Here is a 56,437-nt window from a genome sequence, read left to right on the forward strand (position 1 = left end):
CCTTTTTCACTTTTCAGCAAATCGCATTTCTGGTGGACAGCTACAAGCGGATCGCGCGGCCGACGCGGTTTCTGAACTATCTGGTGTTTGTCACCTTCTTCCCGCAGCTCATCGCGGGACCCATCGTGCATCACCATGAGATGATGCCGCAGTTCAAATCGCCTTCGATCGGGATCTTGCGATGGAAAAACCTGTATGTCGGGATAGTGATCTTTGGCATCGGGCTGTTCAAGAAACTGGTCATCGCAGATCAACTGGCGGTCTATGCAGATCAGGGTTTTGCCGATTACGCCAACCTGACCGTTCTGGACGCCTGGATTGCGACATTGTCCTACACCTTCCAGCTGTATTTCGACTTCAGCGGTTATACAGATATGGCCATCGGTGCAGCGCGGATGTTCGGCATCCGCCTGCCGCAGAACTTTAACTCGCCCTACAAATCCCTGTCGGTTCAGGATTTCTGGCGCAGGTGGCACATGACGCTGTCGAGTTTTCTGCGCGACTATGTCTATATCCCGCTGGGCGGCGGCTGCCGGTCGTCCGCGCGGGTGTCGGCAAACCTGTTTACAACCTTTCTGCTTGGCGGTATCTGGCACGGCGCAGGCTGGACCTTTGTGATCTGGGGTGCCGTTCACGGCGCTGTTCTGGTGGCCGAGCGCTATCTGGCCCGGCTGAAGGTCCGCCTGCCGAATCCGGCCCGCTGGGCAATTACCTTTTTGATCGTGCATTGCGCCTGGGTCTATTTCCGGGCCGACAGCGTGGCGCAGGCCAACAGCATTCTTCGAACAATGTTTGGCCAGGGTGCATCGAACTCCGGAAGCAGCCATGTGGTGATCATCGACAGCGACACTGCGGCGGTTGCCATTCTTGCCGCGTTCTTCGTGGCGCTGGCCCTGCCCAACACGAACCAGTTTGTGCGCAACCTCAACCCGCAATGGAAAACCGTTTTCGCCGGAATGGCCTTTGGCACCGCCTGTACGGCGATGCTGGCCACGCGCAGCGACGTTTTCCTTTATTTCAACTTCTGAGGAACGGGCCGGATGATGTACCGCAATCGTTTACTTCTGGTCAGCGCCATCGCGGCGGTTGTGTTCCTGTTTCTGCCCATCACCACTCTGTTGGCGCGCCTGCAGGTGCAGGACGGGCCGCTTGTGCCGGAGGACCCTCGCGCATTATGGTCCGTGAACAATGCCGAAGGCATGCTGGCGCTAGGGTTGTGGTCCTGCTGCGGCGTCTCACTTAACACCGATCAGGTGGTGATCGGGCAATCGGGCTATCTGTTTCTGGGCAACGGTCACAATCGTGTGCTCGACAGAACGTCGGGCCGGAAGATGCCCGATGCCAGAGATGTTGCGGGCTGGGCGGATCATCTGCGGCAGTTCTCGGACGGGCTGCAGGCGCGGGGTTCGGATTTCCTGCTTGTGATCGCGCCGAACAAGCATACGATCTATCCGGAATTTCTGCCGCCCGAAGTGGCACCAGCGGACATTACCGGCACGGACATGTTTATTGAGGCCGCGCGTGAACAAAATCTGCCGCTGCTGGATTTGCGCACCCTGATGACGGGACTGAAGGCCACCGCTCAGGCCTACCTGAAAACCGATACGCATTGGACAAACCTGGGGGCCGCGCGAAGGTATGAAGCGACTTTGGAGGCCCTTGGGCCCGACTATGATCCGATTGCCTACACGGCAGAGGAACTGGAACACACATCGGGTGATCTGGCCAATCTGCTGAAAGTTCGGGATTTGCTGGGCCACCGCCATGAAACGGACTATGCAATCGGATTTGAGAATTTGGTGGTCTGCGCAGGTGCAACTCCGTTCATCGGAATCGTACCTGACATCTGTACGGCAGAAGCCGGCGACGGAGGGGGTTTTGAGACGACATTTGCGCCTGCCGCCATAAATCCCAGCACCGCGTTGCTAATCTTCGATTCATTCTGCGAGGCGAACATCGCGCTTTATCGCCGCACGTTCCGGATCGTTCACAAGGTACAATGGCAGGATCTTTTAGATCGAGACATGGCGGGACAGATCGATCGCCTGCAGCCCGATGTGGTCATTATCCAACTTGTCGAACGAAACTTGTTCGAGCCTCGCCTGCACCTGCAATAGGTTGAAAGGCCCGCCGGATACGGGCCGCCGGATTGCGATACCCACGATTTATGGTCAGTTTCAAAGAAACATCCGGCCAGCTAAAGGAACGGGCGGCTTTCCCTTGCCCTTGTCCGCAATATGTTGCACCACACACGGGTTCAAACCCGGAGAGCGGGGCAAAGGATAAGGACAAGGCGCATGGCTGACGGATCGATCGATATCAACGCAAAACCAACCGAAGACATCTCGGTCCGTGACGTATTTGGAATTGACAGCAATATGGCGGTCAAGGGGTTCGCCGAGCGCAGCGACCGCGTTCCGGTGATCGACCCGACCTACAAGTTCGACCCCGAAACCACGCTGGCGATCCTGGCGGGTTTTTCGCACAATCGCCGCGTGATGATCCAAGGTTATCACGGCACCGGGAAATCGACCCATATCGAACAGGTCGCCGCGCGTCTGAACTGGCCTGCCGTACGTGTGAACCTGGACAGCCACATCAGCCGGATCGACCTGATCGGCAAGGACGCGATCAAGCTGCGCGACGGCAAACAGGTGACCGAATTCCACGAAGGCATCCTGCCCTGGGCGCTGCGCAACCCCGTCGCCATTGTCTTCGACGAATATGATGCGGGCCGTGCCGACGTGATGTTCGTGATCCAGCGTGTTCTGGAACATGACGGCAAGCTGACCCTGCTGGACCAGAACGAGATCATCACACCGAACCCGAACTTCCGCCTGTTCGCGACCGCCAACACCGTGGGTCTTGGCGATACCACCGGCCTTTATCACGGCACGCAACAGATCAACCAGGCGCAGATGGATCGCTGGTCGCTGGTTTCGACCCTGAACTATCTGAGCCATGATGCCGAAACGATGATCGTGCTGTCAAAGGCACCGCACTACAACACCGCCGAGGGCCGCAAGACCGTCAGCCAGATGGTGACCGTTGCTGACCTAACCCGGACGGCCTTCATGAATGGCGATCTGTCCACGGTGATGAGCCCGCGGACCGTGATCAACTGGGCCCAGAACGCTGAGATTTTCCGCAATGTGGGTTACGCTTTCCGCCTGTCATTCCTGAACAAGTGCGATGAGTTGGAGCGCCAGACCGTGGCCGAGTTCTATCAGCGCTGTTTCGACGAGGAACTGCCCGAGAGCGCGGCGAGTGCGAGCCTGGGGTAAGCACCTGAACTGCGCCCGTTTCGGGCGCAATGCCTCCGGCGGGGATATTTTTGGCCAGATGAAGGCGGATCCGTTATTGTTTTCCAGGCCGGGCTGGTCACTTTGATGAGGGCTTAAGGACATGGCACAGAAGAACAACAACCCCGCCGATCCTTTCAAGAAGGCCTTGGCCGAGGCCACCAAGGTGATGGCCGACGATCCCGAGCTTTCGGTCAGCTATACGGTCGACCCGTCGGGCCTGTCCGGCGAATCGATGCGATTGCCGCAGGTCTCTCGTCGCATGACACGGGAAGAGGTGTTGCTGGCGCGCGGCACGGCGGATGCTCTGGCGCTGCAGCGGCGGTATCATGACGATGCGACCCATGCGCGTTATGCGCCTCCGGGCGATATGGCGCGGGATCTTTATGAGGCGATGGAAGTTGCCCGTTGTGAAGCGATGGGCGCACGGGACATGCCCGGGACTGCCAGCAATATCGATGTCAAGATCAGCCACGAGGCGATCCGGCGCGGATATGACCAGTGCAAACAGCCTGCAGATGCGCCGCTTGCAGTGGCCGCGGGCTATCTGATCCGGCATCTGGCGACCGGGCGGGATCTGCCGCCGGCGGCCGAGAACATCATGAACCTTTGGCGCGGGTTTATCGAAGAACAGGCGGGTGGCGTGCTGGAGAACCTTGAAGAGGTTCTGTCGGACCAGGCGGAATTCGCAAGGTTTGCTCGTCAGATGATCAAGGATCTGGGCTATGGCGACCAGCTGGGCGAGGACCCGGACGAGCTGGACGACGAGCAGGAAGATCAGGCCGAAGACGACGCCGAGGAACAGCCCGACCCCGACAGCACCGGGCAGGACGATCAGGACGAGCAGGACGCCGACGCCACCCCCGAACAGACGCAGGAAGAGCAGCAGGATCAGTCTCAGGCGCAGGTCTCGATGGACGAGATGGCCGAGGATGAGATGGGCGAAGAGGCCGAGATGCCCGATGGCGAGGCCCCACTGGAGCCGCCTGCCCCGCCGCCCGCGTCTGAAGCGGATCCCGACTACAAGGTTTACCTGAGCACCCATGACGAGGAGATCGCCGCCGAGGATCTCGCGGAACCGGCCGAGTTGGAGCGGCTGCGGGCCTATCTGGACCAGCAGCTGGAGCCTTTGAAAGGGGCGGTTTCGCGCCTGGCCAACAAGCTGCAGCGCCGGTTGCAGGCGCAGCAGAACCGGTCTTGGGAGTTTGACCGCGAGGAAGGCATTCTGGACGCGGGCCGTCTGGCGCGGGTGGTGGCGAACCCCACGACGCCGCTAAGCTTCAAGGTCGAGAAGGATACCGAGTTCCGCGACACCGTGGTGACGCTGCTTTTGGACAATTCGGGCTCGATGCGCGGGCGTCCAATCTCAATCGCGGCCATCTGTGCCGATGTTCTGGCGCGGACGCTGGAGCGCTGCAACGTCAAGGTCGAAATTCTGGGCTTTACCACACGGGCATGGAAAGGCGGTCAGGCGCGTGAGGCCTGGCTGAACGATGGACGACCACAGCAACCCGGCCGTCTGAACGACCTGCGCCACATCATCTACAAAGGTGCGGACGCCCCTTGGCGTCGTGCACGACCTAATTTGGGTCTGATGATGAAAGAAGGCCTATTGAAGGAAAACATCGACGGCGAAGCCCTGGAATGGGCACATCGCCGGATGCTGGCGCGGCGCGAACAGCGCAAAATCCTGATGGTGATTTCGGACGGTGCGCCGGTTGATGATTCAACTCTGAGCGTTAACCCTGCGAATTATCTGGAAAAACACCTGCGTGACGTGATTGCGATGGTGGAAAAACGCAAGATGGTCGAGTTGCTGGCCATCGGTATCGGCCATGACGTGACCCGGTACTATGACCGGGCCGTAACTATCACGGATGTCGAGCAGTTGGCAGGTGCCATGACCGAGCAGCTGGCGGCTCTGTTCGACAGCGACCCGCGGGCGCGGGCTCGGGTCATGGGCATGAAGCGGGCCAGCTAGATCCGTTGACGTCGCCCTGCCGGGCGGCATAGCATCCTAAGCAACCAGCCCCAGATTGACGATCCGGTAGTCGGAGCAATTCGGGGCTGGGTATTATTGTGCCTGTGGCGAACGGCCTTGTGGTGCAATAACGCGATATCGAAGGGTGGCATCATCTGAAGCTCCTGTTTGTTGCCTCTAATTTGGCAACGGCGCTGCCCTCTCGCTTGAAGACAATCCTGAGAAACCCCCGAGAAACCTTTGGGAATGCCATTGAACCTTGTGGCCCCAATCGAAACGGAGTGTATTCAGCCCATGCGCTATGAGTTTGCAGATTGTATTCTGGACGTTGACCGCCACGTGCTGTTGCGCGGGGGCGAAGCGGTTCCGGTTGAACCTCAGGTCTTTGATCTACTGGAGTTGCTGGTTGAAAGCCCTGGCAAGCTGGTTGCACGCGAAGAGATCATCGAGCGGGTCTGGCATGGTCGCTTTGTCTCGGAATCGACCATAAGCGCCCGCATCGCTGCTGCGCGCAAGGCGGTGGGTGATGATGGCAAGACGCAGCGGATCATCCGGACGATCGTGCGGCGAGGCCTGCAGATGGCGGCTGAAGTCAGCCGCGACTCAGAACCTGCACAACACAGCGAACATAGGACCCAGCAGCTGAAATACACCCGAGGTCACGATGGTCAGGCAATTGCCTTTGCCGTGTCGGGAGAGGGCCCTCCGGTTCTGAGGGTTGGATCTATCGTCTATGATCTTGAGGCAGAATGGCGACTGGCCTCCGAGCGCACCTACATTAGTGCGATGGACGCAAAGTTCACGATGTTGCGTTACAACAAAAGCCACCAGTCCCATTGGGGCGACCCCTGCCGGGCCAATTACGAAGGGGTTGCCGAAGACATTCTGGCGGTGACGCAGGCCGCAGGCTTTGATCGCTTTGCCATTGTTTCGGAGTTCGGCGGCATCTTCTCTGCCCTGCAGTTCGCCACGAAATATCCCGAGCGCGTCAGCAGGCTGGCAATTGTTGGCGGCTGGGCAGAAGGGCGCGATCATCGTGAAGGTTTGGCGGGGCCGGATTCGATCCGCAACCTGATCATCGAAGGCTGGAAAGACCCCGGGAGCGGTTATGCGGTTGGCTCGCTGTTGAGCTACTTTCCCGAGGGACCTTTGGAAACCGTGCGCGAAATTGTGAACGAGATGCAGACGCTCTATTCCGTCGAGCAGAAACTGTATCAGCGCGACAGCGGAAACACCGCGTCGGTTCTGCATCTTTTGCCGCAAGTGCAATGCCCGACGTTGGTCCTGCATGGGCGCAACAGCGCCGTCCACCCCTTGTCCGAGGCGCGAAAACTGGCAGCCGGTATTCCCGACGCTTCGCTTGTCATTCTGGAAACCGCCAATCACATTCCTCTGCCCGGAAACGACGTTTACGACTCTTATATCGAGACGCTGAAAGGCTTTCTGGGCGCAACCGAATAGTGTCGTCGCGATGTGCTGGACATTTGCCGCCGCGCGCCCCACTTTTCGCCGCACCAAGACATAAGCAAGAGGCCCCCATGTTCCAGACATTCGAAGTGACCGCCCGCCCGGAACAGGGACCGCCCAGGCTGGCGGCCTTGCGCGGCGAGATGGCTCAGGAAGGGCTGGACGGATTTCTGATTCCCCGCGCGGATGCGCATCAAGGGGAGTACGTTGCGCCGCGCGATGAGCGTCTGGCCTGGTTGACCGGGTTCACCGGATCGGCCGGGTTCTGTGCCGCGCTGACAGACGTGGCGGGTGTATTCATCGACGGGCGCTATCGCACGCAGGTCAAGGCGCAGGTTGCGGATGTGTATACTCCGGTTCCCTGGCCCGATATCGGGTTGGCCGCCTGGCTGAAAGAACAGCTGCCACAGGGCGGCAAGGTCGGGTTTGACCCCTGGCTGCATGCTGTGGGTCAGATCACGAGCACGCAGAAGGATCTTCAAGGCAGCGGTATCGAACTGGTCCCCTGTCCGAACCTGGTGGACCGGATCTGGGCGGACCAGCCTGCGCCACCGATGAACCCGGTTAGCGCGCACCCGATTGAATTCGCGGGTGAATCCGCCGAAAGCAAGATCAGCCGCCTGGCCGAAGCGCTGCAAAAGGCGGGACATGCGGCTGCGGTGATCACGCTGCCGGACTCGATCATGTGGCTGCTGAACATCCGGGGATCGGATATCGGGTACAACCCGGTGGCGCACGGGTTTGCGATTCTGCATGCCGATGGCGGAGTGGACCTTTTCATGGCCGCCAAAAAGCTGTCCGATGTTGCCGATCATTTGGGGCCGCGGGTGCGCCAGCACGAACCGGATGTGTTTTTGCAGGCCATAAGCGGGCTGGCTGGTTCGGTGCAGGTCGATCCGGCGACACTGCCGCAGATTGTTGCGGACGCTCTGGGCGACAGGATGGCCGAGGGGGGCGACCCCTGCGCCCTGCCCAAAGCCTGCAAGAACGCTGCGGAAATCGCGGGCAGCGCCGAGGCCCATCTGCGCGATGCGGTCGCGGTGATCGAAACGCTGTGCTGGCTGGACGCGCAGCCCCCAGGCAGCCTGACCGAAACGCAGGTCGTCACCCGGCTAGAGGAAAACCGACGGCAGGACGCGGCACTGCGGGATATCTCGTTCGACACCATTGCGGGCACCGGGCCAAACGGCGCGGTCATGCATTACCGGGTGACGACCGAGACAGACAGCCTGTTGAAGGATGGCCATATTCTGGTTCTGGACAGCGGAGGGCAATATCTGGACGGCACCACGGACATCACCCGAACCGTTGCGATCGGCACCGCCGGTGACGAGGAAAGCGCCTGCTTCACGCGCGTGTTGAAAGGCATGATTGCCATGTCCATGCTACGCTGGCCCGTCGGGCTGTCCGGGCGCGACATCGAATGTGTGGCGCGCGCGCCGCTGTGGTCCGCGGGGCAGGATTTTAACCACGGCGTGGGCCACGGCGTCGGTGCCTATCTGAGCGTGCACGAAGGCCCGCAGCGCCTGTCGAAGGTCAGCCATGTTGCGCTGGAACCCGGTATGATCCTGTCAAATGAGCCGGGGTACTATCGGGAAGGTGCCTTTGGTATCCGGATCGAGAATCTGGTGGTTGTGGACAAAGCCCCCTCGCTGCCCGGTGGTGATACCGAACGGGCGATGCTGAACTGGCGTACGCTGACCTTTGTGCCCATTGACCGGCGGTTGATCGTCGCCGACATGCTGTCCCCGCAGGAACGGGCATGGCTGAACGAGTATCACCGCGAAGTTGCGGAAAAAATCAGGCCAAGGCTGGGCCATGACGCGCAACTGTGGTTGGATGCCGCAACCGCGCCGGTGTGACATCCGGCTGTTACATAGACTGGGCAGAGGAAAGGCCCCAACGCGACACAAAAAGGAGCAGACATGACCGACCACATAACAATCCGCAAGGCGCCCGGAAAATGGAGCGTCCGGTCAGGTGGCGCGATTCTGGGCGAAACCACGGGTGCGCTGGAGTTGCTTGAGGGGAATTTGGATCCGGTGATCTATTTCCCACGCTCCGATATCGCGATGGCCTTTCTGGACCAGACGGATAAAGTCACCCACTGCCCGCACAAAGGCGACGCCACGCATTTCTCGATCGTCAACAAATCCTCGACAACCGAAAACGCCGCGTGGAGCTATGAAGACCCGATCCCGGCGGTGGCCGAGATCAAGGGGTATCTGGCGTTCTATCCGCTGGACTCGGTGAAGGTCGAACAGTTGTAGAACCATCCGGTGTTGAGAAGTCAGTCGAAGCCGACAGTTGCACCAAGTGATGGCAGGCCGGATCACCCCTCGGCGGGTTGCACGGCCCGCTGATAGAGATGCCATGTTGTGTGGCCAAGGATCGGCAGGGTGAAGATCAAGCCCAGAAACGCCGGGACAAGCGACAACAGCATAGTGACCGAGATGATCGCCGCCCAGCCAAGCATGACCAACGGATTTTCCGTGACGACGCGAATGGACGTGATCATGGCAGATACGAAATTGGTTTCCCGGTCAAGCAGCATGGGCATGGCGATGACGGTCACCGAGAACAAGGCAGCCGACAGAAATGCGCCGACGCAGGTGCCAACGGCCAGGAAAGTCCAGCCCTGCGGAGTGAAGAATACGGTGTTCAGAAACCCGTCGAAATCCGAGAAAGATGCATTCTGAAGGATGATCGCCAGCCAAAGCCGGACCTGATAAATCCACACCCAGAAAATGAACAGGGTGACAAAGGCCATCCAGCCCATTTCGCGCTTGCGCTGGTTGGCCATGACGGTGAGGATTTCAGACCAGCCGAAACTCTCGTCGTTCTGCATCCGGCGGGACATATCATACAGCCCGGCGGCAGCAAATGGCGCGACCAGAGGGAAGCCGACGACCGCTGGAATGATCATCCAGATCTTGCCAAGCCAGACCAGGCTCCAGACAAACAGGATGCCGAATACCGCATAGAAAAGGCCAAAAAAGCCACTCATGAAGGGGCGGGCCAGAAAATCGGAAAAGCCGGCCTTAAGGGACGCGGTGATATCTTCCGCAGTGACCTTGTTTATCCTGGGCATGGCCTTCGGCGGCGGCGTCAGATTGTCTGGTGGCGTGGAACCCGCAGTCTTGGATGTCATGACACTCCTCCCAAAGCAGCTGCACCGTTCTGGTCCGCTTTCAAACAGACCCAACAGAGAAACAGACATCCCTCCTCTGCGATCAAGTTTGCATCAGGTGCGGCACAAGGGCAAGAAGCGAGTATTTTGGCCAAGTGTTCGCAGGGTCTGCGGAAAATCACCAACTTCGCGTCCAGGGTAAGCCGGTTCCCAAGGCCTGCGTTATACGTGAGGGCTATGCAACCGCCCGGAACCCTGCCTTTGTGTTGCCTTGGGGATAGTCCATGTCGGGTTCCGGCAAGCCCAGCCCCCTGCACAAAGGCCCCCAGCCGGACCCAAGCGGCAGGTCGATGAGCCGCTCCGCAGGCACTTCGTTTCGGACCCTGGCGATCGTGTCCTCGTAAACAGACAGAACATGCGCCTTGTCCTGGATGTTTCCGCCGAAAACCCCTTCGGTTATCACGCTGGTTCCCAGACCGCCGACATCCGTGCCCGATAGCAGCGCTGTCTGAATCGTATTGGTGAAACTGTTCCACCAGTCTTCGGCGGGCCGGTGGGTCAGCACCACTTTGGCATCCGGGTAGAAGGCCATCGTTTCGCGCCAGTAGGCGGCTGATGGCCAGTCCACGGCGCTGTTGTATCCTTCAAACAGAGAGGGCCAGTCCGGTGTTGCCCCGTATGCTAAAGCGATCCAGCGTTCCCGCTGCGTTTCGCTGTCCATGACCTCGTACATGTGGTGCGTCGGTCCGAGCCCAAGGGCTTCAAGCGCCCGCTTGAGGCTTTCCGTTCCTGTCCGTCCAAATCCGGCTCCGATCACTTTCAAAGTCATGTTCATCCTCCGGTCTGTTGCAATGCATCCCGTGACGGGTCTGCTTGCCTAAGGATGTCCGGATGTGTCAGATTGAACAATCAGATCAATCCGTTTCATTGCATTGAAATTTTCAATCACACTCAGACAGGGTTCCGATGTCCGCAGCGCCAGAAATACTCTCGCTCGATTTCGCGGCGCTTCGTACGCTGAAGCTGGTGCACACGCACCGCTCATTCGCAAAGGCCGCGGCCGAGCTGGGCATGAACCCGTCTTCGGTCAGTTACACGATCGAACGTGTCAGAAAGGCAGCGCAGGATCCCCTGTTTGTCAAACAAGGCGGGGCGATAGCACCTACGCACCATTGTCACCGGCTCATGGACCGGGTGGAGCACATGTTGGAAGAAGCCGAGCAGTTTCGCGACGATGAGGCATTCGATCCGAAGCAGTCCGAGGGAGAGATCCGGATCAATATCACCAGTTACGAAACGTTGCTTGTTTTGCCGCAAGTCGTTCGGCGGCTCCGGCGCGAAGCACCTGCGATCCGGCTGATCCTGAACTATAACTACGGCCTTGCCAGCGACTTGTTGCTGAGTGGCAGCGCCGATATCTACCTCGGGCCGCAGAAAGTGTCGGACAGCGGGATTTACGGCGAAGAATACCTGAACCGCGAGCAGCATGTCTGTATGATGGATCCGTCACACCCGCTGGCAAAGAAAGATGTCCTGGGGCTGGACGACATCAAGGAGATGAATTTCGTCCATTTCGAACCGCGCCCCGGCTGGCAGCAGGCGCCGGTTCGCTATGCCGCCGAACAGGGCATCAGCCTGCGGCGTTCGATCGTCAGCAGTGATGCGATATCCTTTGGCGAAATCATCGTGGGCACCGACCTGCTGGCCGCGTTGCCGTCACGGATGGCCAACCGGTTCAGGGACAGGCTTGCTCTGCGGCCTTTCGATTTTGACACGGGCATGGCAGAGCATATGTACTGGACCGCTGCAACCGACCGGTCGAAACTGGCACGTTGGCTCCGGTCTGTGATCAAGGAAGAAGCGAAGAAAGCGCCAACCGGCTAAGCGGCTCCCGTTTCAGAAGACGCAGTGCAACGCGCCGGCTTCGGCCTCGCTACGAATGCTCCTCGGCCGCTGTCGCCGCCAGCGCACGGTTATACGCCTTGAGCGCATCTATGTGATAAAGCGCGCCGACCGGGGTTTCGACACCGTTATCTTCGATCAGAACCACCGGAATGCAGGGGATGTCACCGCGGTCGAAATAGGGCATCGCAGCCTCAAGCGTGGCGCTGGCCTGAATGCAGAAGCCCTGTTCAATCAACTCCTGCGCCTCATCCCTGGTGATCGAGCGCGGATCTCCGAGCGGTCGCATCACGGCGCCAGCGCGCAACATGGCCAGCAGGTAGGCCTGCGGCCCGGCGGCCAGATGCACGTTGCGGCGCTCCAGTTGAGTCAGGAAGAAGGACCGGTCCACCAGGCGCGAAGCCAGCGCGGTGGACATCGAAACCGAGACCATCACCGCAAGGCCGATCTGCCAGTCTCCGGTCAGTTCGAACACGATCAGCGTGGTCGAGATGGGTGCCCCCAGAACTGCGGCGGCCACGGCACCCATTCCGGCAAAGGCATAGAGCGTGTGGGTCCCCGATACGTCCGGCAGCAAGCCGGTGGCGATCAGGCCAAAGGCCAGCCCGGTCAGCGCGCCGATCATCAGCGACGGTGAGAACACACCGCCACCCATGCGGCCGCCCATGGTAATGGCGACCGCAACGGTCTTGAGAACGGCAAACAGGATTGCGGTGGTCAGCAGCAGGTCGCCGGTCAGGGCGCGGATCGTGGTCTCGTACCCGACACCGATGATATGCGGGAACCAGATCGCCATCAGCCCCAGCATCGCCCCCGATACCGCCGGCCGCAGCCAGCGCGGCAGTGACAGGCGGGTCTGGATGTGGTTGCCGATATCCTCGGCAAAGAAGATCGAGCGCATCAGCAGCAGAGAGACGAACCCGCAGATCAGCCCGAGGATCAGGAACGCGGGCAACTCCACATAGAATTGCAGCGATCCGGGGGTCTCCAGGACAAACTCGGTGACGTCACCATAGGCCAGACGGTTGATAACCGTCCCCGCGACCGAGGCAATAACGATAGGGGCGAAGGCATGGACCGCGAAGTGGCGCAGAACCACTTCGAGCGCGAAAAGCGCACCCGCAATGGGGGCGTTGAAGCTGGCCGAGACGGCGGCGGCCACGGCACAGCCCAGCAGGTCGCGACCGGTGATGCCGTCCGCGTGGATGCGGTTGCTGACCCATGTTGAAATGACGCCCGCCATGTGAACCACCGGCCCTTCACGACCCGTCGAGCCGCCTGAGCTGAGCGTGATGAGCGAGGCGAGGAAAGACGCGATCCCTGCCTTGATCTCGACCCTCCCATCGGTGACGGCAGAACCTTCCATCACGTCCGCCACGGACCGGACACGCCCGTCATCGGTGAAAATGTGCAGGATGATACCGACAACCAGGCCACCGATGATCGGCGTGATCAGGATCAGGACCCAAGGCAGCTTTTCCACATGGCTGTGCAGCAGAAGGATATCCTCGGTGTTGTAGATATACGCCTGAAGTGCGGCGATGGCCTTGCGGAATCCCAGCGCCATGAAACCCGCCGCGATACCGATGGCCAGGGCGATGAACCAGAACTGAATCTGGCTGGGTCCCCGACGGAGCATCACCCGCCATGCATCCTTGATCGCGGCCAGTGCCTGATTGAGCTGATTGCGCAGAACGGTGCGGGTCGACTGGGTCATTTGCCCTCGGAGGTCATCGTTCCCTCATTAGTAAGCCACGGTGCGTCCTTATAAAAGTGGGATAGCGACGGTTTGAGAACCGGAAAGCGGCAGATATGTCTCAGGCCTGCAGCAAAGCGCGTGCGGCGGCGCGGGCTTCGTCCGTTATGGTGTCGCCTGCGACCATGCGGGCAATCTCATCCACCCGGTCCGGGTCGGCCAGCGGGATGACGGTGGACAGGGTTTGCCCGTCCGCAACCTGTTTCTGGACACGCCAGTGATGCGCGGCCCGCGCGGCCACCTGCGGCGAATGCGTCACGACCAGCACCTGCCCCCCCTGCGCCAGCGCGGCCAGACGGCGGCCAACGGCATCGGCAGTGGCACCGCCAACACCCCGGTCGATTTCATCGAAGATCATCGTGCGGGCGCTGTCATCACCGCTGAGGCAAACCTTGAGCGCCAACAGGAAGCGGCTGAGTTCACCGCCGGATGCGATCTTGTTCAGCGGTCCCGAGGGCGCGCCGGGATTGGTGGCGACGGTGAAGGCCACCGCATCGGTGCCTTCGGGGCCGGGATCGGCTGGTGTGATTTCGGTTCGAAACACCGCGCGTTCCATTTTCAGCGGTGCAAGTTCAGCCATCACGGCCGCGTCGAGTTGCCCCGCCGCATTCTGACGCGTGCTGCTGAGCTGGGCTGCGGCGGCATCGTAGGCGGCCTGCGCGGCCTCGACAGCGGCACGCCTGTCGGCAAGGTCGGCATCTCCGGCGTCCAGCCGGTTCAGACGCTCACGCAGGGTGTCGGCGAAAGCGCCCAGATCGTCAGGCGCGACGTCGTGTTTGCGGGCCAGCGCGCGAATGGCGAACAGGCGTTCTTCGGTCTGTTCCAGTTCTGCCGGGTCGAAATCCAGCGCCTGAAGGCAGGCGTTGACGCCATCCTGCGCTTCGCCCAGTTCAATCATGGCGCGGCCGAGTGCGGCGATGGGCTCTTCAAGCTGGCCGCCGGCATGGTCCGACACACCTTCAAGCCAGCGCACCGCGTCGGCCAAAGCGCCTTCGGCGCCCTCGCCCCCCAACAGGGCAAAGGCACGGGCCACGTCGTCGCGGATCCGTTCGGCCCCCTGCATCATGCGGCGGCGGGCGTCGAGTTCGGCATCTTCACCCGGCTGAGGATCAAGCTGATCCAGTTCCGACACGGCGTGGCGCAGAAACTCTTCTTCGGCGCGCATTGCGGCCAGCGTGCCTTCGGTCTCGGTCAGCGCCTTGCGGGCGCGGGACATCTGTGACCAGGCCGCTCGGACGGCGCTAAGCTGGTTCCCTGCCCCGGCATAGTCGTCCAGCAGAACACGATGCCCGCGCGGGTTCAGCAGGCCGCGGTCATCGTGCTGGCCGTGCAGTTCGATCAATGTCTCGGACAGCGCACGCAGCACCTCTCCCGAGCAGCGGCGGTCATTGACCCAGGCGGTTTTGCGGCCCTCGGCCGTGTTGACGCGGCGCAGGATCAGTTCTTCGCCGCCGGGCAGCCCGGCCTCGGCCAGAACGGCATGGGCGGGATGATCGGCGGGCAGTTCAAACTCGGCCAGCACTTCACCCTGCGCAGCCCCCTGCCGCACCAGTTCGGCGCGACCACGCCAGCCCAGAACAAAGCCCAGAGAATCCAGCAGGATCGACTTGCCCGCACCGGTTTCACCGGTCAGCGCATTGAGACCCGGCTGGAAGGTCAGTTCCAGCCGGTCGATGATCAGCATGTCGCGAATATCAAGGGCGCGTAGCATCGGGTCCTACTGTCCCAACCCTATGGTCATGGCGATTACAACCACTGCCCTTTGATCGATTGACGGTAAACCTGGCTGAGCCAGTTGTTGCCACGGCTCTTGAGTTTGAGGCCGCGCGAAGTCAGCAGGGTATAAGCACTGTCGTACCATTCCGAGGACTGGTAGTTGTAGCCCAGGATCGCACCGGCCGACTGCGCCTCATCCACCAGGCCCAACGACAGGTACGCCTCGACCAGACGATACAGCGCTTCGGCAGTGTGCGAGGTGGTCTGAAAATCCTCGACCACAACGCGGAAGCGGTTGATGGCGGCTGCAAAATGATCCTGACGCAGGTAATAGCGTCCGATCTCCATCTCTTTTCCGGCCAGATGGTCGAAGGCGAGATCGAATTTCAGCACCGCAGAGGTGGCGTATTCACTGTCCGGATAGACCTCAATCACCGTGCGCAGCGCCTGCAGCGCCTGAAAGGTCAGGCCCTGGTCGCGGCCCACTTCGTCGATCTGGTCATAGTAGCTGAGCGCCAGCAGATACTGGGCATAGGCGGCATCTTCGTCCGTAGGATAAAAATCGATATAACGCTGAGCTGCCGCCCGGCTTTCTTCATAGTTCTCGTCGGTATGGAACGCGAAGGCCTGCATGATCAGCGACCGTTTGGCCCAGTCAGAATAGGGATAGAGCCGTTCGACTTCCGAGAAATACCACGCCGCGTCGTCAGAACGGTTCTGCGACAGTTCGTATTCACCGCGCGTGTAAATCTGTTCCGGCGTGAAGCCTTCCAGGTTCTGGTCGCGGTCCGCGCCCCTTCTTCCGAAAAGTCCGCCATTGCCGCACGCTGCTAAAGTTGCTGCCAGAAGAATCGCCCCTGCGAACCTGACTGCCGCTTTGCTGCCCACCATTCCGCTCATCCTTGTCGTCTTGCTTAACGGGTTCTGACCCGGATTGTGCCATGGTCTAGCACAGAAAATTCCGGTGCAAAACGTCTTTAACGCTCTCTGTCGGAAATGTCGCCAGTGTTGATCCGCGGCATCTCGCGGACCGCCCAGATCAGGCGACTTCGGGGATTTCCGCCCAGATCAGGCCCTGACCGGGCAGTCGGGCCGCCTGTTCGGGGGTGCACAGCACGGGGCGCACGGCGCCGGGCGTCTCGAACAGCTTGCGCAGCAGCGTGTTGGTCATCGAATGACCGGACTTGTCGCCGGTGAAGTGGCCCAGAATCGGACCGCCTGCCAGATACAGGTCGCCCAGGGCATCCAGCATCTTGTGGCGTACGGCCTCATCCGCGCGGCGGAACCCGCCTGGTGTCAGAACGTCGGTGCCCTGAACAACGACTGCGTTGTCCAGCGTACCACCCAGCGCCAGGCCGTTTTCGCGCATGGCTTCGACATCGGTGCGGCGGCAGAACGTGCGGCAATCGCTGAGTTCGCGCGCGAACGAACCGTTGCGCATATCCAGCGTCTTGGTCTGGTTGCCAATCGCGTCATCTTCGAAATCGATGTGGAAATCGATGAACAGCCCTTTCGCCGGAGCGATCGAGGCGCTTGCGCCCTCGCGAGAGACGGTGACCGGTTTGAGCACTTCGTAAGCCAGAACAGGGCTGGCCTGACGGCGCACGCCCTTGGCCATGATGCCACGCACGAATTCGATGGACGAGCCGTCCATGATCGGAACTTCGGGACCATCAATCTCGACCAGCGCGTTGTGCACGCCGCAACCGGCAAGGGCCGCCATGATGTGTTCAACGGTTGAAACGGAAACGCCGGCCTCGTTCACCAGACGGGTGCAGAGCGGGGTCCGGTCCACCATGTCGTAGATGGCCGGGATCAGCGCATTGCCCAATTCGATATCCGTCCGCTTGAACCAGATGCCGTGACCGGCGGCTGCCGGCTTCAGGACCATCGTCGCAGGCTTGCCGCTGTGCAGCCCGGTGCCTGTAAACGTGACCGATGATTTGAGCGTGTGTTGCAAAACTGACCTCAGTGGGTGATGTCCAGCCTGCTTGGGCTGTGTTGAACACTCAGTTAAGGAAGCCGGCGATAAGGCTCAACTCACTCTTTGCAACCGATTGAAACATGGATGTTACAGATCGGCAAAACCCTGCTTACATTACAATAAGCACTTTATTTTAAACGAAAAAGGGCCGCCAAACGGCGACCCTTTGTCATCATTTTGTTACCGCGATCAGTTGGCCTGACGGCGCAAGAAGGCCGGAATTTCGATACGTTCCTGATCCGGATCTGCCTCTTCATGGGCAGGTGCCGTGGCGTCAGCCTGGCGCATGACCGGCTGTTGGCGGGCCGGTTGAGCGGGTGTATCGGCTGCATGACCGGTCATGCGGTCGATCAGCCTGTTGAAGCCGAAACGGGGCCGGTCATGAGCTTCCGCCCGCTGTGCGGGGGCCGCTTCTTCGACGTCCGCGCGGCTTGCCGCCATGCGCTGTTTTGCCGATGGCACGTTCTGAACAGCTGCCTGCAGTCGCTGCAGGGCCTCGGGGGACGGAGTGCCGGCAGCAGCGGCGCGCGGTGCGACAAAGCTTTCCGGCGCAGGTTCCGCAACCTCGGGCTGCGGTTCAAACTCGGCCACGCGCGGCTGATAGGCGGGCGGCGGCAGGTCATCATCATCCTGTTCCGCCTGCGGCTGGAACTGAGGCTGGGACTGGACCGGCTCGTCAGCCGCTTCGAACAGCGAAGGTTCGGGGTTTACCTCAGCAGGTGCCTGCTGTTCTGCGGCAACGGTCTGCGCTTCTTCCTGCGCCTGCTCTTCCGCGGAAACGGTGCGGGTCAGCGGTGCCGACATCGAACGACGCGCAACCGGAATTTCGGCCTGTTTGTCGGTTGCATCGATCCCGGTGGCCACGACGGACACGCGCATGCCGCCTTCCATCGCGGTATCGAGGGTCGACCCGACGATGATGTTGGCTTCGGGGTCCACTTCTTCGCGGATGCGGTTGGCAGCTTCGTCCAGTTCGAACAGGGTCAGGTCGTGCGAGCCAGTGATGTTGATCAGCACGCCTTTGGCACCCTTAAGGCTGATTTCGTCCAGCAGCGGGTTGGCAATCGCCTTCTCGGCCGCCTGAACCGCGCGATCTTCGCCGGTTGCCTCGCCGGTCCCCATCATCGCTTTGCCCATCTCGTCCATGACGGCGCGCACATCCGCAAAGTCGAGGTTGATCAGGCCCGGACGGACCATCAGGTCGGTCACGCCTTTGACGCCCTGATACAGAACGTCGTCAGCCATCGAGAACGCCTCGGTAAAGGTCGTCTTTTCATTGGCCAGACGGAATAGGTTCTGGTTCGGGATGATGATAAGCGTATCGACAACCTTCTGCAGCGCCTCAACACCGTCTTCAGCCTGACGCATCCGCTTGGCACCTTCGAACTGGAAGGGTTTGGTTACGACGCCGACGGTCAGCACACCCAGCTCGCGCGCGGCCTGCGCGATGATCGGAGCCGCGCCTGTCCCAGTGCCGCCGCCCATTCCAGCAGTGATGAAGCACATATGCGCGCCAGCCAGATGATCGACGATCTGTTCGATGCTTTCTTCGGCGGCGGCTGCGCCAACGGTCGGACGCGCCCCAGCGCCCAGGCCTTCGGTGACTTTCACACCCAGCTGCACCCGCGCCGAGGACTGGCTTTGCTGCAGCGCCTGCGCGTCTGTGTTGGCGACCACGAAATCGACGCCGTCCAGCTGTTTTTCAATCATGTTATTGACGGCATTGCCGCCTGCACCGCCCACGCCAAATACTGTGATCCGAGGCTTCAGTTCGTCGTGCCCGGGCATCGAAAGATTCAATGTCATGCTCTGTCCGCCTGTTCTAATAACCCGCCAAAGCGGTGTTTTTCTTACCTATCCGCCTTTAATTCTACCGGTCATATCCACAAACGTCACGTCAAAAATCGCAGGAATCCACAAAATATGGAGGAAATAAGGCAACCAGAGGCGGTATTTCGCGCGATCCGCCAGATGTTGCGGAGCGGACGCATGGCACCACAACGCATACGCAATTCGTGCCTCCAGCCAGAAGATGCGTCACAATCGGGTCCATTCTTGTTTTGCGGGTACCTGCTCGGGTCCTGCCGCCGGGCCTCTGACGGGCCTTGTGGATATCTTGAGGGATATTCTCGGGCACCGCAAGTCGATTTTTCAACTGACAGGGACACTTGGACAGTTGAGGCTATCCTCGCTTATTCGGCGGACCTCCTGAATTTCACCGCCGACGAAGGTGGCCAGGCGCACCAGCAGGCGGTCGTGGTGCAGAAACGGCCACCAACAGACTGGCACCCCGTCCGTATCATTGTCATAGAGGAAGCAGATCTGCCCGTTTGGCGTGGTGATCTGACCATAGACGCAGCCCAGGCCATTCTCGCGCCAGACCGAGGTATTGCGACTTAAAAACTGCTCTGTTCCCACCAGCTGACCGCTGCGGATCTCATAGAACGTGACCGTCTTGCCGATGACCGCATCCAGAAACGCGTCGGGAGAGATGGCGGTCTGAGCGACCGCGCCGGCGGGCAACAGCAACGGGGCGATCAGCCCCCGAAGCAGCCTTCTACCAGTTGTCACGGAACCAGCGCACGGCGCGTTTGAAGGGGCGCGCCGCGTAGGTGTCGACCGGGATCTCGAAATCCCACCATTCGTCCTGCGGATGGGCGGCGAACAGGCTGAGGCCCACAGCAGACGAAAAGCTCGGCCCTGTGGCCGATTGCGGCAGGCCGTGAACGCGCAAGGGGCGACCAAGGCGGACGCGTTGACCCAGGATACGGGTGGCGAGGCCGTCCAGCCCCATGATCTGGCTGCCGCCGCCGGTCAGGACGATCTGCTGGCTGGGCATGTGTTCGAACCCGGCTGCATCCAGCCGCACACGGACCTCTTCGAGAATTTCCTCGACCCTTGGGCGCATGATTCCGATCAGTTCGGCACGGCTGACGGTGCGACGGTCATGTTCCCAGTCGCCGGTATCGCCACCGATATCGATCAGATCGCGGTCATCGGCCCCTGTGGCATGCACGCCGCCATTGAACGTCTTGATCCGCTCGGCCACTGCCGCTGGAACGCCGAGGCCCATGGAAATGTCCGAGGTCACGTGATCACCACCCATGCGCACGCAATCGGCATAGATCATGTGTTTCTTCATGAAGATCGACACGCTGGTCGTGCCGCCGCCCATGTCGATACAGGCCGCGCCCAGTTCCTGCTCGTCCTCGACCAGCGCCGAGATGCCCGAGACATAGGCTGAATTCGCTATCCCCGCCAATTCCAGGTCGCAACGTTTGATGCACCGCACGATGTTCTGGATCGCCACCGCATCAACGGTCAGCATGTGCATATCGACCGCAAGGCTCTGCCCCATTTGTCCCCGCGGGTCTATCAGGCCGGACCGGTTGTCCAGCGCGAAGTTCACCGGCTGGGCATGCAGAACCTCGCGCCCGGCCCCATAATCGGGCACGTCGCAGGCGTTCAGCACACGTCCGACCTCGGCTTCGGTCACGAGCTGACCTTCCAGATCGACCTGAGCGTCCAGACCGTAGGAGCGCGGGTTCGCGCCCGAGAAACTGGCGATGACGTGATCAACGCGAATGTCCGCCATCTTCTGTGCCGCCTGCAAGGCAGTGCGGATGGCCCGTTCGGTTTCCTGCATGGCAGTGACTTCGCCGAACTGCACTCCGCGCGAGCGGGTCGTCGCGGCGCCGATGACACGGAACCCGGTCTGCCCGGCCAATGAGCCGATGCTGTTGTCATCGCTCAGCCGGCCAGTGCCGTCAAATCGCAGCACCAGACAGGCGATCTTCGAACTGCCCACGTCCAGAATGGCGATGACGCCCCTTTGCATGGCTTGCCTGCGCATCTGCCGCATGGCCCGCTGGGACTGATAAAGATCGGTCATCATTGTCGCTACTGCCCGCTACTCGTTGTCACTTTTGTATTCCACCAGTCTTCGCTGGCGGCTTTGGTCATTCGGATGGTCGGACGCTGACCGAGGCGCATGTCGACCACGGCCACATCGCGTTCCAGAAGGTCCTGTACCTCGTTTACCGCCAATACCCGCTCGAGCGCGCGAACCGGGCGGTCGGTTGGCAGCAAGATGCGCTGGCCACGATCCAGGACCAGGTCCCAGCGGCGTTCACCGATGCGTACCAGTCCGCGCACGCGGTCACCGAGGCTGCGCGCCGTGGTCAGGATCCGCAGCGCTTCGCCGACATGCTGATCCGCCCCCTGACCCGCGATCAGCGGCAGATCCGCATGATCCTTGCGCGAGGCGACCTGATCCACATGGGCACCAGTTTCGTCCAACAATTCGATCCCGTCGCGCGTGCGCCAGACGATGACCGGCTGACGCTCGACCACATCGACCTGAAGAATGCCGCCCGGGCGAATGCGGACGGTGGCCGATTTCACCGGGTCCAGTCCGGTTATGGTGTCGCGCATCTGTTCGACATCCAGATCCCAGGAACTGATCGGGAAGTCCAACGGCACGACTTCGCGGATGTCGTCCGACAGGCCCGGCCCCGCACCATCGATGGCCATCAGGTTGACCATGAATTCGGGGCGCTCCTGAACCGAGGTCTTGATGTCGGCGATATAGGCGCTGAGCGCTTCGCGCCGGTCTTCGGACGCGAAATAGAGCCCGACCGCCGCCGCAACAACGCAAACCGGCAGGCCCAGACGAACGCTCAGCCGGATACCGGGTGTCAGCATCCAGCGCTGGAACCGGTAGCTGAGCCGCGACGGCGCGGGATCGGAGCGGCGGGCGTTGCGACCAAAAAAACGGGCGCCGCGCAGTTGCAGTTTCGGCTTGGCCTGAGGGGTCGGCTCGGCAGTGGCGAAATCGGCATCCGGTCCGGCCAGAGGCTTGCTGCGATGGATCACGGGTGCGCGGGTGGCGGTCAACGGTCGCATGAGGCGTCCTCCACCATCCAGGCGCAAAACTGGCCGAAACTCATGCCCAGATGCGCGCCCTGTTCTGGCGCCAGCGAGGTCGGCGTCATGCCGGGCTGGGTATTGGTTTCCAGCAGGAACAGACCATCCGCGCCCCGTGCATCGTCCCAGCGGAAGTCGGTGCGGCTGACGCCCTTGCACCCCAACACCTTATGAGCGCGCACGGCATAGTCCATGCACATGTCGAAAATGTCAGCCGGAATCTTGGCAGGCAGTTCGTGCGACGAGCCACCGGGCTTGTACTTGGCGTCGTAGTCGTACCAGCCTTCGGTCATGATCTCGGTTACTGTCAGGGCACGGTCGCCCATCACGGTCACGGTCAGTTCGCGCCCCGCCACATATTGCTCGACCATTACCTGATCCGGCATGTCGTCGGACAGTTTCGGGGGACCGTTGGTGCCTTCGTGCACCAGATAGATACCGACGCTGGAGCCTTCGTTGTTGGGTTTGACCACATAAGGCGCAGGCATGACGTGGTCGGCTTCGACCTCATCCTTTGGGGCGATGATGCTTTCTGCGATGGGCAGGCCTTCGACGCGGAACGCTTCCTTGCTGCGCTGCTTGTCCATGGCCAGGGCCGAAGCCAGAACGCCGGAATGCGTATACGGGATACGCATCCATTCCAGCATCCCCTGCACACAGCCATCCTCGCCCCAGCGGCCATGCAGGGCGTTGAAAACCACATCAGGCTTGATATCCAGAAGACGCGCGTAAAGGTCGGGACCAGCGTCCAGTTCGACCACCTCAAAGCCTTCTTCCCTAAGGGCGGCTGCGCATTCGCGCCCGCTGCTGAGCGAGACCTCGCGTTCCTTCGAGGGGCCGCCCATCAATACCGCCACTTTGGGGTTTGTCCTGCTCGACTTACCCACTTCGTGCGCCTCAATGTCCCCGGACCTTATGTGGTGGTCCGTATCTTGTTTATGCCTTTGATCCGCCGCCTGAATTTGCCTGCTATGGTCTGACGGATGGGGCTTTATTCTGTCAGCGGATCACCGACCCGCATGATTTCCCACTCTAGCGTGATGCCGCTTGTTTCGTAAACCTTTTTTCGCACCTCCTCGCCCAGTCCTTCGAGGTCGGCGGCGGTGGCGGTGCCGGTGTTGATCAGGAAATTCGAGTGCTTTGGACTCATCTGCGCCCCGCCACGTGTCGCGCCGCGCATGCCCGCATCATCGATCACTTTCCACGCCTTCAAGTCGTGGACGTCATCGGCCCGGCCTGTGGAGGAGAAACCGGCAGGGTTGCGGAAAGTGGAACCGGCGCTGCGATCCTTGGTGGGCTGTGTCTCGTCGCGCTTTTGCAACTGCGCCGCCATGCGCGCATGAAGGTCATCGGGATCGCCCGGGGGGCCTTCGAACGTGGCCGAGACCAGAACCGCGCCTTCGGGAAGATCTGTCTGGCGGTAGCGGAAGTTCAGTTGGTCGGGCGACAGGTCCACGACATTGCCCTGCCGGGTCACGATGGTGGCCTTGCGCAGTACATCCGCCGTGTAGTTGCCGTAACAGCCTGCGTTCATGCGCACCGCACCGCCGATGGAGCCGGGGATGGTTCGCAGGAAGGTCAGGTCGATCCCCGCGTCCGCCGCCTTGCGCGCCACATGCGCGTCCAGTGCCGCCGCGCCCGCGGTAACAGTGTTTCCCTCGACCGAGATGCCGTTGAAGCCCCGCCCCAGCCGAATCACCATCGCCCGCAAGCCGCCGTCGCGCACAATCAGGTTCGAACCGACGCCCATCGGGAACACCGGTACATCCGCCGGAAGGTCGCGCAGGAACGATTGCAGATCTTCAAGGTCGGCTGGCTGGAACAAATAATCCGCCGGACCTCCGACGCGGAGCCATGTGAGGTCGGCCAGCGGACGGGCCTCGGACAGGCGGCCTCGGGTCGCGGGGAGGGTTGTCATTCGGCCGCACGCGCAGCCAGGCTGCGCCCGCCGACGCCGCCCATGATCGCGGCGAATAGAAACGGAAGCACACCGGCGGTCAGCCAGACGAGCGGACCGAATGCCTGCTCTTCTTCCCCCGTTCCAACGCTGGCCAGTATCACGATCAGCACCAGCCCGGCGGCAGACGCCAGCCCAATCAGCCACAACAGACCGCGCAGTCCGATCCAGCGGCCTGCGGTGAACCCTGCGGCGGCACCAAGAACAAGGGAAATGAGCGGCAGATAGGCAAATGTGGTGATCGTCGCCATGGCGTACCTCGTCAAGTTGGCCGGTTATTCGTCAGCCGCCTTCATGCCCTGCATTTTCGCCTTTGTCCAACGGGTCAGATAAATCACCGGCCAGCGCAGCACCGACATGCCGGCGGCCAGTACGATCAGGCCGACCCATGGGCCATTCTGATAGGTCACAAATCCCAGGATCGGGATACCCAACGCGATCAGGACATAGGCGCGGGTCCAGTGATTGTCCTTGCTGGGGATCATCGCCAGCACATTCGCGGCACCCCCCCAGAGAGCGGCGAGAGCAATGGACCAGTTCATTCCATGACCTCCCCGCGCACCCATTTGCGCCAGTAATAGCGGATCGGGTTGCGGAACATCGAGACAAAACCGCCCAAAGCCAGCATCGACCAAAGCCAGCCATGTACGTAGCCCAGCCAAACGATCAGCACCGGCGCACAGATCAGCAAAATGATACCCGGAGGGAATTGCAGCCGCATCGGCAACAACGCCACGATAGTAGCGCAGATCACCCAGAGCGCTGAGAAGATCATCGAATAATCCATTCGCCCCTCCAAGGACGCGCGGAAGCCGCCCGCAGCATATCATACATTTGGGTTGTGCGCCAAATGAGCGCGAGGGTCAAACAGCTTGTTTTCGCTGCAATCTTTCGGGCAATCCATTGGCCCAGGCGCTGATTGTACCGGCACCGAGGCAGACGACCATGTCGCCTGGACGGGCCTGTTCCCGGACAAGGCGCTCCAGATCGTCCTCGCTCAGGATCGCGCGGGAATGGCGGTGGCCATGGCGGATCAGACCTTGCACCAGAGCATCGCGCGAGGCGCCTTCAATCGGGTCTTCCCCGGCCGCGAACACCTCTGCGATGGCGACCACGTCGGCGTCGTTGAAGCAGGTGCAGAAGTCATCGAACAGGTTCGACAGGCGGGAATAACGGTGCGGCTGGTGCACGGCGATGACGCGGCCGTCGGTGGCCTGACGGGCCGCCTTTAGCACGGCAGCGATTTCAACCGGGTGGTGGCCGTAGTCGTCGATGATGGTGACACCGTCGACTTCCCCGACCTTGGTGAAGCGGCGATTGACGCCGCCGAAATTCGCCAGCGCCTCGCGGATTTCCGACGCCTTCATACCCAGATGACGGGCGACGGCCACGGCGGACAAGGCGTTCGAGACGTTGTGGTCGCCCGGCATCGGCAGGGTGCAACCTTCGATCACTTTGTCTTCGTATTGCAGGTGGATGTCGAAATGCGCCACACCGCCCTTGTAGGTCAGGTTCACTGCCCGCACATCCGCCTGCGCGTTGAAACCGTAAGTGCGGACGCGGCGATCGGTGATGCGGCCCACCAGCGCCTGCACTTCGGCATGGTCCGTGCAGCAAACAGCCAGACCGTAGAACGGCAGATTCGTGACGAATTCATAGAACCCGTCGCGCAGGGTGTCGAAATCGCCCCAATGCTCCATATGCTCGGGGTCGATATTGGTGACGATAGCGATAGTTGCAGGCAGTCGGTTGAACGAGCCGTCGGATTCGTCGGCCTCGACCACCATCCATTCGCCCTGCCCCATGCGCGCGTTGGAGCCATAGGCGTGGATGATGCCGCCATTGATGACGGTCGGGTCGAAATCGCCCGCCACCATAAGCTCGGCCATCATGGTGGTCGTGGTGGTCTTGCCGTGGGTTCCGGCGATGGCGATGTTGGATTTCAGGCGCATAAGCTCGGCCAGCATGTCGGCGCGGCGGACAACCGGCAGGCCTTGCGCACGGGCTTCGTCCAGTTCGGGATTGCCCGGCTTGATCGCGGTCGAGACAACGACAACAGCGGCGTTCTTCAGGTTCTCGGCGCGCTGCCCCACGAATATCTCGGCCCCCAGACTAGCCAGACGATCCGTGATTTTGGAAGCTTTCAGGTCGGAGCCCTGCACCCGGTAGCCAAGGTTCAGCAACACCTCGGCGATGCCTGACATCCCGATCCCTCCGATCCCGACGAAATGGATCGGGCCTACGTCCTGCGGCAGTTTGGTTGCTGGGGTCATGCGGTCTCCTTCTGCGCCAGATGTTCGACAAGGGCTGTCAGTCGCTCGGTTGCGTCCGGCGCCCCCGCGGACAAGGCGGCACGGGCCATTTTCTGTGCGGCTTCGGGCTTGGTCAGAACCGTGGTGATTTGCTGTGTCAGCGAGGCAACGTCAAGTGCATTTTCGGGGATCATGATCGCCCCACCCGCCTGAACCAGTCCGCGCGCATTGGCGGTCTGGTGGTCCCCTGCCGCGGCAGCAAAGGGGATCAGGATCGAGGGGCGGCCGATCACTGAGATATCGGCGACACTGGATGCGCCCGAACGGCTGATGACCAGTTGGGCATCTGACATGCGGCGGGGCACATCGTCGAAAAAGGGCCGAACATCGGCGCGAATGCCGTGGTCGCTGTAGAACGCGGTGACCCGTTCGCCATCTTCGTCGCGCGCCTGATGAGAGACGCGGATATGGTTGCGGATATCTTCGGGCAGTTCGGCGATGGCTCCGGGCACCATATCGCTTAGGATGCGTGCGCCCTGCGAGCCACCCATCACCAGGATCGACATCGGGTAATCACCCGGCGGGATATACCCTGCGGCGGCCCGATCCAGAACAGCAGCGCGAACCGGGTTGCCGGTATGGATGCCATGTGCACCTTCGGGCAGATCTGTGGGCCAGACGCCGCAGGCCACTTGTGCAACACGGGTGGCGAACAATTGGTTCACACGGCCCAGTACCCCGTTCTGTTCATGGATCATGCGGGGGATTTTCAGCATCGTCGCCGCACCCAACGCCGGAATCGAAGGATAGCCGCCAAAGCCCACGACCACATCCGGGCGGTCGCGCATCATCTGAAACGCCATCCCCGTCACACCGGCGGCGATCCGGGGCCCGACCATCGCCTTGGCCGCCAAGCCACCACGTGCGAAAGTGGCCGAAGATGCCTCGACAATCTCGGTCGCGTCGGGGAAGGCCCCGGTGTACCGGGCGCCACGGGCATCGGTGGACAGGCGCACGCGCCATCCTTTTTGCAGCATCGCCTCGGCCAGCGCCTGTGCCGGGAACATGTGGCCCCCGGTGCCGCCCGCCGCAATCAGAAGGTAGGGTTTGCTCATCAACCTCGTCCGCGCAGAATATCACCCAGTTCGCCCTGTGGGCGGGTGCGGGTAAACGCCAAAAGCATGCCGACCGCAATGCCGCCTGCAATCAGCGATGAGCCGCCGTAGCTGACGAACGGCAGCGTCATGCCCTTGGCGGGCAACAAGCGCACGGCAACGCCCATGTTGATCATCGCCTGAACACCGAACATGCAGGCCAGACCGGTTCCGGCCAGACGGATGAACATGTCTCGTTCGCGCATCAGGCGCAGCAGCGACCGCACGACGATCAGCGAGTATAGCGCGATGATGATCAGCACCAGGATCAGGCCGTACTCCTCGGCCGCCACGGCGATGATGAAATCCGTATGCGCGTCGGGCAGCGACCATTTCACCTGCCCTTCACCGACGCCGACACCGAACAGCCCACCCTCGCGGATGGCGTTGGTGGCATAGCCCAACTGGGTGGTCGGATCGACCTCCTGGTTGAGGAAACCGTCAATACGGCGGGCGAAGTGTTCCGAGTTCGAATAGGCGAACATGCCGCCCAGAACCACAAATGCAGCCATGCCGACCAGCAACAGCATCGGTGCGCCTGCCACAAAGTACATAACACCCCAACCAAACAGGATCAGGCACGCCTGCCCGAAATCGGGTTGCATCACCAGCATTCCGACAATGGCCGTGCACAGCGCGAAAGACCACAACCGTCCCGGCGGGCCGTTGATTTCCTGTGATGCGGCTAGAAGCCAAGCCGCCACGACTACAAAGCCAGGTTTCAGAAACTCGGACGGCTGCAGCGAGGCAAACCCCAGCGAATACCAGCGCACCGCGCCTTTGCCGAAATCGGTGCCGAAGACGGGCAGAAAGGCCAGAGCCACAAATGAAGCCAGAAAACCCAGCACCGCCAGACGTCGCACCAATGTCGGCGACATCATCGAGGTCAGCAGCATTGCGATCAACGCCAATCCGCCGAAAAACGCCTGACGTTCGACATAGTGGAACGGGTCGAACCCGTTGCGCCCCGCCAGTGGCGGTGATGAGGCAAGCCCCAGCAAAAGCCCGATGACAAACAGGATCAGAACGCAGGACATCGTCCAGCGATCAATCGTGCGCCACCACTTTGGTAGAATCGGTTCGCCGCGCTGGTCCTGGACCGCGCCATACACCATCTCAGTCATGAGATACCGCCACTTTCTGCCTCGTTCACGTCCCGTTTTCGGGATCTGATTGAGAGTCTAACGCGATTTTTGCGTTTGGGCCAGTGGAATGAGGGCGGTCAGCGGAATTCCCATCGCGAGAATGCCAGGGGCTCCGTGCCCCCAAGACTGTGGTGCGGGTGGAACTCAGGCCTCAGAAACCAGCGGCTTGCTGTTTTTCAGATGCCGCTGGACCAGTGTCCGCGTTTGCCCTCCGGTCCGAGGGATGAGCCGCGCCATTTCGGGCGCATAGGTTTCGGACATGATCTCGGGAAACAGTTCTGCGATTTCGGCGGTGGCCTCTTCACCTATGCTTTTGAGTGCCTGTGGTCCGGTGAACAGGCTTTCCGACGGCGCCCCTTCGGCAAAAATCACCTCATGCCGATCAAACAGCATGTGAAAATACGTCACCTGCTGGTCGTCTTCTTCGATGGAAATACCAGGCATCCCAACCAGCTCGCGCGCAGGCACCAGAACCTCGGGCTTGGAAAACATTCTGGCCGCGATCGGGGATCGGACCAGCATCCGATGCTGCCTGGACACTCGCAGGTCGTCTTTGGGCAGACCATTCCCAAGCGCACCCCTGGCGATCCGAACCGGCCGCAGCTTTGGCTTGACCCTCAGATCGATGCTGTCCAGTTCGCGCGAACCGATCCAGCGGATTATCTGGGGCCCATTGTCCAGGGTCGTGACCACATCGCCCGGATTCAAGGTCTCGATCCGGCGTGGACCATCAGGCGTCTGGATGCTTGTCCCCTCCACAAAGCAAGGGACAACAGTGTCGACATCGATGTCCGGGCCATTGTCGATAATGGCGGTGATGGTCAGTGTCGTGTTCAGGGGCGGAATGGTCCCGCCGATGAAGCCCAGAAAATACCCGTCCTCGCTGTCGACCCCGATCGAATTTCCATCCCCGTCGAGGTCATAGTCGAAAAGGCCGATCTGGTAGGTATTCGTGCCGTCCGTCACCGAAACGGTGAAATCCCAGAAAATGATCTCTCCGTTCAGGGTCTGGGTCGGGTCGTTGCCGGTCTCGTTTGAGATGTTGTCGCCATCGATAATCGTGGCGTCTGCGCCGTCCTGGATCGTGATCTGGCTGTAGGCCGATATCTGGAACGTGGATCCCACGACACTGGATGAAGCCCCTGCATCGGACAATGTGCTGTCAGACCGAAAGGCACCATATACGTTCGTGGGCATGCGGCCCCTCCACCAAATTTATTAACGCAGACAAATAGTCACTTTACCGAAGAATTCGTAGGATTTGAGGCTCGTGCAGGTCAAGTGCCGCCGCGGGAAAACTTCGAAGTTGTGACCGGCAGGCAAGTCCTCGTCGTGCCGCCCACCTGTTGGAAAGGCCGAAACCAAAGAAAATGGGGCGTTGGAAAACATCTCGCCCTTGCGGTTGCGGGAAAACCGGGCCATGCGCTTGCACATGACCTTTGACACGATCATCCTTGGTGCCGGAGCCGCCGGCATGATGTGCGCTGCCCACTGTGGCGGGCGTGTTCTCGTGGTCGATCATGCCAAGGCGCCCGGTGAGAAAATCCGCATCTCGGGTGGTGGGCGCTGCAACTTTACCAACATGTATGCCGGGCCGCAGAACTTCCTGTCGCGAAACCCCCATTTCTGCAAATCGGCGCTGGCGCGATATACGCAGTGGGATTTTATCGATCTGGTAAACCGCCACGGCATCGCCTGGCATGAAAAAACTCTGGGTCAGCTGTTCTGCGACGGGTCGTCAAAGCAGATCATTCAGATGCTGCTGGACGAGATGCAGCGTGCGGGGGCCGAACTTTGGATCCGAACCGAACTGAAGGACCTGCGCAAGGCCGAAGGCGGCTTTGCACTGGATGTCGAGCGTGAAGGTAAACGCCTGAGCCTGACCTGCGCCAATCTGGTGCTGGCCACGGGTGGCAAGTCGATCCCCAAGATGGGTGCGACCGGGCTGGCCTATGACCTTGCCCGGCAGTTCGGGCTAAGGCTGACGGAAACGCAGGCGGCGCTGGTGCCTTTTACCTTTTCGGACGGCAAGTTCCGGGACCTGTCTGGCGTGTCCCTGCCCGCACGGTTGTCAAACGCGCGGACCAGTTTTGACGAGGCGCTGTTGTTCACCCATCGCGGCCTCAGCGGACCATCGGTGCTGCAATTGTCGTCCTATTGGCGCGAAGATGAGACGATCAGAGTGAACCTGATCCCGGATCTGCCACTGTTCGACATGCTGCGGGACCAGCGGCAAAGCGGTGGCCGCAAGGCTCTGACCACGGAGCTGGCGCGCCACCTTCCCGCGCGATTGGTGGATTACCTGAAACAGTACATCCCGATGCAGGGCAATCTGGCGGATCAGTCCGATGCCGCGCTGAACGACCTGATCGCGTCCCTGTCCGACTGGCAACTGACGCCTTCCGGCACGGAAGGCTATCGCACTGCCGAGGTCACGCTGGGCGGAATTGACACCGACGACCTGTCGTCCAGAACGATGGAGGCCAGGGATGTCCCCGGCCTCTATGCGATTGGCGAAGCGGTGGATGTCACCGGCTGGCTGGGCGGTTACAACTTCCAATGGGCGTGGTCTTCGGGCTACGCCGCCGGAACTGCAATCGCGGGGCGTTAGCCGACGACGTTGTACCCGCGTCCGCGCATGCAGTTGCGCACGATAACTTCCTTGTTCTGGTTTTTCGCGATGACATCCGCGCCCGCACCGATCACCGCGCCGGCGGCGGCGGCCCTGCCCAGGTTGGAACTGCTGTCCTGAATGATGGCGGTCGTGGCGGCAGCACCCGCTGCGCCGATCGCCGCGTTGCCGGCGGTCGAGCCGTCAACGCTGGCCTGCGACGCCGCCAGCTGCTGGCATTGCGCCAGATCCGAATTGTAGTTCGGACCCACAGGGCCATCGATGACCGGTTGGTAATTGGCACCGGAGTTGGCGCAGCCCCCCACCAGAACAAGGGCGGGAACGACCAGAAGTGACTTGCGATTGAACATTTTCGTGACCTCGTATTGATTTACCCGCAGGTAATACCGCCGGGGACAGTCTTCAAGCAGGCAGGGTCCAAGCCTGCCCGAACCGGCGGTCTATTGCAAACGCGGCTCAGTCCAGCCGTAGGCGCACCTGCGCGGTGAAGTCATCTCCGCGCTGCTCGAAATTGTCGTACTGGTCGAAACTGGCCGCTGCCGGAGCCAGCAATACCGTTTCACCCGGCTGCGCGTCCTGCATCGCGCGCTCGACCGCCATGGCCATCGTGGTGCAGATTTCGGTCTCGACCTCAAGCTGCATGGCGAATCCTGCGGCCTCGCGCCCGATCACGTAGGCTTTGCGGACCTGGTCCTTCACCTCGTTCAGGCCGGACAGGCCGCCGTCCTTTTCCAGCCCCCCACAGATCCAGCGGATGTTGCGGAACGCGCTCAGCGCCTTTACCGCGCTGTCCACATTGGTCGCCTTGGAATCGTTCACATAGGTCACATCGTTTGCTTCGGCGATGATCTGGCTGCGATGCGGCAGGCCGGGATAGCTGTGCAGGGCCTGCTCGATCATTTTTGGCGCAAGCCCCACTGACCGGCAGGCAGCATATGCGGCGCAGGCGTTCTGGTGGTTATGCGCCCCTGGCAGTCCCTTGATCCCACGCAGGTCGATTGATCCGGCCTGGCGCCCCTTGCGGTACTCCGAAAGAAACCCCTTGCGGGCAAAAACCTGCCAGCCCGGCCCGGTCAGCTTGCGCGCAACCGATACCCGGATGACGCGGTCGTCGGCAGGGCCTTCGGACATCTGACCGGCCAGAAACGCGCCTTCGGCCTCATCCACGCCGATGACCGCGCGATCCGGTCCGCCTTCGGCAAACAGGCGACGCTTGGCGGCGAAATACCCGCCCATGCCGCCATGGCGGTCCAGATGGTCGGGCGAGAGGTTGGTGAACACAGCCACATCCGGCGTCAGCGCACGGGCAAGTTCGGTCTGATAGCTGGAAAGCTCAAGCACCACGACCGAACCATCACCGCCGGGATCAATATCCAGCACTCCGCGTCCGATATTCCCGGCCAGCTGCGCCTCGCGTCCGGCCTCGGTCAGGATGTGGTGAATCAGTGCTGCGGTGGTGGATTTGCCGTTCGACCCGGTTACGGCGATCACACGTGGCGGGGTGTCAAAGTTGTTCCATGTCTGATCCGCGAATGACCGGAAGAACAGGCCGATATCGTTGTCGACCGGCACACCGGCCTCAAGCGCGGCCGCCACGACCGGGTTGGGTTCGGGATAGAGATGCGGAATGCCGGGGGAGACGATCAGAGTGGCGATGTCATCGAAGGCCCCATGACGCCGCAGATCGGCACAGGTGAACCCTTCGCCTGACGCTATGTCACGCGCCGTCGGGTTGTCATCCCAGCAGATCGCATCGGCCCCACCCGCCCGCAGCGCACGCGCCGTGGTCAGACCGGACCGGCCCAGCCCCAGAACCGCAACTTTCTGCCCTGAACACCCTTTGACCGGGATCATGCCGCCACCCTTCCTACGACCTTCGATTGGCCGCCACACTGCGCAGAAGACCTGACCGAAGGCAAGGGTCCGGAAAGGCTCGCGCGGCAGCGCGAGCCGGGCCCAACAGGTGGCAGGCGGACCGCAGGTCCGCCGAACCTGGCGGGAGCGTTAGCGGACCTTGAGCGTCGCCAGACCGATCATCGCCAGGATCAGCGAGATGATCCAGAAGCGGATGACGATGGTGGGTTCCGCCCAGCCCTTTTTCTCGTAATGGTGATGGATCGGCGCCATCAGGAACACGCGGCGGCCTGTGCGTTTGAAATACAGCACCTGAATGATCACGCTCAGCGCCTCGACCACGAACAGCCCGCCGACAACGGCCAGTACCAGCTCGTGTTTGGTGGCCACGGCAATTGCGCCCAGCGCCCCGCCCAAGGCCAGGGATCCGGTGTCACCCATGAACACGGCGGCAGGCGGTGCGTTGTACCACAGGAACCCAAGCCCCGCCCCAAAGAGCGCCGAGGTGAAGATGAAAATCTCACCTGTGCCTGGCACGTAATGCACATCCAGATACTCGGTGAAGTCGACCCGCCCCACTGCGTAGGCGATGATGCCCAGCGTCGAAGCCGCAATCATCGCGGGCATGATCGCCAGACCGTCCAGACCATCGGTCAGGTTCACCGCATTGGCGGCCCCGACAATCACCACGATCGAGAAGGGAATATAAAAGATGCCCAGATTGATCAGCGTGTCCTTGAAGATCGGCAATGCCAGCTGGCTTTGCAGCATTTCGGGGTGATTCAACGTCGCCCAAAGCGCCGCCAGGGCTGCAATGATGATGCCCAGCGCCATGCGCATTCGGCCGGACACGCCTTGTGTGTTCTGCTTGGACACTTTGGCATAATCGTCGGCAAAGCCTATGGCCGCATAAGCCAGGGTTACGAACAGTACCATCCAGACATACGGGTTATCCCATCGCGCCCAGATCAGCGTCGATGTCACCAGCGCCCCAACGATCAGCAACCCACCCATCGTGGGCGTTCCGGCCTTGGAAAAATGCCCCTCTGGGCCATCATCGCGGATCGGCTGACCTTTGCCCTGCTTGCGGCGCAGCACGTTGATCAGCGGTTTGCCGAACAGGAAGCCGAAGATCAGCGCCGTCATGAAGGCACCGCCCGCACGGAAAGTGATATACCGGAAGAGGTTCCAGAAATCTCCTCCGTCCGACAGGCCGGTCAGCCAATACAACATAGCGATACCTTTCTCACGCGGTGGTCACGGGGGCAAACGCTCATGACCCGGGCGCGCCCACTTGCCCCATTTTGCGCAAACCGTCAACAATACGGGCCAGCGCCATGCTCAGCGAGCCCTTGGCTAGAACGGTGTCTCCATCCCGGACCAGTTCCGGCAGGCGGTCGGCCATCTCGGCGCTGGTCTCAAACCACAATCCCCGTTTTTCTGCGGGCAACGCCTGATGCAACGACTGCATCAGTGGGCCGATACAATGGACCTGATCGATCTCGCCCATGGCCAACAGGTCAGCCATACCGGCGTGCATGGCGATTTCCTGCGCGCCCAACTCCTTCATATCGCCCAGAAATGCGATCCGGCGGGAGCCGCGCGACGCGGCCAGTACATTCAGCGCCGCCTCCATCGAGGTGGGGTTGGCGTTATAGCTGTCGTCGAGCAGTTCGATTTTGCCGCCTTCTGCCAATGTGACGTGCTCGCGCACACCACGCCCTTTGACCGGCGACCATTGCCCCAGTCCAGCGATCGCCTGATCAAGGTCCACGCCAATTTCGACACAAGCTGCCAATGCGCCCAATGCGTTCATGGCAAAATGCAGACCAGCGGACCTGACGCCAAAACGGATCGTTTTGCCGCCCACCATTGCCGCCGCGGAAACCGAATCGACCTCCTGTGCCGCACCTTCCAGAACGAAATCCTGCGCCTCGCGGCCAAACTCGACCGTTTTCAGGCCGAGCTTCTGCGCACATTCCCGCAGGATGTGCGCGTGTTCGATGTCCGCATTGACGATGGCTGCGCCGCCTTCGGTCAGTCCCTCAAAAATCGCAGCCTTTTCCCGGGCGATAGCAGCTACCGACTCGAAGGCTTCGAGGTGAACCGCCGCCACAGTCGTCACCAGCGCCACATGTGGCTTCGCCTGCCGCGCCAGCGGTGCAATCTCGCCCGGGTGGTTCATGCCGATCTCGATCACCGCGAATTCGGTGTCGCGCGGCATCCGGGCCAGCGTCAACGGCACTCCCCAGTGGTTGTTGTAACTGGCGACGCTGGCATGGGTCCTGCCTTGCGTTTCCAGAATCGTAGCAAGCATTTCCTTGGTCGAGGTCTTGCCGACACTGCCGGTCACGCCGACAATTTTCGCGTTTGTCCGGGCGCGTGCGGCCTGCCCCAGCGCTTCGAGCCCCGCCTGAACATCGTCGACGATCAGCAACGGCGCGTCGTCTGGCACGCCATCCGGAATACGCGAGACCAGCGCTGCGCCTGCGCCCTTCTCAAGCGCCTGCGCCACAAAGTCGTGCCCGTCACGCGCGGCCTTCAGTGCGACAAACAGATCGCCCGGCTGGATGGTGCGGGTGTCGATGGACACGCCGTTTGCTTCCCAGTCAGAGGTCGCACGCCCGCCGGTTGCCGCGGCAGCCTCAGCCGCTGTCCAGAGCGTCATGCCACCCTCCCGTCCAGTGCGGCCACGGCGATACTGGCCTGTTCCGCATCGTCGAACGGCAAAACCTGATCGCCGACAATCTGGCCCGTCTCGTGCCCTTTGCCCGCAATCAGCAGTGCGTCACCCGGTTGCAGCGCGTCGATGCCACGCAGGATGGCTTCGGCGCGGTCACCCACTTCGGTGGCTTCCGGCGCGCCATCCATGACGGCGGCACGGATGGTGGCCGGATCTTCGCTGCGCGGATTGTCGTCGGTGACAAAGACGATGTCAGCGTGATCAGCCGCAGCCCTGCCCATCAGCGGGCGCTTGGTGGCATCCCGGTCCCCGCCCGCGCCGACGATGGCGATCAGGCGACCCATGACATGCGGGCGCATCGCTTTCAGCGCCGTGGCGACCGCGTCAGGCGTGTGGGCGTAATCGACAAAGACCGCAGCCCCGTTTTCGCGGGTTGCGGCAAGCTGCATCCGCCCGCGAACCGTTGTTAGGTACGGCAGGGTTTCGAACACACGCTCGGGTTCATCCCCGGCCGCGATGACCAGCCCGGCGGCCAGCAGTACGTTTTCGGCCTGAAACCCCCCGATCAGGTTCAGGCGGGTCAGATGCGTTTTGCCCTGCCACGAAAACCGCAAATCCTGCCCGGTCGCGTCAAAGCGCTGGTTCATCAGGCAAAGGTCCGCATCGCCGAGCCCGACTGTCAGGACCGTCTGACCGCGCTGTTCGGCAATTCGGCGCACCTGGGCGCCCTTGGGATCGCTCAGATTGACGACGGCCGTTCCATCCTGCGGAAGAACCCGGTCGAACAGGCCCATTTTGGCGGCAAAATACGCCTCGAACGTTTCGTGGTAATCCAGATGATCCTGCGTGAAGTTCGAGAATCCGGCGGCCGCCAGGTGCACACCGTCCAGGCGGCGCTGCTCGAGCCCGTGCGAGGACGCCTCCATCGCGGCGTGGGTCACGCCATCTCCCGCTGCCGCCGCCAGACAGCGATGCAAGGTGATAGGTTCCGGCGTGGTGTGGGCCAGCGGCGCAGTCCATGCGCCTTCGACACCGGTGGTGCCGAGGTTCACGGCGGCGTGGCCAAGCTCGGTCCAGATCTGGCGGACAAACGTGGCAACCGAGGTTTTGCCGTTGGTCCCGGTGACGGCCACGATGGTTTGCGGCTGCGCGCCGAACCACAAGGCTGCCGCGCCTGCCAGCGCCTGACGCGGATCTTCGACAACAATCAGAGCCGCGTCCGATGCAGCCAGTTCGCTGGACGCGATCTCCGCGCCTCTGGCATCGGTCAGTATGGCGGCGGCTCCCATGCGCAGGGCGAACTGGATGAATTCGCCCCCATGAACGCGTGTCCCGGGAAGAGCTGCGAAGAGAAAGCCGTCTTTGACCTCGCGGCTGTCAACCGCCAGACCGGTGATGTCGGGATTCGCGCCGCCCCGCGCGGTCAGGGCCAGTTGGCTTAGTTTCTTTGACCTTGCGCCCATGACCCACCTCTTGTCCGACGGCCTAGTTCGAGGTCAGCGTTATAGCAGCGCGCGCCTCAGGCTCAAGCCGGGGTCTGAGGCCCAGCAAGGGTGCGACCCGGCCGATCAGTTCTGCAGCCACCGGAACGGCCGTCCAGCCTGCCGTGCGGCGTTTTTCGCCATAGGCCACGATCGACGGCTCATCAAGCGTGACGATCAGAACGTATTTCGGGTCGTAGGCCGGGAAGATCGTCGCAAAGGTGGCGATGACCTTGTCGTCATAGTAGCCCCCGCGAGGTTTTGGCTTGTCGGCGGTGCCGGTTTTGCCCGCGACATCATAGCCTGCAACTTCACCAAAGCTGGCGGTCCCGTCCGTCACGACCTTGCGCAACATTTTCTGGGCCTGCTGCGCCGCATTTTCCGACAGCACACGGGGCCCGTATTGCGGACCGTTCTTTCGCAGGATCGTGGGGCTGACATAGTGGCCGCCATTGGCGATCGACGCATACCCGGCCGCCAGATGCATGGGGCTGGTCGACAGGCCATGTCCGTATGAGATGGTCACGGTGCTCAATTCGCCCCATTTCTTGGGTTTCAGGGGCGCGCCACCTGCGGCCTCGACAATTTCGAACGGGGTGGGTTCGAACATGCCCAGCGATTCAAGGAAATCCTGTTGCCGCTGTGCGCCAATTTGCAGGGCCAGACGCCCGGTGCCCCGGTTCGAACTGTGGACGATCACGTCCGCCACGCTGATCTTGCCGTAGTTCTTGCCGTTGAATTCACCAATCGGAAAGCGCCCGATCTTCATCGGACCCGAGGTGTCGATGATGGTGTTTGAATTCACCAGCCCAAGCTGTACTGCCTGCGCGGCGGTGAATATCTTGAAGACCGATCCCAGTTCGTAGACGCCCTGAACATAACGGTTGAACAGCGGGCTGTCCGAGGGATCAAACCCCGAAGTCGGCGGGCGCGGACGGTCATTGGGATCAAAGGACGGCAGGGAGGCCGCCGAAATCACCTCGCCCGTGTGGGCATTCATCAGAACAGCCGAAGCACCTTTGGCATTCATGATCTTCATGCCACCGTAAAGCACCTGTTCGACCGCGGCCTGAACGGTCAGGTCCAGCGACAGTTGCAGCGGCTTGTTTCCGTTGGCCGGATCGCGCAGATACTCGTCAAACTGTTTTTCGACACCGGCAACGCCAATCACCTCAGCCGCGCTGACGCCTTCGCGACCAAACCCCGACCCACCGAGGATATGCGCGGCCAGCCTGCCGTTCGGATACAACCGCATCTCGCGCGGGCCGAACAGGATGCCGGGGTCGCCGATGTCATGCACCGCCTGCTTTTGCTCGGGTGAGATACGTTTCTTGATCCACAGAAACTTGCGGTTGCCGGTGAAATCCTTGACCAGACGATCCTTGTCGAGATCGGGGAAGATGGCCACAAGCTGATCGGCGGCGGCAACCGGGTCGATCATCAGCGGGGGCTGGGCATAGACCGAATAAGTGTCCAGATTGGTCGCCAGAATGCGCCCGTCGCGGTCGACAATATTGGCGCGCTGCATGGCGATGGCCGCACCGGGGGCGCTGGCCAGTGGCTCCTGCGCTTCGGACGTGGCAAGCATTCCCATCCGCACGCCAACGACCGAAAAAGCGCAAAAGAAGAACAGGCCAAGCACCAGAAGACGCCCTTCGGCACGGGCGCGGGCGCGGTCTTTCATGCTCTCGTGACGTTGGCGAATGTTCTCGCGCTCGATGGCCTTGGGGTTTTCGCCCCGGGCGCGGGCGTCAAGGATGCGCGCCAGTGGGCGCAGAGGCGTGCGGGTCATGGAAACTGTACCTCGCCCAGCGCCTGAATGCTTGTGATGGCCTGCAGTTCGATCGGATCAACGATCGGCAGGTCGGGGTCTTCGGCATAGGCGATCTGGTCGGCGCGCCCGAACTGCTCGGCCCGCAGCGGCAGCAGACCAAGCCGTTCAAAGTTCAAATCCGCCAGTTCGCGCAGCCGGTCAGGTCGGTTCAGATAGGCCCATTCGGCGTTCAGCACGGCCAGCCGAACCTGCGCCATGCCAATTTCACGTTGCAGACCCTGCGTTTCCTTCAGCACCTGCTGGGTGCGGTAATTCTCCTGATAGGCCCACAACGCCAGTCCGAACACGGACAGAGCAGTCAACACATACAGAACACTCTTCATCTTGCCCTTCCCCCCAGTTGCGGCATGCCGATTGCACGGGCGTCAATTTCCCCTGCAGGCGCCTCGGTTCGCACAGCCACACGCAGCTTGGCCGAGCGTGCGCGCGGGTTTTCCTGCAATTCCTGATCATCCGGGCCGACGGCTTTGCGGGTTTTCAGGGTGAATTGCGGCTGTTCCTGTTCCATCTCGGGCGCATAGCGATTGGCGCGGCCCGTTTTCCCTGCGCGCGCCTGGAAGAACCGCTTGACCATCCGGTCCTCGATGGAATGGAACGTCACAACGGCCAGTTGCCCGCCCGGTTTCAGCGCGCGTTCGGCGGCCATGAGGCCCTGAAACAGTTCCTCGTATTCGGCGTTCACGGCAATGCGCAGCCCCTGAAAGCTGCGGGTCGCCGGGTGCGACTGCCCCGGTTTCGGGCGCGGCAGGCAGGATTCGATGATTTCAACCAGCCGCAGGGTCGTTGTGATAGGCGCATCCGTCCGCGCCCGTGCAATCGCTTTGGCGATGCGGCGGCTGGCGCGTTCTTCGCCATAGTGAAACAGGATGTCGGCCAGTTGCGCCTCGGTTGCGGTGTTCACCAGATCGGCTGCGCTTTCGCCATCCTGACTCATCCGCATGTCCAGTGGACCGTCCTTCATGAACGAAAATCCACGCTCGGCCTGATCCAGTTGCATGGACGAAACACCAAGATCCAGCACGACACCGTCCAGATCCTGAGCGTATTCATCCAGTTGCGAGAAAACGCCGCGCTGCATCACCAGTCGGTCGCCGTAGTCACCTGCCCATCCGGCTGCCATCTCAAAAGCCAGAGGATCGCGATCGACACCGATAACCTTGTCGGCGCCAGCCTCGAGCAGCGCACGCGTGTACCCGCCCGCACCAAAGGTTCCGTCCAGCCAAACGCCCGAGACGGGCGCAACGGCGGCCAGCAAAGGACGCAGCAAAACGGGGATATGGGGTTTGTCGGAAGGGGACCCGGCGCCGGCCATGCCGTTACGCGTCCCCGACGCCGTCTAGGAACTCCAGAGGATCGAAGTCCTCGGGCTGATCGTCCAGCCAGTCTTCGGCCGCGGCCAGTTCTTCGGTCTCGTAGGTTTCGGGCTTCCAGATCTGGAACGTGTCGCCGGCGGCGATAAAGAAGGCCTCGTTCTCAAGCCCGATCTTGTTGCGCAGCTTGGCCGGCAGGACCAGACGCCCGGTTTCGTCGACCGTTGTCGGGAAGGACTGGCCATGGAACATACGCTGCAGCATCTTGCGCTGCATCGACCCGCGCGGCAGTGCATTAATCTTTTCGTCGACCTCGTCGATCGCCTGCATTGTATAACATTCAAGGAACTTGCGGCGGTGATCCCCGTAGACAATCACCAATTCGGGGGTATCTCCAGGTTGCCAGTTGGGGTCCGAAGCCTCTAGCACACGGCGAAACGAGGCCGGGATCGAAACCCTGCCCTTCGTATCCACCTTGTGGTGGCTTTCACCTCTGAACCTGCGCGCCAAGACGACTGTCCCTTTCGCTTGCGCCCCACTTGATCTTTACGTTCCCCCCTGATGAAAAACGGCGGGTTGATCTGCTGCCACTGATCAACCCGCCGCATTCGCCCGCTGTGCGGGGATGTCCAGCTGCGCGCGCCACCTGGGGGGATGTCTGCTCGCCCGCGCGCCGGATCTGTTAAGTGATGAAAGCGAGATGCCTGTATGAAACCTGATTGTTTTTGGTCGGGGTCGTTTGGTGCCCCATCTGCCTCGTCCTCATCGGATGTATTAGGGATGACATGGGAAATCATGGAAATCAACAAGTTTTTTGAGCACTGACGTATTCCGGACGCAATCCACACGCGAAAAATCAACATAAACTTCACCAGTAGATACCATAAATAGACACTCTTGGTCGACTGAACACAACATATCCACGGAATTTGCTCAGCCCAAATTGTCCCATGATTTCCCAGGAAATTTGAAATTCTCCTACTTCGGTTGGCGAAAAATCGGTATTTTGCCGAACACCGCCTCGAATCAACCGTGTCGGATGGCGCAATTACCCCACACACATCGCAAGAACACCGGCAGCCCATGAATTCCCATCCGGAATGCAAGGGCCTCTTAACATGTGAATGTGCATGTGCCGAACGATCGGCCTGGACACCATTTCCATTCCTCCATCACGCCCATGCGCCGGACAGCTTCACCCAAAAGCACACCCGCCGAAGCCCCAAAGGTGACCCTACGGCACCCGCCGCCCTTGGGCGCGACTGCCCCAACAATTTGATATCTATGCATTTGCTGCATAGCGGCATTGACGACGCCCGCTATTGTGCATCTGCAGCATTTGCCTATTTTCATCCTCAAGCAAACGCCGAAACACTTCGGCAAACGATCAAGTCAGAGGCATTGAAAATGGCAGTCGCAACCAACCACTCCGCGCTTGGCAATGCACCGGCAACCGGGCTGGTGGCACTGTTTGAAGCAGTAAAAACACGTTTTGTTCGCTATCGCCTGTACCGCCAGACACTCAACGAGCTGTCAGGCCTGTCGAACCGCGAACTGGCCGATCTGGGCCTGCAACGCTCGATGATCCGTCAACTGGCCCTGCAGGCCGCTGCGGATTACACCGCGCAGTAAGCGCACAACAGTTTAACAAGATCAGGTCCGTCCTCCTCCCTTTGGACCTGCATTTCGGCGGCGGCGGCATCTCTCCTCCTCCCTGATGCTGCCGCCCCAAATACCGGCCCTGATAGCCGGGACATGACACATCGGGGCTCTCCTCCTCCCTACCCCGATGTTGAAAGCACGCGGCGACACTTATTCTCCTCCCTTGTGTCGCCGCGTCTTCCTCATACCGGGATCAGACCCGGGTTCGGATACATCGGGGCCTTCCTCCTCCCTGCCTCGATGTTGAAAAGAACGGCGGTTCCCCTTCCTCCTCCCTGGGAACCGCCGTTTTTTGTTTGTGCTTGTGTGTGTAAGGTGAAGCCGGAACCGAAGTTTCAGGAGTTTCCAATGGCTGCATATTTCATCGCCCAGATCACAATTCACGACCCAGACGGATACCAGAAATACCTTGAAGGGTTCATGCCGGTCTTTGACAGGCACGGAGGTCGCCTTCTGACAGTATCATCCAAACCAGTGGACGTGATCGAGGGCACTTGGGCTGAGGAAGGGATAGTCCTTATGGAGTTTCCGTCGATCGAAGCCGCAAAGGCATGGAAAGACGATCCCGACTATGTCGCACTGGCGAAAATCCGGCACAAGACCGCGACGGCAAACATGGTTCTGGTCGAAGGCCTTTAAAACGGAACGTCATCCTTGGCGGACAGAAAGCGCGAGACAACCTTCTTCATGCCCGCCTTGTCAAAATCGACCTCGACCTTGTCCCCTTCGATACCGATCACTGCGCCATAGCCGAATTTCTGGTGGAATACCCGTTCGCCCAGCGTGAAACTGGCCACCGCGGTCGCATCGATGACGGTGTTGCGGCTTTCGCGCGGTTGCGACATGCCATACTGACCCTGCCGCGCCTGCATCCGTTTCCAGCCGGGTGAGTTGTAGACGTTTGCTTCGGCGGCGCGGGTTTCGATCCCGGCCGTGGTCTGACCGCCACCGTAGAGACCCGGAGGCGTCAGAACCTCCACATGATCTTCGGGCAATTCATCGATAAATCGGGACGGCATCGAATTCTGCCACTGACCAAAAACGCGCCTGTTGGCGGCAAAGGATATCGTGCAGACCTCCTCCGCGCGGGTGATGCCGACATAGGCCAGCCGCCGTTCCTCCTCGAGACCCTTGAGGCCAGCTTCGTCCATCGACCGCTGCGAGGGGAACAACCCGTCCTCCCACCCCGGCAGGAAAACGGCGGGAAATTCCAGACCTTTGGCGGCATGCAGGGTCATGATCGACACTTTCGCGCCATCCGATTCCTGCTCGTTATCCATCACCAGACTGACATGTTCCAGAAAGCCCTGCAGGTTTTCAAAATTGTCCAGCTGGTTGACCAGTTCCTTGAGGTTTTCCAACCGCCCCGGGGAATCTGGATTCTTGTCGTTCTGCCAGTGCGCCGTATAGCCGGATTCGTCGAGGATAATCTGCGCCAGTTCAATATGAGTATGTTCCGGTTCGCCAAAACGAATGGGAGCGGTGCCATCATCAATGACTGAATCGTCGTCAACCTCGATCCTTGGACCCCGGGTCATTGCGTTCCAGCGGGCCAGCCCATCGACAAGCTGGCGCAAGGCCGTGCCGCCCTTGCCTTTGATCAGCCCTTGTTCGACCGCGACCCGCGCGCCTTCGACCAAAGAGACGCCATTCTGTCGGGCGGTCGCCTGAATCGTCTGCTGCGCCTTGTCGCCGAGGCCACGTTTGGGCGTATTCACGATCCGCTCGAACGCCAAATCGTCTTCGGGGCTGATGACCAGTCGGAAATAGGCCATGGCATCGCGGATCTCCATCCGCTCATAGAATCGCGGACCGCCGATGACCTTGTAGGGCAATCCAATAGTTAGAAAGCGGTCCTCGAAGGCACGCATCTGGTGGCTGGCGCGCACGAGAATGGCGATTTCATCAAGGTTCATCGGCCGCACGCCACGGGTGCCGCCCTGCATCGCATCGATTTCCTCGCCAATCCAGCGCGCTTCTTCTTCGCCATCCCAGTGGCCAATCAGCCGGACCTTTTCGCCGTCCTGCTCATCGGTCCAAAGCTCTTTGCCCAGGCGATTTTCATTGCCGCGAATGACATTCGACGCGGCGGCGAGGATATGCGGGGTCGAGCGGTAGTTTTGTTCAAGCCGGACGACATAGGCGCCGGGGAAGTCTTTCTCGAACCGCAGAATGTTGCCCACCTCGGCCCCGCGCCAGCCATAGATTGACTGGTCATCATCGCCCACGCAGCAGATGTTCTTGTGACCGCCCGCCAGCAACCGCAGCCACAGGTACTGGGCGATGTTGGTGTCCTGATACTCGTCCACCAAAATGTAACGGAACCACCGCTGGTATTGTTCCAGCACATCCGCATGTGTCTGAAAGATCGTGACCATGTGCAAAAGCAGATCACCGAAATCCACCGCGTTCAGCTCGCGCAGACGGGTCTGGTACTGGGCGTAAAGGTCGACGCCCTTGTGATTATAGGCTCCGGCATCAGCAGCAGTGACCTTGTCGGGTGTCAGTGCACGGTTTTTCCAGTCATCGATAATTCCCGCCAGCATCCGCGCAGGCCAGCGCTTGTCATCGATATTGGCCGCCTGCACCAGTTGCTTGAGCAGGCGCAGCTGGTCGTCGCCATCCAGAATCGTGAAGTTCGATTTCAGCCCCGCAAGTTCGGCGTGGCGTCGCAGCAGCTTGACGCAAATCGAATGGAACGTGCCAAGCCACGGCATCCCTTCGGCGGGCTGGCCGAGCAGGCGGCCGACACGCTCTTTCATTTCACGCGCAGCCTTGTTGGTGAATGTCACCGACAAGATTTCGTTGGGGCGCGCGCGACCGGTATTCAGCAGGTGCGCGATCCGGGTCGTGAGAGCCTTGGTCTTGCCGGTCCCTGCCCCGGCCAGCATCAGAACCGGACCGTCAAGCCGTTCTACTGCATCGCGCTGCGCCGGGTTGAGATCATCCAGGTAAGGCACGGCACGCGCGGCCATTGCCTTTTGGGACAGCGATGCGCCCTCGAAGGCGTCCATTTCGTCAAAACTGCTCATGCCCCCAAACTACGCCGGATGCGGCCCGAGGGAAAGGGTTTGTTCACGGCTTGTTCACAAAGAAATCGCAGAAGATAATATACTGGTTTCCAGACAAAACCTTTGTGTACATCCGGCGATCTTACCTTTCTGCAAAAGCTTGTTTCTGATGCCCGGTCCATTGCTGTGGGAGAGCATATGACGAAGCAGGCGACATGGGCAGTGCGAAGTTCGCGGCTGAAAATTGTAGGTGTTATGCTGATGCTCAGCGCCCTAACGGCGGCTGCGGGTTGGGGGATTTACGCCGTACCCGCGCGAAGGATGTCCAGCTCACCTTCAATACCACTGTCGAAGATAATTGGCAGGTCCGTCGATGCCTTGACCCGCGCAGAAAAAGTACGGCTGGCGGTTGAATCCGTTGCGGTCAGATATAGTGAAAAATCCCTGCCCCGCATTACGATTTCGGTTAGGGTCGCCTTTTGCCCGGCGCACGAAGTCATGCCGCAGGATCTTCCGCGCGGCGGATGAAGCGCTCTATACCGCCAAGGACCGGGGCCGAAATCAGGTGCAGGTCGCCAGTTCCGCGTCCTGCGGCGCAGACATCGGGGACAGCCTGGTTCGGAACAAGGGGGCCAAAATCAAACCGTCTTCCTCGACAGCCGCTTGAAAAACTTGCCGAATCGCGCGGCAAATCGGATCAATCCTCATGGACCTGCACAGTGCATATCCCGGCATTGCCGATTTGAAACGACTTGCGCGGCGTCGGTTACCGCGCTTTGTCTGGGAATTTGTGGAAAGTGGCACCGGCGCTGAAACCCTGATCCGGCGCAACCGCGAAGCGCTGGACCGGGTTACACTGACCCCGTCGATCCTGCATGGCGAACTGGAGTTCGACACAAGCAAGAAGCTGCTGGATCACGACTGCGCCCTGCCGTTCGGTATCGCCCCCATTGGAATGTCGGGGTTGGTCTGGCCGGATGCCGAAGGCATTCTGGCCCGCGCTGCGGCCACGGCCAACATTCCCTACACCTTGTCTACGGTCGCCAGCCAGATGCCCGAAGATCTGGCCGGCCACATCGGCGAAAACGCCTGGTTTCAATTGTATCCGCCACGGGATCCCGACATCCGCACCGATATGCTGGCCCGCGCGCGCGATGCGGGATTCCGGACGCTGGTGCTGACTGCGGATGTACCGGTTGCATCTCGGCGCGAACGGCAGGTGCGGTCCGGGTTGACACATCCGCCAAGGCTGACGCCGCGCCTGCTGGCGCAGATTTCGCGATGCCCGGCCTGGGCCATGGGGATGCTGCGTAAGGGACCACCCAGAATGCGCACGCTCGAGAAGTATTCGGACAGTAGCCTCAACCTCCCTCCTACGGCACATATCGGGTATCTTCTGAGAACGTCGCCGGACATGGAGTACGTATCCTGGCTGCGCGACAACTGGGATGGTGCATTTGTCGTCAAAGGCGTCCTGCGGCCGGAAGATGCCGTTTCGCTGCAAAAGGCGGGCGTTGACGCCATATGGGTGTCGAATCACGGTGGCCGTCAGTTTGACGGCGCGCCCGCCAGTATCGATGCGCTACCGGCCATACGCGCAGCGACGGACCTGCCGATTATCTTTGACAGTGGTATTGAAGGTGGGCTGGATATCCTTCGTGCGCTGGCCCTTGGCGCGGATTTTGTCATGCTGGGGCGCGGGTTTCTCTTTGGTCTGGCGGCGTTAGGCGAACGCGGCCCCGCTCATGTCATCGACATCCTGCGGCAGGATCTGAAGGCCAATATGGGCCAGTTGGGCCTCGCAAGTTTACAAAATGTGACATCTGCAATCACAAATATTGATGCTGCATCGCAGCATGTGTAAGTAGATTGCGCCAACAGGCGGCGTTTGCGAGCGATAACATGCCGGTTCTACCCAGAACGACTGATATACGTGCGCGTATTGTCCGCCTATGAACACGGCCACACCATAAAGACCGGGACCTGACATGACCGACTTCAAAAAGATCCTGATCGCCAATCGCGGCGAGATTGCTATTCGCGTGATGCGCGCGGCCAACGAGATGGGCAAACGCACCGTTGCCGTCTTTGCCGAGGAGGACAAGCTTGGCCTGCATCGCTTCAAAGCGGATGAGGCATATCGCATTGGCGAGGGGATGGGCCCGGTTGCCGCCTATCTGTCGATTGACGAAATCATCCGCGTGGCAAAGGAATGCGGCGCTGATGCAATCCACCCCGGTTACGGTCTGTTGTCCGAGAATCCCGATTTCGTGGATGCCTGCGTGCAGAACGGCATCACTTTCATCGGTCCCAAGGCCGAGACCATGCGCGCGCTTGGCGACAAGGCCAGTGCCCGTCGCGTCGCCATCGAGGCAGGGGTTCCTGTGATCCCGGCGACCGAGGTTTTGGGCGATGACATGGACGCGATCCGCAAGGAAGCCGCCGAGATCGGCTATCCGCTTATGCTCAAGGCGTCCTGGGGCGGCGGCGGGCGCGGTATGCGCCCGATCGAGTCCGAGGACGAACTGGAAGAGAAAGTCCTGGAAGGTCGTCGCGAAGCCGAAGCCGCGTTCGGCAATGGCGAGGGTTATCTGGAAAAGATGATCACCCGCGCCCGGCATGTTGAAGTTCAGATTCTGGGCGACAAGCATGGCGAGATCTACCATCTCTACGAACGCGACTGTTCGGTCCAGCGCCGGAACCAGAAGGTCGTGGAACGCGCCCCCGCCCCTTACCTGAGCGAGGAGCAGCGTGCAGAAATCTGTGAACTGGGCCGCAAGATCTGTGCCCATGTGAACTATGAATGCGCGGGCACGGTCGAATTCCTGATGGATATGGAAACCGGCAAGTTCTACTTCATCGAGGTCAACCCGCGCGTTCAGGTGGAACACACCGTCACCGAGGAAGTTACCGGCATCGACATCGTGCAGGCCCAGATCCTGATCGCCGAGGGCAAGACGCTGGCCGAGGCGACCGGGGCCGCCAGCCAGTCGGACGTTCAACTGAACGGCCACGCCCTGCAGACCCGGATCACCACAGAGGACCCGCAGAACAACTTTATCCCCGATTATGGCCGCATCACCGCATACCGCTCGGCCACGGGTATGGGCATCCGTCTGGACGGCGGCACGGCCTATGCGGGCGGAGTGATCACGCGGTACTACGACTCGCTGCTGACCAAGGTGACCGCTTGGGCACCAACGCCGGACAAGGCGATCCATCGGATGGACCGCGCGCTGCGTGAATTCCGCATCCGCGGCGTCAGCACCAATATCGACTTTGTCATCAACCTGCTGAAGCACCCGACCTTCCTGTCGAACGAATACACCACCAAGTTCATCGACACGACGCCAGACCTGTTCCAGTTCAAACGCCGTCGGGACCGGGGCACCAAGGTTCTGACCTATATCGCGGACATTACCGTGAACGGGCACCCCGAGACCAAGGATCGCCCCGAACCGCGCGCCGATCTGAAAGAGGCCAGGCCCCCTGCCCTGAAGGGTGAGCCCAAAATGGGCACCCGCAACCTGCTAGAGCAGAAGGGCCCGCAGGCCGTGGCCGACTGGATGAAAGCGCAGCGGCAGTTGCTGATCACCGACACCACCATGCGGGACGGCCACCAATCCCTGCTGGCGACCCGGATGCGGTCGATCGACATGATCAAGGTGGCGCCGACCTATGCGGCGAACCTGCCGCAACTGTTCAGCGTTGAATGCTGGGGCGGCGCGACCTTTGACGTGGCGTATCGCTTTCTTCAGGAATGCCCGTGGCAGCGTCTGCGTGACCTGCGCGAGGCGATGCCGAACCTGATGACACAGATGCTTCTGCGCGGCGCGAACGGTGTTGGCTATACCAACTACCCCGACAACGTGGTGCAGGAGTTCGTGCGTCAGGCCTCGAAGAATATCGACGTCTTCCGCGTATTCGACTCGCTGAACTGGGTCGAGAACATGCGCGTGGCCATGGATGCGGTGGTTGAAAACGGCAAGATCTGTGAAGGCACCGTCTGCTATACCGGTGACATTCTGGACCCCGATCGCGCCAAGTATGACCTGAAATACTATGTGGGCATGGCCAAGGAACTGCGCGACGCGGGCGCACATGTTCTGGGCCTCAAGGACATGGCGGGTCTGCTGAAACCGGCTTCGGCCAAAATCCTCATCCGTGCTCTGAAAGAAGAGGTCGGCTTGCCGATCCACTTCCACACCCATGACACCGCCGGCATCGCCAGCGCCACCATTCTGGCCGCGTCCGAGGCCGGTGTGGACGCGGTGGATTGCGCGATGGACAGCTTCAGTGGCAACACCAGCCAGGCGACGCTGGGCACCGTTGTCGAGGCGCTGCGCCATACCGAGCGTGACACCGGACTGGATATCAAGGCCATCCGCGAGATCAGCGACTACTTCGAAGCCGTTCGCGGCCAGTACGCGGCCTTTGAATCCAGCCTGCAGGCCCCTGCATCGGAAGTGTACCTGCACGAGATGCCCGGCGGCCAGTTCACCAACCTCAAGGCGCAGGCGCGTTCGCTTGGGCTGGAGGAACGCTGGCACGAGGTGGCGCAGATGTATGCCGACGTGAACCAGATGTTTGGGGACATCGTTAAGGTGACGCCGTCCTCCAAGGTGGTCGGTGACATGGCGCTGATGATGGTCAGCCAGGGGCTGACCCGCGCCGACGTGGAAAGCCCCGAAACTGATGTGGCCTTCCCGGATTCTGTCGTCGACATGATGCGCGGCAATCTGGGTCAGCCTCCGGGCGGGTTCCCCGATACGATCATCAAGAAGGTCCTCAAGGACGAAGCGCCCAACACCCAGCGCCCCGGCAAGGACGTTCCCGCCGTTGATCTTGAGGCTACCCGCGCCGAACTGTCGAAGCAACTGGAAGGCAAGGAGGTCGATGACGAGGATCTGAACGGATACCTGATGTATCCCAGGGTCTTCCTGGACTACATGGGCCGCCACCGGGTTTACGGCCCGGTCCGCACCCTGCCCACGCGCACCTTCTTCTACGGCATGGAGCCCGGGGAAGAGATCACGGCGGAAATCGATCCGGGCAAAACGCTGGAAATCCGCTGTCAGGCGATTGGTGAGACCGATGAAAAGGGCGAGGTCAAAGTTTTCTTTGAACTCAATGGTCAGCCCCGTGTCATCCGGGTGCCGAACCGTCTGGTGACCTCTACCACGCAGGCCCGGCCCAAGGCCGAGGCCGGCAACCCCAACCATATCGGCGCACCGATGCCGGGCGTTGTCGCGACCGTTTCCGTCACCGCCGGTCAGGAGGTCAAGGAAGGCGACCTGCTGCTGACCATCGAAGCGATGAAGATGGAAACCGGCATCCATGCCGAACGCGATGCAGTGGTCAAAGCGGTTCACATTCAGCCTGGCGGCCAGATTGACGCAAAGGACCTTTTGGTCGAACTGGAATAAGCCGACAAACAGGTTAATGTCAGCCGGGTCGCGCAGGACACTGCGCGGCCCTTTTTCATGCACCTGCGGAGCCACGCCATGCTGACCATTACCCCGATCTACGCCGCGCTGATTGCCCTCCTGTTTCTCGCGCTCAGCCTTAACGTCATCCGGCAGCGGTTTATGGGGCAAATCTCGGTTGGCGACGGCGGCAACAAGGCGCTGATCAAGGCCATCCGCACGCATTCCAACTGCGTCGAATACGCGCCGTTCACGTTGTTGCTGATCGCCATGGCCGAAATTCAAGGTGCGGGGGGCGTTCTGGTCAACCTGATGGGTTTGGCGATTCTGTCCGGACGATTGCTGCATGCCTACGGATTCGGGCGTACACCTCAGATCGTGATTCTGCGCCGGACGGGAATGTTGCTGACATTTGCCGCCATTCTGGTCGCTGCGGTCACCAACCTCGTGCTGGCGCTTTAGGGTCAGCCAGCCAGCACCTCGACTTCAACCGGGCATGCAGGCTGCCATATCTGTTGGGCGGTCTGCCCTTTGTCGCCACCGGCCTGCGCCACGATGCCCGCCATGAACATCGAAACAACCAGCACCGAGAGTTTCAGGGTTTCTTTCGGGTTCATCTGTCACCTCCGCCGTTCTTTCCTGACGTGTTCAGACAGTTGAACGGATGGGGTCCGGATTTCCGTCGCCAGAAAAGAAATTTTGCGGAAGATGCGTTTTTCCTCTTGCAGCTTTGCGCCAGAATTTATACTTCACGCCTCACTCAACGGCGCGGGCGTAGCTCAGGGGTAGAGCATAACCTTGCCAAGGTTAGGGTCGGGCGTTCGAATCGCCTCGCCCGCTCCATTGAGAGGTCTTTGGACCACATATGTATCTGATGCGGGCGTAGCTCAGGGGTAGAGCATAACCTTGCCAAGGTTAGGGTCGGGCGTTCGAATCGCCTCGCCCGCTCCAGATACCAACCTCCCTTAAATTTCTGGTTCTTTGTTATCTGCTGCGGCATTCTCGGGTCGCACGCAATCACGACGGAGATGCGCCATGCCAGAATACGTAATTCGCGCTCTGACAGCGGATGAGGTCCAGACGGCTGTTGATTGGGCCGGCCGCGAAGGTTGGAACCCCGGCCTTCACGACGCCGTGTGCTTCCGCAGCTCCGATCCCGAAGGATTCAAGGGCGGATTTCTGGATGGCAAGATGATCGCGTCTGCCTCGGCGGTGAATTACGACGACACCTATTCGTTCCTGGGCTTTTACATCGTCCTGCCCGAATATCGCGGATCGGGCTACGGGCTGCAGGTTGCCGAGGCCGTCAAGGCGCATTGCGAACATCGGAACATGGGCATGGACGGGGTCGTCGAACAGCAGGACAATTACCGAAAGTTCGGGTTCGAACTGGCTTATGACAACTACCGCTTTTCGGGCACAGCGGGTGAAATCCTCAACGCCCTGGGCCGTTCCGGCCACGGTCAGGTTTCACTGATCGACACACTTACGGATGAGCTGAAGTCTTATGATCGGGGCCTGTTTCCTGCCCCGCGCGACACGTTCCTGCAGGCCTGGCTGGATGCACCCAATCATACCTCGCGGGTGTTTGAGGAAGGCGGCCGGATCAGAGGCTATGCAACGCTGCGCCGGTGCTTGGCCGGGTACAAGGTCGGGCCATTGTTTGCGGACACACCCGAGATCGCGCAGGCGCTTTTGGTGTCGCTGCTGATGACGCTTCCGGCTGACCAGATGGATGCCGAGGTCTTTATCGACATGCCCAACCCCAACACGCAAGCGATGGCGATGGCGCAACAACTGGGGTTGACCAAAGTGTTCGAAACCGGCCGCATGTATTCCAGCCACGCGCCGGAAATTGATCTGCACCGTATCTATGGGATCACGACGTTCGAGCTGGGGTAGTCTTCAGAACGCCTTGAACGTCATCGTGGTCAGGGATCGTTCGATATTGGGAATCACCAGCAGGTTTTCGTTGATGAAGTGCCCCACATCCTCGGTTTCGGGGATATAGAGTTTCAGCAGCAGGTCGAATTCGCCGCTGGTCGAGTAAAGCTCGGAATGGATTTCGCGCAGGGCGATTTCTTCGGCGACCTTGTACGTGGAACCGGGTTTGCAGCGGATCTGGATGAAAACGCAGGTGGACATGGGGTTGACCCTGTTTGTTGAGTTGCGCGCAGGCTGGCATGGGCCGCGCCCGGGCGCAATCCCCTGCAACAGTTTGGCGCGCATGTGATGCTTGGTCTGGATATGCCCGGCGATCCCCGTCTATAAGCGCGCCTGTATCAAAAGGAATTCGCCCATGCGCAGCGCAAAGATCAGCCGTCAGACCGCCGAGACCGAGATCACGGTTGAGGTTAATCTGGATGGCTCCGGCCAGTATGACAATCAGACCGGCGTTGGCTTCTTCGATCACATGCTGGACCAACTGGCGCGCCATTCGCTTATCGACATGACGATCCGCGCCAAGGGCGATTATCACATCGACGATCACCACACGGTCGAGGACACAGGCATCGCACTGGGTCAGGCGCTGACGCAGGCATTGGACGACAAGAAGGGTATCCGCCGCTATGGCGAGTGCCACCTGCCGATGGATGACGCTCAGGTGCGCTGTGCGCTGGATCTGTCGGGCCGTCCGTTCCTGATCTGGAACGTGGATTTGCCGACACCCAAGATCGGGACCTTCGACACCGAACTGGTGCGCGAGTTCTTTCAGGCGCTCAGCACCCATGGTGGTATCACCCTGCATATAGATCAGTTACACGGTTTCAACAGCCACCATATCGCCGAGGCGGCCTTCAAGGCGGTTGCCCGTGCCCTTCGGCTGGCGGTTGAGACCGACCCGCGCAAGGCCGATGCGATTCCGTCGACCAAAGGCGCATTGTAGATGCTGACTGCCATCATCGACTACGAAAGCGGCAATCTGCATTCCGCTGAAAAGGCGTTTCAGCGCATGGCACGTGAACTGGATGCGGGTGAGGTCGTCGTGACCTCGGACGCAGATGTTGTCGCGCGGGCTGATCGGCTGGTTCTGCCCGGCGATGGTGCGTTTCCAGCCTGTGCGGCCGAACTGCGCGGCCATAAGGGTATCTATGACGCGATGGTCGAAGCGGTCGAACAAAAGGGCCGCCCTTTTCTGGGTATCTGCGTCGGTATGCAGCTGATGGCCTCGAAAGGCCATGAATACCGTGAAACCGATGGTTTGGATTGGATCGCGGGCGACGTGGTTCGTATCGAGCCGTCAGACCATGCGTTGAAAGTACCACATATGGGCTGGAACGATCTGGTTCTGGAAAGCAGACACCCGGTGTTTGAAGGGGTGAAATCAGGTGATCACGCCTATTTCGTGCACTCCTACCATTTCCGCGTGACGGACCCGGCGCAGAGGTTAGCCTATGTGGATTACGGCCAAGAGGTCACGGCCGTGATTGGCCGTGACACGATGGTCGGGATGCAGTTCCACCCTGAGAAAAGTCAGGATGTCGGCCTGCGTATGATCGGAAATTTCCTGACCTGGGCTCCGTGACGGCCTATTGCACGCGTGTCCAGGTTTGCCCACGGCAGATCAGGCCACCGGCAACGCAACCTTTCACGGTCAGTTGGTTCTGGCTGTCCAGCGTCATTTTCGAGTTGTAGGTCTTGTCGCGGTCCGGCGCCCAGATCTTGCCGTTGTCATAGGCCCCGCCACCTTCCGGAACCATGTCCCAGATAAACTGTTTGCCCAAATTCTCGTAGTCCAGCTGCTCATCGCCGTTGGCGTCAAACGCCGTGTCGATGGTGCCGCAGACGGCACTGCCGCACGATCCGATGGAAACATGCAGATACCCGCCGGTGTCACCGGGCTGGGTCTTCCAGATGCCATCAACCGGATCGGCCGCATAAGCGCCGCTTGCCAAGGCGGCAAACCCTGCGGCCAGAACGAATTTCTTCATGATATCCTCCCTGTTTTGCAAGCAGTCTGGCGCGCCGGTCGCCATCGGGCAAGATTGACTTTGCGTCGCGTTGCATCCCCTGCCCTGTGTGTGCGATATCCCGCGCGGATAACATTGATATAGGGCCGCCCGACATGATCCTCTACCCCGCCATCGACCTAAAAGACGGCCAGGCCGTGCGCCTGCTGCGCGGTGAAATGGACAAGGCCACGGTGTTCAACGAAGACCCTGCCGCGCAAGCCCGCGCCTTCGTCGAAGCGGGTTGCGAGTGGCTGCATCTGGTCGATCTGAATGGCGCCTTTGCAGGGGAACCCGTCAATGCCGCTCCGGTCGAGGCGATTTTGAAGGCCTGTGATGTGCCCGCCCAACTGGGTGGCGGCATCCGTGACATGGCAACAATCGAAACATGGCTCGACAAGGGGCTCGCGCGCGTCATTCTGGGCACTGTCGCCGTCGAGAACCCCGATCTGGTGCGTCAAGCGGCACAAGAGTTCCCCGGCCAAGTAGCCGTCGGTATTGACGCACGCAATGGCATGGTCGCCACCAAGGGCTGGGCCGAAGAAACCGATGTGCAGGTCACGGATCTTGCCCGAAGCTTCGAGGATGCGGGTGTTGCCGCGATCATCTACACCGACATCAACCGCGACGGAGCGATGCAGGGCCCCAATATCGAGGCCACAGCGGCGCTGGCCCGCGCCGTGTCGATCCCAGTCATCGCATCGGGCGGTGTCAGCTCGCTGGACGACCTGATCGCGTTGCGTGATTGCGGGGTCGAACTTAACGGCGCGATTTCCGGCCGGGCGCTCTATGACGGCGCGATCGATCTGAACGAGGCCATTCGCGCCCTGAGCTGACTACTGAGCGGCGACCGATGTCAGCTTGGCCAGCGCCCCGCGCATTTTCTCGATGACCGGGGATTTTTCGACCGCATCAAGTTCGTCCATGGTCTTTTTCGGGTCTTCATAGGCCAGCCAGACCTGCCCGTTTTCGTCCTCGTAGGCCTGCACTTTCAGCGGCAGGAACAGACCTGCGCGCGGGTCGGCCTGCATGGCGGGTTTGCCCAGCGCCGGATTGCCGAAGATCAGCACCTGATTTGCCGGGATGGTCATACCCACCTTCTCGGCGCCCGCTGCGTGATCGACACGCGCGAAAACCGTGGCGCCCGCATTGCCGACTGCGGCCTTGAGCGCGTCCATCGCTTCGGGCACGGATTTGGCTGTCTCCACTTTGATGATATCGTCAGCCATCGCGGCGACAGCTCCTGTGAATATGAATGTGGTCGTCAAAAAGAGGTTACGCATCTCATTGATCTCCGGATGAAATAAGGACCAGTTTTCACAGGTTCGAGAGATGTGGCAATCACAAGTCTGGCATCGGCGGGGCTTTGCCGGTAGAGGTGCGCCAACAAAGGACATGCCATGCTCAAAACACGGATCATTCCCTGCCTTGATGTTGCCGATGGCCGCGTGGTTAAGGGCGTCAATTTCGTCGGCTTGCGTGACGCGGGCGACCCGGTGGAATCGGCCAAGGCCTATGATGCCGCCGGCGCGGACGAAATCTGCTTTCTGGATATTCACGCCACCCATGAAAACCGGGGCACCATGTTCGATGTGGTGCAGCGCACGGCGGAACAGTGTTTTGTTCCGCTGACGGTGGGCGGTGGTGTCCGCACCAGGGAAGATGTCCGCGCGCTGCTGTTGGCAGGTGCCGACAAGGTCAGTTTCAACTCGGCCGCCGTGGCGAACCCGGATGTTGTGGCCGAGGCCGCCGATCAGTTCGGCAGCCAGTGCATCGTGGTCGCCATCGATGCCAAAACCGTCAGCCCCGGCAAGTGGGAGATCTTTACCCACGGGGGGCGCAAACCAACCGGCATTGACGCGGTCGAGTTTGCAAGAACCGTGGTCGGCAAGGGCGCAGGGGAAATCCTGCTGACCTCGATG

The 56,437-nt window shown here is 60.8% G+C and carries 52 protein-coding genes and 2 tRNA genes (2 of these 54 cut by a window edge); 21 read left to right on the forward strand and 33 right to left on the reverse strand.

The window, feature by feature from the left end; translation table 11 throughout:
- The 7 genes from AC2FIR_RS12515 to AC2FIR_RS12545 all read left to right on the forward strand — a co-directional run.
- On the forward strand, positions 1-1,028 hold the 3' portion of the coding sequence (locus tag AC2FIR_RS12515) for an MBOAT family O-acyltransferase (RefSeq protein ID WP_496746075.1). The gene continues 364 nt to the left of window position 1, outside the view; only the last 1,028 of its 1,392 coding nucleotides appear in the window; its start codon lies off the left edge, out of view; the stop codon is at positions 1,026-1,028.
- Positions 1,029-1,040: 12 nt separating this feature from the next.
- On the forward strand, positions 1,041-2,117 hold the full coding sequence (locus AC2FIR_RS12520) for an alginate O-acetyltransferase AlgX-related protein (RefSeq protein WP_496762459.1): 1,077 nt from the start codon (positions 1,041-1,043) through the stop codon (positions 2,115-2,117).
- A gap of 180 nt (positions 2,118-2,297) precedes the next feature.
- Positions 2,298-3,284, forward strand: a complete 987-nt coding sequence (cobS, locus tag AC2FIR_RS12525) for a cobaltochelatase subunit CobS (protein ID WP_170615271.1) — start codon at positions 2,298-2,300, stop codon at positions 3,282-3,284.
- Between the two features lie 121 nt (positions 3,285-3,405).
- Positions 3,406-5,283, forward strand: coding sequence for a cobaltochelatase subunit CobT (gene cobT, locus AC2FIR_RS12530; RefSeq protein ID WP_496746071.1), 1,878 nt, complete (start codon positions 3,406-3,408; stop codon positions 5,281-5,283).
- A gap of 246 nt (positions 5,284-5,529) precedes the next feature.
- Positions 5,530-6,744, forward strand: coding sequence for an alpha/beta hydrolase (locus tag AC2FIR_RS12535; RefSeq protein WP_496746070.1), 1,215 nt, complete (start codon positions 5,530-5,532; stop codon positions 6,742-6,744).
- Positions 6,745-6,821: 77 nt separating this feature from the next.
- The gene (locus AC2FIR_RS12540; protein WP_496746069.1) at positions 6,822-8,612 is read left to right on the forward strand and encodes an aminopeptidase P family protein; all 1,791 of its coding nucleotides are present in this window, start codon (positions 6,822-6,824) and stop codon (positions 8,610-8,612) included.
- Positions 8,613-8,675: 63 nt separating this feature from the next.
- Entirely contained in the window at positions 8,676-9,020 is a 345-nt protein-coding gene (locus AC2FIR_RS12545) for a DUF427 domain-containing protein (protein ID WP_496746068.1), read from the forward strand.
- Between the two features lie 62 nt (positions 9,021-9,082).
- On the opposite strand, the gene AC2FIR_RS12550 is transcribed toward AC2FIR_RS12545, so the two are convergent.
- Positions 9,083-9,901 carry a DUF2189 domain-containing protein gene (locus AC2FIR_RS12550; RefSeq protein ID WP_496762463.1) on the reverse strand — a complete coding sequence of 273 codons (819 nt, stop codon included), beginning with the start codon at positions 9,899-9,901 and terminating at the stop codon, positions 9,083-9,085.
- Between the two features lie 214 nt (positions 9,902-10,115).
- Positions 10,116-10,709: a sulfotransferase family protein gene (locus AC2FIR_RS12555; RefSeq protein ID WP_496746065.1), complete on the reverse strand. Its 594-nt coding sequence runs from the start codon at positions 10,707-10,709 to the stop codon at positions 10,116-10,118.
- Positions 10,710-10,846: 137 nt separating this feature from the next.
- Between AC2FIR_RS12555 and AC2FIR_RS12560 the strand changes: the two genes are divergently transcribed.
- Positions 10,847-11,764, forward strand: coding sequence for a LysR family transcriptional regulator (locus tag AC2FIR_RS12560; protein WP_496746063.1), 918 nt, complete (start codon positions 10,847-10,849; stop codon positions 11,762-11,764).
- Between the two features lie 49 nt (positions 11,765-11,813).
- Here the strand turns inward: AC2FIR_RS12560 and AC2FIR_RS12565 are convergent, their stop codons facing one another.
- The 17 genes from AC2FIR_RS12565 to AC2FIR_RS12645 all read right to left on the reverse strand — a co-directional run bounded on the left by AC2FIR_RS12565 (position 11,814) and on the right by AC2FIR_RS12645 (position 29,869).
- Entirely contained in the window at positions 11,814-13,499 is a 1,686-nt protein-coding gene (locus AC2FIR_RS12565; RefSeq protein ID WP_170615256.1) for a chloride channel protein, read from the reverse strand.
- Between the two features lie 100 nt (positions 13,500-13,599).
- Positions 13,600-15,249 (reverse strand): DNA repair protein RecN, encoded by a 1,650-nt coding sequence (gene recN, locus AC2FIR_RS12570; protein WP_480914065.1) that lies wholly within the window; start codon positions 15,247-15,249, stop codon positions 13,600-13,602.
- Between the two features lie 35 nt (positions 15,250-15,284).
- Positions 15,285-16,145, reverse strand: a complete 861-nt coding sequence (locus tag AC2FIR_RS12575) for an outer membrane protein assembly factor BamD (RefSeq protein ID WP_170615252.1) — start codon at positions 16,143-16,145, stop codon at positions 15,285-15,287.
- Between the two features lie 148 nt (positions 16,146-16,293).
- Entirely contained in the window at positions 16,294-17,214 is a 921-nt protein-coding gene (gene lpxC, locus AC2FIR_RS12580; protein WP_170615250.1) for a UDP-3-O-acyl-N-acetylglucosamine deacetylase, read from the reverse strand.
- A 213-nt stretch (positions 17,215-17,427) separates the two neighbouring features.
- Complete coding sequence (gene ftsZ / locus AC2FIR_RS12585; protein ID WP_170615248.1) at positions 17,428-19,044, reverse strand: cell division protein FtsZ; 1,617 nt, start codon at positions 19,042-19,044, stop codon at positions 17,428-17,430.
- A gap of 345 nt (positions 19,045-19,389) precedes the next feature.
- Positions 19,390-19,809 (reverse strand): hypothetical protein, encoded by a 420-nt coding sequence (locus AC2FIR_RS12590; protein WP_321254133.1) that lies wholly within the window; start codon positions 19,807-19,809, stop codon positions 19,390-19,392.
- On the reverse strand, positions 19,796-21,130 hold the full coding sequence (gene ftsA, locus AC2FIR_RS12595; protein WP_170615246.1) for a cell division protein FtsA: 1,335 nt from the start codon (positions 21,128-21,130) through the stop codon (positions 19,796-19,798). The genes AC2FIR_RS12590 and ftsA overlap by 14 nt, the downstream gene beginning before the upstream one ends.
- An 8-nt stretch (positions 21,131-21,138) precedes the next feature.
- On the reverse strand, positions 21,139-22,143 hold the full coding sequence (locus tag AC2FIR_RS12600; RefSeq protein WP_496746061.1) for a cell division protein FtsQ/DivIB: 1,005 nt from the start codon (positions 22,141-22,143) through the stop codon (positions 21,139-21,141).
- Positions 22,131-23,051: a D-alanine--D-alanine ligase gene (locus tag AC2FIR_RS12605; RefSeq protein ID WP_480525132.1), complete on the reverse strand. Its 921-nt coding sequence runs from the start codon at positions 23,049-23,051 to the stop codon at positions 22,131-22,133. The genes AC2FIR_RS12600 and AC2FIR_RS12605 overlap by 13 nt, the downstream gene beginning before the upstream one ends.
- Positions 23,052-23,155: 104 nt before the next feature.
- Complete coding sequence (murB, locus tag AC2FIR_RS12610; RefSeq protein ID WP_496746059.1) at positions 23,156-24,082, reverse strand: UDP-N-acetylmuramate dehydrogenase; 927 nt, start codon at positions 24,080-24,082, stop codon at positions 23,156-23,158.
- Positions 24,079-24,372 carry a hypothetical protein gene (locus AC2FIR_RS12615; protein WP_496746057.1) on the reverse strand — a complete coding sequence of 98 codons (294 nt, stop codon included), beginning with the start codon at positions 24,370-24,372 and terminating at the stop codon, positions 24,079-24,081. Before AC2FIR_RS12615 ends, murB begins: the two co-directional genes overlap by 4 nt.
- Before the next feature lie 24 nt (positions 24,373-24,396).
- Positions 24,397-24,663, reverse strand: coding sequence for a DUF2484 family protein (locus tag AC2FIR_RS12620; RefSeq protein WP_496762467.1), 267 nt, complete (start codon positions 24,661-24,663; stop codon positions 24,397-24,399).
- Positions 24,660-24,908 carry a DUF2484 family protein gene (locus tag AC2FIR_RS12625; RefSeq protein ID WP_170615234.1) on the reverse strand — a complete coding sequence of 83 codons (249 nt, stop codon included), beginning with the start codon at positions 24,906-24,908 and terminating at the stop codon, positions 24,660-24,662. Before AC2FIR_RS12625 ends, AC2FIR_RS12620 begins: the two co-directional genes overlap by 4 nt.
- 76 nt (positions 24,909-24,984) lie before the next feature.
- Positions 24,985-26,394, reverse strand: a complete 1,410-nt coding sequence (gene murC, locus AC2FIR_RS12630; protein ID WP_170677940.1) for a UDP-N-acetylmuramate--L-alanine ligase — start codon at positions 26,392-26,394, stop codon at positions 24,985-24,987.
- Positions 26,391-27,488 carry a UDP-N-acetylglucosamine--N-acetylmuramyl-(pentapeptide) pyrophosphoryl-undecaprenol N-acetylglucosamine transferase gene (locus AC2FIR_RS12635; protein WP_170677942.1) on the reverse strand — a complete coding sequence of 366 codons (1,098 nt, stop codon included), beginning with the start codon at positions 27,486-27,488 and terminating at the stop codon, positions 26,391-26,393. The genes murC and AC2FIR_RS12635 overlap by 4 nt, the downstream gene beginning before the upstream one ends.
- Positions 27,488-28,651, reverse strand: coding sequence for a putative lipid II flippase FtsW (ftsW, locus tag AC2FIR_RS12640; protein WP_170677944.1), 1,164 nt, complete (start codon positions 28,649-28,651; stop codon positions 27,488-27,490). Before ftsW ends, AC2FIR_RS12635 begins: the two co-directional genes overlap by 1 nt.
- Positions 28,652-28,816: 165 nt before the next feature.
- Complete coding sequence (locus AC2FIR_RS12645; RefSeq protein ID WP_496746054.1) at positions 28,817-29,869, reverse strand: Hint domain-containing protein; 1,053 nt, start codon at positions 29,867-29,869, stop codon at positions 28,817-28,819.
- 235 nt (positions 29,870-30,104) lie between these two features.
- Here AC2FIR_RS12645 and AC2FIR_RS12650 point away from each other — a divergent pair, with 235 nt between their 5' ends.
- Entirely contained in the window at positions 30,105-31,283 is a 1,179-nt protein-coding gene (locus AC2FIR_RS12650) for a BaiN/RdsA family NAD(P)/FAD-dependent oxidoreductase (protein WP_496746177.1), read from the forward strand.
- Here the strand turns inward: AC2FIR_RS12650 and AC2FIR_RS12655 are convergent.
- The 9 genes from AC2FIR_RS12655 to mraZ form a co-directional block, all read right to left on the reverse strand.
- A complete protein-coding gene (locus AC2FIR_RS12655; protein WP_496746052.1) occupies positions 31,280-31,654 on the reverse strand; it encodes a glycine zipper family protein in 375 nt (124 codons plus the stop codon). The genes AC2FIR_RS12650 and AC2FIR_RS12655 overlap by 4 nt on opposite strands.
- A gap of 106 nt (positions 31,655-31,760) precedes the next feature.
- The gene (gene murD, locus AC2FIR_RS12660) at positions 31,761-33,158 is read right to left on the reverse strand and encodes a UDP-N-acetylmuramoyl-L-alanine--D-glutamate ligase (protein ID WP_480441397.1); all 1,398 of its coding nucleotides are present in this window, start codon (positions 33,156-33,158) and stop codon (positions 31,761-31,763) included.
- A gap of 150 nt (positions 33,159-33,308) precedes the next feature.
- Positions 33,309-34,391, reverse strand: coding sequence for a phospho-N-acetylmuramoyl-pentapeptide-transferase (gene mraY / locus AC2FIR_RS12665; RefSeq protein ID WP_170615220.1), 1,083 nt, complete (start codon positions 34,389-34,391; stop codon positions 33,309-33,311).
- A gap of 40 nt (positions 34,392-34,431) precedes the next feature.
- Positions 34,432-35,826: a UDP-N-acetylmuramoyl-tripeptide--D-alanyl-D-alanine ligase gene (locus tag AC2FIR_RS12670; RefSeq protein ID WP_496746050.1), complete on the reverse strand. Its 1,395-nt coding sequence runs from the start codon at positions 35,824-35,826 to the stop codon at positions 34,432-34,434.
- Complete coding sequence (locus tag AC2FIR_RS12675) at positions 35,823-37,304, reverse strand: UDP-N-acetylmuramoyl-L-alanyl-D-glutamate--2,6-diaminopimelate ligase (protein WP_496746048.1); 1,482 nt, start codon at positions 37,302-37,304, stop codon at positions 35,823-35,825. Before AC2FIR_RS12675 ends, AC2FIR_RS12670 begins: the two co-directional genes overlap by 4 nt.
- Before the next feature lie 22 nt (positions 37,305-37,326).
- Complete coding sequence (locus AC2FIR_RS12680) at positions 37,327-39,114, reverse strand: peptidoglycan D,D-transpeptidase FtsI family protein (protein WP_480908050.1); 1,788 nt, start codon at positions 39,112-39,114, stop codon at positions 37,327-37,329.
- Entirely contained in the window at positions 39,111-39,479 is a 369-nt protein-coding gene (gene ftsL / locus AC2FIR_RS12685; protein ID WP_170615212.1) for a cell division protein FtsL, read from the reverse strand. The genes AC2FIR_RS12680 and ftsL overlap by 4 nt, the downstream gene beginning before the upstream one ends.
- On the reverse strand, positions 39,476-40,468 hold the full coding sequence (rsmH, locus tag AC2FIR_RS12690) for a 16S rRNA (cytosine(1402)-N(4))-methyltransferase RsmH (protein WP_496746045.1): 993 nt from the start codon (positions 40,466-40,468) through the stop codon (positions 39,476-39,478). Before rsmH ends, ftsL begins: the two co-directional genes overlap by 4 nt.
- Positions 40,469-40,472: 4 nt before the next feature.
- Positions 40,473-40,976 carry a division/cell wall cluster transcriptional repressor MraZ gene (gene mraZ / locus AC2FIR_RS12695; protein ID WP_170677960.1) on the reverse strand — a complete coding sequence of 168 codons (504 nt, stop codon included), beginning with the start codon at positions 40,974-40,976 and terminating at the stop codon, positions 40,473-40,475.
- Between the two features lie 897 nt (positions 40,977-41,873).
- Between mraZ and AC2FIR_RS12700 the strand changes: the two genes are divergently transcribed.
- Together AC2FIR_RS12700 and AC2FIR_RS12705 are read left to right on the forward strand one after the other, a co-directional pair.
- The gene (locus AC2FIR_RS12700) at positions 41,874-42,098 is read left to right on the forward strand and encodes a DUF1127 domain-containing protein (protein WP_170615206.1); all 225 of its coding nucleotides are present in this window, start codon (positions 41,874-41,876) and stop codon (positions 42,096-42,098) included.
- 378 nt (positions 42,099-42,476) lie between these two features.
- Entirely contained in the window at positions 42,477-42,767 is a 291-nt protein-coding gene (locus AC2FIR_RS12705) for a DUF1330 domain-containing protein (RefSeq protein WP_170615204.1), read from the forward strand.
- Here AC2FIR_RS12705 and AC2FIR_RS12710 read toward each other — a convergent pair.
- Complete coding sequence (locus AC2FIR_RS12710; protein WP_496746043.1) at positions 42,764-45,160, reverse strand: ATP-dependent helicase; 2,397 nt, start codon at positions 45,158-45,160, stop codon at positions 42,764-42,766. The two genes, AC2FIR_RS12705 and AC2FIR_RS12710, sit on opposite strands and share 4 nt — an antisense overlap.
- 685 nt (positions 45,161-45,845) lie before the next feature.
- Between AC2FIR_RS12710 and AC2FIR_RS12715 the strand changes: the two genes are divergently transcribed.
- The 3 genes from AC2FIR_RS12715 to AC2FIR_RS12725 all read left to right on the forward strand — a co-directional run bounded on the left by AC2FIR_RS12715 (position 45,846) and on the right by AC2FIR_RS12725 (position 51,027).
- Positions 45,846-47,003: an alpha-hydroxy acid oxidase gene (locus tag AC2FIR_RS12715; RefSeq protein WP_170677968.1), complete on the forward strand. Its 1,158-nt coding sequence runs from the start codon at positions 45,846-45,848 to the stop codon at positions 47,001-47,003.
- A 124-nt stretch (positions 47,004-47,127) separates the two neighbouring features.
- Positions 47,128-50,565 carry a pyruvate carboxylase gene (locus AC2FIR_RS12720; protein WP_496746039.1) on the forward strand — a complete coding sequence of 1,146 codons (3,438 nt, stop codon included), beginning with the start codon at positions 47,128-47,130 and terminating at the stop codon, positions 50,563-50,565.
- A 78-nt stretch (positions 50,566-50,643) separates the two neighbouring features.
- Positions 50,644-51,027: an MAPEG family protein gene (locus AC2FIR_RS12725; RefSeq protein ID WP_170615194.1), complete on the forward strand. Its 384-nt coding sequence runs from the start codon at positions 50,644-50,646 to the stop codon at positions 51,025-51,027.
- Positions 51,028-51,029: 2 nt separating this feature from the next.
- Here the strand turns inward: AC2FIR_RS12725 and AC2FIR_RS12730 are convergent, their stop codons facing one another.
- Positions 51,030-51,182 (reverse strand): hypothetical protein, encoded by a 153-nt coding sequence (locus AC2FIR_RS12730; RefSeq protein WP_321254170.1) that lies wholly within the window; start codon positions 51,180-51,182, stop codon positions 51,030-51,032.
- Between the two features lie 151 nt (positions 51,183-51,333).
- On the opposite strand from AC2FIR_RS12730, the gene AC2FIR_RS12735 reads away from it, so the two are divergent.
- From AC2FIR_RS12735 to AC2FIR_RS12745, 3 genes are all read left to right on the forward strand, one after another.
- Positions 51,334-51,408, forward strand: a tRNA-Gly gene (locus tag AC2FIR_RS12735).
- A 33-nt stretch (positions 51,409-51,441) separates the two neighbouring features.
- A tRNA-Gly gene (locus AC2FIR_RS12740) sits at positions 51,442-51,516 on the forward strand.
- An 84-nt stretch (positions 51,517-51,600) separates the two neighbouring features.
- Positions 51,601-52,467 (forward strand): GNAT family N-acetyltransferase, encoded by an 867-nt coding sequence (locus tag AC2FIR_RS12745; RefSeq protein ID WP_480525100.1) that lies wholly within the window; start codon positions 51,601-51,603, stop codon positions 52,465-52,467.
- A 3-nt stretch (positions 52,468-52,470) separates the two neighbouring features.
- Here the strand turns inward: AC2FIR_RS12745 and AC2FIR_RS12750 are convergent, their stop codons facing one another.
- Positions 52,471-52,710 carry an Lrp/AsnC ligand binding domain-containing protein gene (locus AC2FIR_RS12750; RefSeq protein ID WP_058280212.1) on the reverse strand — a complete coding sequence of 80 codons (240 nt, stop codon included), beginning with the start codon at positions 52,708-52,710 and terminating at the stop codon, positions 52,471-52,473.
- A gap of 154 nt (positions 52,711-52,864) precedes the next feature.
- Here AC2FIR_RS12750 and hisB point away from each other — a divergent pair, with 154 nt between their 5' ends.
- Both hisB and hisH read left to right on the forward strand, forming a co-directional pair.
- Positions 52,865-53,452 carry an imidazoleglycerol-phosphate dehydratase HisB gene (gene hisB, locus AC2FIR_RS12755; protein ID WP_170806616.1) on the forward strand — a complete coding sequence of 196 codons (588 nt, stop codon included), beginning with the start codon at positions 52,865-52,867 and terminating at the stop codon, positions 53,450-53,452.
- Entirely contained in the window at positions 53,453-54,091 is a 639-nt protein-coding gene (hisH, locus tag AC2FIR_RS12760) for an imidazole glycerol phosphate synthase subunit HisH (RefSeq protein ID WP_170817077.1), read from the forward strand.
- Positions 54,092-54,095: 4 nt separating this feature from the next.
- Here hisH and AC2FIR_RS12765 read toward each other — a convergent pair whose 3' ends face one another.
- Complete coding sequence (locus AC2FIR_RS12765) at positions 54,096-54,497, reverse strand: DUF2147 domain-containing protein (RefSeq protein WP_496762470.1); 402 nt, start codon at positions 54,495-54,497, stop codon at positions 54,096-54,098.
- Between the two features lie 134 nt (positions 54,498-54,631).
- Between AC2FIR_RS12765 and hisA the strand changes: the two genes are divergently transcribed.
- Positions 54,632-55,351, forward strand: coding sequence for a 1-(5-phosphoribosyl)-5-[(5-phosphoribosylamino)methylideneamino]imidazole-4-carboxamide isomerase (gene hisA, locus AC2FIR_RS12770; protein ID WP_480812241.1), 720 nt, complete (start codon positions 54,632-54,634; stop codon positions 55,349-55,351).
- On the opposite strand, the gene AC2FIR_RS12775 is transcribed toward hisA, so the two are convergent.
- A complete protein-coding gene (locus AC2FIR_RS12775) occupies positions 55,352-55,798 on the reverse strand; it encodes a DUF302 domain-containing protein (protein WP_496762472.1) in 447 nt (148 codons plus the stop codon).
- 117 nt (positions 55,799-55,915) lie between these two features.
- Between AC2FIR_RS12775 and hisF the strand changes: the two genes are divergently transcribed.
- Positions 55,916-56,437, forward strand: the 5' portion of a protein-coding gene (gene hisF / locus AC2FIR_RS12780; RefSeq protein ID WP_170677978.1) for an imidazole glycerol phosphate synthase subunit HisF. The gene runs 240 nt beyond the window's last position; 522 of the gene's 762 nt are visible here — the first part of the coding sequence; it begins with the start codon at positions 55,916-55,918; its stop codon lies beyond the right edge, outside the window.

It is taken from the genome of Ruegeria sp. CDSB136, from assembly GCF_059610965.1.

Coding starts and splice junctions, on each gene's coding strand:
- AC2FIR_RS12520 (WP_496762459.1), top strand. CDS start 1,041: ATGATGTACCGCAATCGTTTACTTCTGGTCAGCGCCATCGCGGCGGTT.
- cobS (WP_170615271.1), top strand. CDS start 2,298: ATGGCTGACGGATCGATCGATATCAACGCAAAACCAACCGAAGACATC.
- cobT (WP_496746071.1), top strand. CDS start 3,406: ATGGCACAGAAGAACAACAACCCCGCCGATCCTTTCAAGAAGGCCTTG.
- AC2FIR_RS12535 (WP_496746070.1), top strand. CDS start 5,530: ATGCCATTGAACCTTGTGGCCCCAATCGAAACGGAGTGTATTCAGCCC.
- AC2FIR_RS12540 (WP_496746069.1), top strand. CDS start 6,822: ATGTTCCAGACATTCGAAGTGACCGCCCGCCCGGAACAGGGACCGCCC.
- AC2FIR_RS12545 (WP_496746068.1), top strand. CDS start 8,676: ATGACCGACCACATAACAATCCGCAAGGCGCCCGGAAAATGGAGCGTC.
- AC2FIR_RS12550 (WP_496762463.1), bottom strand. CDS start 9,901: ATGACATCCAAGACTGCGGGTTCCACGCCACCAGACAATCTGACGCCG.
- AC2FIR_RS12555 (WP_496746065.1), bottom strand. CDS start 10,709: ATGACTTTGAAAGTGATCGGAGCCGGATTTGGACGGACAGGAACGGAA.
- AC2FIR_RS12560 (WP_496746063.1), top strand. CDS start 10,847: ATGTCCGCAGCGCCAGAAATACTCTCGCTCGATTTCGCGGCGCTTCGT.
- AC2FIR_RS12565 (WP_170615256.1), bottom strand. CDS start 13,499: ATGACCCAGTCGACCCGCACCGTTCTGCGCAATCAGCTCAATCAGGCA.
- recN (WP_480914065.1), bottom strand. CDS start 15,249: ATGCTACGCGCCCTTGATATTCGCGACATGCTGATCATCGACCGGCTG.
- AC2FIR_RS12575 (WP_170615252.1), bottom strand. CDS start 16,145: ATGGTGGGCAGCAAAGCGGCAGTCAGGTTCGCAGGGGCGATTCTTCTG.
- ftsZ (WP_170615248.1), bottom strand. CDS start 19,044: ATGACATTGAATCTTTCGATGCCCGGGCACGACGAACTGAAGCCTCGG.
- ftsA (WP_170615246.1), bottom strand. CDS start 21,130: ATGACCGATCTTTATCAGTCCCAGCGGGCCATGCGGCAGATGCGCAGG.
- AC2FIR_RS12600 (WP_496746061.1), bottom strand. CDS start 22,143: ATGCGACCGTTGACCGCCACCCGCGCACCCGTGATCCATCGCAGCAAG.
- murB (WP_496746059.1), bottom strand. CDS start 24,082: ATGACAACCCTCCCCGCGACCCGAGGCCGCCTGTCCGAGGCCCGTCCG.
- AC2FIR_RS12615 (WP_496746057.1), bottom strand. CDS start 24,372: ATGGCGACGATCACCACATTTGCCTATCTGCCGCTCATTTCCCTTGTT.
- AC2FIR_RS12620 (WP_496762467.1), bottom strand. CDS start 24,663: ATGAACTGGTCCATTGCTCTCGCCGCTCTCTGGGGGGGTGCCGCGAAT.
- AC2FIR_RS12625 (WP_170615234.1), bottom strand. CDS start 24,908: ATGGATTATTCGATGATCTTCTCAGCGCTCTGGGTGATCTGCGCTACT.
- murC (WP_170677940.1), bottom strand. CDS start 26,394: ATGACCCCAGCAACCAAACTGCCGCAGGACGTAGGCCCGATCCATTTC.
- AC2FIR_RS12635 (WP_170677942.1), bottom strand. CDS start 27,488: ATGAGCAAACCCTACCTTCTGATTGCGGCGGGCGGCACCGGGGGCCAC.
- ftsW (WP_170677944.1), bottom strand. CDS start 28,651: ATGACTGAGATGGTGTATGGCGCGGTCCAGGACCAGCGCGGCGAACCG.
- AC2FIR_RS12645 (WP_496746054.1), bottom strand. CDS start 29,869: ATGCCCACGAACGTATATGGTGCCTTTCGGTCTGACAGCACATTGTCC.
- AC2FIR_RS12650 (WP_496746177.1), top strand. CDS start 30,105: ATGACCTTTGACACGATCATCCTTGGTGCCGGAGCCGCCGGCATGATG.
- AC2FIR_RS12655 (WP_496746052.1), bottom strand. CDS start 31,654: ATGTTCAATCGCAAGTCACTTCTGGTCGTTCCCGCCCTTGTTCTGGTG.
- murD (WP_480441397.1), bottom strand. CDS start 33,158: ATGATCCCGGTCAAAGGGTGTTCAGGGCAGAAAGTTGCGGTTCTGGGG.
- mraY (WP_170615220.1), bottom strand. CDS start 34,391: ATGTTGTATTGGCTGACCGGCCTGTCGGACGGAGGAGATTTCTGGAAC.
- AC2FIR_RS12670 (WP_496746050.1), bottom strand. CDS start 35,826: ATGACGCTCTGGACAGCGGCTGAGGCTGCCGCGGCAACCGGCGGGCGT.
- AC2FIR_RS12675 (WP_496746048.1), bottom strand. CDS start 37,304: ATGGGCGCAAGGTCAAAGAAACTAAGCCAACTGGCCCTGACCGCGCGG.
- AC2FIR_RS12680 (WP_480908050.1), bottom strand. CDS start 39,114: ATGACCCGCACGCCTCTGCGCCCACTGGCGCGCATCCTTGACGCCCGC.
- ftsL (WP_170615212.1), bottom strand. CDS start 39,479: ATGAAGAGTGTTCTGTATGTGTTGACTGCTCTGTCCGTGTTCGGACTG.
- rsmH (WP_496746045.1), bottom strand. CDS start 40,468: ATGGCCGGCGCCGGGTCCCCTTCCGACAAACCCCATATCCCCGTTTTG.
- AC2FIR_RS12700 (WP_170615206.1), top strand. CDS start 41,874: ATGGCAGTCGCAACCAACCACTCCGCGCTTGGCAATGCACCGGCAACC.
- AC2FIR_RS12705 (WP_170615204.1), top strand. CDS start 42,477: ATGGCTGCATATTTCATCGCCCAGATCACAATTCACGACCCAGACGGA.
- AC2FIR_RS12710 (WP_496746043.1), bottom strand. CDS start 45,160: ATGAGCAGTTTTGACGAAATGGACGCCTTCGAGGGCGCATCGCTGTCC.
- AC2FIR_RS12715 (WP_170677968.1), top strand. CDS start 45,846: ATGGACCTGCACAGTGCATATCCCGGCATTGCCGATTTGAAACGACTT.
- AC2FIR_RS12720 (WP_496746039.1), top strand. CDS start 47,128: ATGACCGACTTCAAAAAGATCCTGATCGCCAATCGCGGCGAGATTGCT.
- AC2FIR_RS12725 (WP_170615194.1), top strand. CDS start 50,644: ATGCTGACCATTACCCCGATCTACGCCGCGCTGATTGCCCTCCTGTTT.
- AC2FIR_RS12730 (WP_321254170.1), bottom strand. CDS start 51,182: ATGAACCCGAAAGAAACCCTGAAACTCTCGGTGCTGGTTGTTTCGATG.
- AC2FIR_RS12745 (WP_480525100.1), top strand. CDS start 51,601: ATGCCAGAATACGTAATTCGCGCTCTGACAGCGGATGAGGTCCAGACG.
- AC2FIR_RS12750 (WP_058280212.1), bottom strand. CDS start 52,710: ATGTCCACCTGCGTTTTCATCCAGATCCGCTGCAAACCCGGTTCCACG.
- hisB (WP_170806616.1), top strand. CDS start 52,865: ATGCGCAGCGCAAAGATCAGCCGTCAGACCGCCGAGACCGAGATCACG.
- hisH (WP_170817077.1), top strand. CDS start 53,453: ATGCTGACTGCCATCATCGACTACGAAAGCGGCAATCTGCATTCCGCT.
- AC2FIR_RS12765 (WP_496762470.1), bottom strand. CDS start 54,497: ATGAAGAAATTCGTTCTGGCCGCAGGGTTTGCCGCCTTGGCAAGCGGC.
- hisA (WP_480812241.1), top strand. CDS start 54,632: ATGATCCTCTACCCCGCCATCGACCTAAAAGACGGCCAGGCCGTGCGC.
- AC2FIR_RS12775 (WP_496762472.1), bottom strand. CDS start 55,798: ATGCGTAACCTCTTTTTGACGACCACATTCATATTCACAGGAGCTGTC.